The sequence below is a fragment of the Thermoanaerobacterales bacterium genome (assembly GCA_030019475.1).
Taxonomy (GTDB): domain Bacteria; phylum Bacillota; class Desulfotomaculia; order Desulfotomaculales; family JASEER01; genus JASEER01.
This window is the reverse complement of record JASEER010000016.1, coordinates 1-50,243: the sequence shown is the minus strand read 5'-3', so window position 1 is coordinate 50,243 and position 50,243 is coordinate 1. Positions and strand designations below refer to the sequence as shown.

The window sequence follows — 50,243 nt, the reverse complement described above, 5'->3', positions numbered from 1 at the left end:
GCCCATACGGTTACGACCACGGTCATTTGATACCTTAAAATCCTATCCCGCATGACGATCTCCGGAGGTGTGACGATGCGCTTCAAAACAACCCGGGACAACCTTTTGACCGGTATCACCACCGTTGGACGCGCCGTGGCCGGCAAGAGCCCCATGCCTGTACTGGGCGGGATCCTTATCGAAGCCGACGAAGAGGGGCTTACGTTCACCGGCACCAACCTTGAATTCTACATCAGCTGCCGGCTCACGGCCTCCGACATCATACCGGGATCCATAGTCCTGCCGGCCCGCTACTTTTCGGAGATCATCCGCCGCCTGCCGGAGGGCCCGGTGTCCTTCATCGCCGACCTTTCCTCGTACAGCGCCGCCATCCGTTACGGCCGGGCGGAAGCCAGCCTCAACGGTTACGCCGCCGAGGAGTTTCCCCACCTGCCGGTCCTGACGCCCAGAGCGCAGTTCAGCCTCCGCAGCGAGGTCCTGCGGGACGTCACCCGCCAGGTCCTTTACGCCGTCGGCCAGGACGAGCTGCGGCCGGTGTTCACCGGTATCCTGCTGGAACTCACCGAGCAGGAGCTGCGGGCGGTGGCCACCGACACCCACCGCCTGGCGCTGGCGCGGGTCGACCTCCCGGGGAGCGACATTAATCTGACCAACGTTATTCTGCCGGGGAAGGCCCTGGGCGAGCTGGGTCGTTTACTCAGCGCGGCCGAGGACGAGGAAACGGAGGTGGCCGTCGCCGACAGCTACGCCACCTTTGCCAACGGCCCGGTTCGCGTCCTGACCCGCCTGATCGAAGGGCAGTTCCCCGACTACCGGCAGGTGATCCCGGGCGGTTACCGTTCCCGCCTGGACCAGGTGGAGCCCCTCACCCTTCTGGCCGCGGTGGAGCGTGCCTCGACGCTGGCCGCCAACGAGACCCCGCTGGTGGTCCTGGAACTCAAGGCAACCGAGTTGACCATCTCGGCGCGTTCCCAGGTGGGCTCCCTGATAGAGGAGTTGCCCGCCGCCCTGGATGGTGAGGCGCTGCAGGTCGCCTTCAACGCCGGGTATCTCATCGACGCCCTGCGGGCGGCCGGCCCGGCGCCGGTGAGCCTGGAGTTCAACGGGCCCGTCGGCCCCGCCCTGATCCGGCCGGTGGCGGAGGATAACGGCTACCTGGGCCTGGTGCTGCCGGTCCGGCTGGCGTAAGGAAGACATAGTCCGACGGCAAACGGGGCAGGGAGGAGACTCGGGGAGCTTTGTGGCTGGAACAACTCGAGGGCCGGGATTTTCGCAACTATCGTACATTCAGTCTCCAGCCCCACCCCGGTTTAAACATTGTCTGCGGGCGTAACGCCCAGGGGAAATCGAACCTCATCGAGGCCTGCTATATGCTGTTACGCGGCTTTTCCTACCGCGCCGTGCGGCAGGGCGAGGTCATCGCCTGGGGTGCCCGGGGGACCGAGGTTAAGGGGGTGTTGCACACTCCCGCGGGAAGGGTCGAGGTGGCCTTTGCCCTGGGGCCGGAAGGCCGGCGCAGCACCCTTGCCGGGGAGACAGTTTCCCGCAGCACCCTCGGCGCCGAGACCGGCCTTGTCCTCTTTACGCCCGACGACCTCTGGCTGATCAAAAGCGGCCCGCAATACCGGCGCCGCTTCATGGACCTGGAACTGGGCCCCCTGCGGCCCGGCTACCTGGACGACATTCAGGCCTACCGCCGGGCGGTGGCCCAGCGCAACGCGCTGCTGCGCGCCCCGGCGCCGTCGAAAGACCCCTCCTTTGCTCTCTGGACCGAGCAGGTCGCCCGGTACGGCGCCCGGGTCGTCGTAACGCGCCTTGAGATTTTGCGCCGCCTGGCCCCGGCGGTGGCCGGGGCGTACGCCGCCTGGACCGGGGCCGGAGGGGGGGAGGAACTGGGGCTGCGTTACCTGAGCGCAGTCGAACTGGCAGGGCTGACCGAGGCGGACGTGGCGGAGGCCCTGCTGAAGGCGCTGGAGACCGCCTACCCGCGTGACACGGGCAGCGGCCAGACCACGGTCGGTCCCCACCGCGACGACCTGGGCCTGACGCTCGGCGGCCGTCCCGCGCGGCTTTTCGCCTCCCAGGGGCAACAGCGCTCCATCATACTGGCCCTCAAGATGGCCCAGCTGAACCTCTGGCGGGAACGCCTGGGATCGGACCCCATCGTCCTCCTGGACGATGTCCTCTACGAGCTGGACGAGGGGCGCCAGGAAAGGCTGCTGGCCGGCCTGCGCGGCCGGGGACAGGCCTTTATCACCGTAAACCGGGATTCGCTGGCCGCGGGCTACGGCGACAGGGTGTTTTATGTCGAAGAAGGCAGAATTCTGAAGAAAGGGGACGAGGGGTAGGATGTTCTTGCATTTAGGGGCCGACGTGATGGTTTCCAAGAAGGATATCATCGCCATCCTGGACCTGCAGACGAGGATGGCCACGCCGACGCGTGATTTTCTCCGCATGGTTCGCAGCGAGGGACTTCTGGAAACAATTATAGAAGAGGGGGAAAGGCATCGCTCCTTCGTCATTACAACCGACCGCGTTTACATTTCCCCGATTTCCTGCAGCACCTTGAAAAAGCGTGCTCTTTCCGGCTCGGGGAGCGTTAATGACTAATCATTGCCGACTGAGATGTGGTAGAATAATTATCTGGAGTGTTTAGAGCGGCCTGCCACGGCAGGTTGAGGAGGAGAAGGGGTTTTTGGAAAAAAACCATACCGGATACGATGCCCAGGATATCCAGGTCCTTGAGGGGCTGGAGGCCGTTCGCAAGCGTCCCGGGATGTACATCGGGTCCACCGGGCCGCGGGGACTGCACCACCTGGTCTACGAGGTGGTCGACAACAGTATCGACGAGGCCCTGGCGGGCTATTGCGACTACATCGAGGTGACCATCCACCCGGATGAATCGGTGACCGTGAGCGACAACGGTCGCGGTATCCCGGTGGACATCCATCCCCAGGTCGGGCGACCGGCCCTGGAGGTCGTGCTCACCAAGCTCCACGCCGGCGGGAAGTTCGGCGGGGGCCTCTACAAGATCTCCGGCGGACTGCACGGCGTGGGCGTCTCGGTGGTCAACGCCCTTTCCCAATCCCTGGTGGTGGAGGTCAAGCGCGACGGGCATATCTACCGTCAGCGCTTCGCCCGGGGCGTGCCGGTTTCGGAACTGGAACGGCTCAGCGAGGCTCACGACACCGGCACCACGGTGACCTTCGCTCCCGACCCGGAGATTTTCGAAACGACCCATTTTGAATACGAAACCGTGGCGCAGCGCCTGCGCGAACTCTCCTTCCTTAACGCCGGGGTGACAATCGTCTTCCGCGACGAGCGGACGGGGGAGGAGCAGGTCTTCCAGCACGCCGGCGGGATCAAGGACTATGTCCGTTACCTGACGGCCAAGAAGGAAACCCTGCCCCCGGACCCGGTGCATTTTGAAGACAAGCGGCAGGACGTCTGGGTCGAAGTCGCCTTCCAGTACGTCAACAGCGACCGGGAGCTGATCTACTCCTACGCCAACACCATCCGCACCATTGACGGCGGGGTCCACGAGGCCGGCTTCCGCGCGGCCCTGACGCGGGTCATCAACGACTACGGCAAGAAGTACAACCTGCTGAAGAACGGGGGTTTCGGCGGGGAAGACGTCCGCGAGGGCCTCACCGCGGTAATCAGCGTCAAGGTCCCCGACCCGCAGTTCGAGGGTCAGACCAAGACCAAGCTGGGCAACAGCGAGGTCCGGGGAATCGTGGACAATGTCGTCTCCCAGCGCCTGGCGATCTACCTGGAGGAGAACCCGGCGGTGGGGCGCCGCATCATCGACCGCGCCGTCATCGCCGCCCGCGCCCGGGAGGCCGCCCGGCGGGCGCGCGAACTGACCAAGCGAAAGAGCCTTCTGGAGTCCAGCGCCCTGCCCGGGAAGCTGGCCGACTGCTCGGAGCGGGACCCGGCGGTGTCCGAATTGTACATCGTCGAGGGCGACTCGGCCGGCGGGTCGGCCAAGCAGGGCCGCGACCGCCGCTTCCAGGCCATCCTGCCCCTGAGGGGCAAGATCCTGAACGTGGAAAAGGCCCGGCAGGACAAGATCCTGGGTAACGAGGAGATCCGGGCCCTGATCACGGCCATCGGCACCGGGGTCAGCGAGGATTTCGACATCAATAAGGCCCGCTACCACCGCGTGACCCTGATGACCGACGCCGACGTCGACGGCGCCCACATCCGTACCCTGCTGCTGACCTTCTTCTACCGCTACATGCGCCCCATGATCGAGCGGGGCTACGTCTATATCGCCCAGCCGCCCCTCTACCGGGTGAAGAAGGGCAAGGAAAACACCTATCTCTACAGCGACGCCGAGCTTGAGGCTTACCTGAAGGAGCACGGCGGCAAGGAGATCAGCATTCAGCGCTACAAAGGCCTCGGCGAGATGAATCCCGAGCAGCTGTGGGAGACGACCATGGACCCCGAACGGCGGACTGTCCTGCAGGTCAGTATCGAGGACGCCATGGCCGCCGAAGTTCTGTTCACTACCCTGATGGGCGACCAGGTCGAGCCGCGGCGGGAGTTCATCCAGCGCCATGCCCGCGAGGTCCGGAACCTGGACGTCTAATGGGATGTTGGGAGGTGAGACTTGAGATGTGGGAACAGCGGATGGGAATTCGCTGAGCGAAGTCCTTCAAGTCTCTCACTTCCAACATCCCACGTCTCACATCCCAGCGGGAGGAGGAAGTTTAGTTGGCCTTGAATGCCGGTAAGGTCATCCCCATTGACATCGGCCGCGAGATGCGCCAGTCCTACCTGGACTACGCCATGAGCGTCATCGTCGGGCGCGCCCTCCCGGATGTCCGGGACGGGCTGAAACCGGTGCACCGGCGTATCCTGTACGCCATGCACAACCTCGGCGTGACGGCGGAGAAGCCGCACCGCAAGTCGGCCTACGTCGTCGGCGAGGTGATGGCCAAGTTCCACCCCCACGGCGACGCCGCCATCTACGACGCCCTGGTGCGGCTGGCGCAGGACTTCTCCTCGCGCTACCCGCTGGTCGACGGGCACGGCAACTTCGGCTCGGTCGACGGCGACGCCCCCGCGGCGATGCGCTACACCGAGGTTCGGATGGCCCGTATCACGGCGCAGATGCTGGCCGACATCGACAAGGAGACCGTCGACTTCATCCCCAACTACGACGGCAGCACCAAGGAGCCCGTCGTCCTGCCCTCGCGCATCCCCAACCTGCTCGTCAACGGCTCCTCGGGCATCGCGGTGGGCATGGCCACCAACATCCCGCCCCACAATCTGGGCGAGGTCATCGACGGCCTGGTCCACTACATCGACCACCCGGAGGCCGAACTGGAGGAACTCATGCGCTTCATCCCGGGCCCGGATTTCCCCACGGCCGGGATCATCATGGGCCGCGAGGGCATCCAGGATGCCTACCGGACCGGACGGGGGAGTATCAAGGTCCGCGGCCGGGCGGTGATCGAGAAGCAGGGTCACCGGCCGGTGATCATCATCAGTGAACTCCCGTTCCAGGTGAACAAGGCGCGGCTCGTGGAGAAGATCGCAGCCCTGGTGCGGGAGAAGAAGATCGACGGCATCAGCGATTTGCGGGACGAGTCCGACCGCAACGGCATGCGCGTCGTCATCGAGGTACGGCGCGACGCCAACGCCCGGGTCGTCCTCAACCATCTCTACAAGCACACCCAGCTGCAGGAGACCTTCGGCGTGATCATGCTCGCCCTCGTGCACGGGCAGCCGCGGGTGATGGGCCTGAAAGACATCCTGCACCATTACCTGGACCACCAGCGGGAGGTCGTCACGCGGCGGACGCGCTACGAGCTGGAACAGGCGCGCGCCCGGATGCACATCGTCGAGGGCCTGCGCATCGCTCTGCAGCACCTGGACGAGGTCATCCGCATCATCCGCCGCTCGCGCGACGTCAACACGGCCCGGGCGGCCCTGATGGAGAACTTCGGCCTCTCCGAGAAGCAGGCGCAGGCCATCCTCGACATGCGCCTGCACCGCCTGACCGCCCTGGAGCGGGAGAAGCTGGAGGAGGAGTACCGGGAACTCGTCGCCCGCATCGATTATCTCCAGGCCGTGCTGGCCGATGAGAAACTCGTACTGGGCATCATCAAGGACGAGTTGGCGGAGGTCAGGAAGAAGTTCGCCGACGCGCGGCGGACCGAGATCGCCCGCGACGAGACGTCCTTCCGCCCCGAGGACCTGATCCCGCAGGAGGACGTCGTGGTGACCATCACCCACGAGGGCTACGTCAAGCGGATGCCGCTGAACGTCTACCGCAGCCAGCGCCGCGGCGGGCGGGGCGTCACCGGGGTCGAGCCCAGGATCGAGGACTTCGTCAAGGACCTCTTCGTGACCCGGACGCACGACTACCTGCTCTTCTTCACGGAGCGGGGCAAGGCTTACCGCGTCAAGGTCTACGAGATCCCGGAGGCCGGGCGGCACGCCCGCGGAACGGCGCTGGTGAACCTTTTGCTCCTGGGCAACGACGAACGGGTGACGGCCATCATTCCCGTTAAGAGCTTCGACTCCGGCGAGTACCTCCTCATGGTCACGCGCCGCGGGGTGGTCAAGAAGACGCGGCTGGAGGAGTTCGACACCGTCCGCCGCGACGGCCTGATCGCCATCTCCCTCGACGAGGGGGACGAACTGGTCGCTGTGACCATCACCAAGGGCGACCAGGAAGTGCTGATCGGTACGCGGCGGGGCCTGGCCATCAGGTTTCGGGAAGAGGACGTGCGGCCCATGGGACGTACCGCGCGCGGCGTCCGCGGCATCTCGCTGACCGGAGGGGACGCCGTGGTCGGCATGGAGCACGTGCAACCCGGCGCCCATCTGCTGGTGGTCACCGAGAAGGGCTACGGCAAGCTCACCCCCCTCAGCGACTTTCGCACCCAGGGCCGCGGGGGCAAGGGCATCATCGCCATCCGTCCGTCCAAGCGCAACGGCCGCGTGGTGGGCCTGCAGGTGGTCACGCCCCGGGAAGAGGTGGTCCTGGTCAGCCGGGCCGGGGTGGTCATCCGTATCAAGACCGGGGAGATCTCGGTGCAGGGACGCGCCACCCAGGGCGTCCTGCTGATGCGCTTGGGCGAGGGCGACTCCCTGGTGGCCCTGGCGCGCATTACCCCGGACGACTAGGACGGTCGTCGATCGTCGGCCGTCAAACGGTACTTCTACGGTACTTCTAACGGAACCAATTAACCTTAAAGATAAAGGGGGGTTAACGGTTGTTGAAGAAGGTCTTGATCCCCACCGACGGTTCGGAGAATTCGCTGCGCGCCGCCGAGTACACCGTAAAGCTTTTACGGCTGAACCCGGAGATCGAAGTGACGGTGTTCAACGTGGTCAACGTCCCCCGGCGTTTCGTGGCCCGGAAGCTCTTCTGGGTGGCGGCCGAGCGGGGCAAGGCCGCGGCGAGTATTGAAGAACTGTTTGAAGAGGAGCGCGCCGAGATCCTGAACCGGACCATGGCCGTGCTCGAGAAGGAGGGGTTCACGGCGGCCACCGCCTACAGAAAAGGCAACCCGGCGGAGGAAATCTGCGAATACGCCCGGGACGGCCAGTTTGACCTCATCGTCATGGGTACCCGGGGGGCGAGCGGCATCCAGGAGATTCTCATCGGAAGCGTGAGCCACAAGGTGCTGCAGATGGCCCCGTGCCCGGTAATCCTGGTGAAGTAGCAAGAGAGAGAGGGAGGAGGCAGGAAGGCAATGGCATTCAATATTCTCCTGGCCGGCGACGGCTCCAAGTCATCCTTCCGCGCGGCGGATTTCGTGATCGAGATGATGAAGAGGAATCCGCAGGTCCGCGTGACCGTCCTCTCGGTCTTCCCCGCGGCCGAAAGGTCCGGCCCGAAGCAAGAGGGCGAGGAGATCGAGTTCTCGTTTATTATGCACGATAAGCTGATGGAGACCGTCGAGGAAAGCATCACGAATATCGAGAAGAAGTATAAGGAGTATTTCGCCGGGGAAGGGCTGGAGATCATCTACGAGCACCGCTTCGGTGATCCCGCCGAACGGATCTGCCGTTACGCCGAGCGGCGCGACTTCGACCTGATCGCCGTCGGTACCCGGGGATTGAAGGGCTTCGAGGGCCTGGTCCTGGGCAGCGTGGCCCACAAGGTGGTGCACCTCTCCAAGATCCCGGTCCTGCTCGTGCGTTAGACCGTCGGCCGCCACTCACCGTTCCTGGTCGGTACCTGTGTCCTGCAACTCGGGGTTTACGTCCCACGCCGTGAGTTCATCAGGCTCCGGCGCTATGCCCTTTAACCCTTCGGCGCGGTGGACCGTCTGCTCCTGTTTTGCGGGGCCGCCTTTTGGCCCTTCTCGTCGTCACGCATGTCCATACCTCTTCCCCTCCGGCAGTTGTCATTTGACTATAGGTTGCGTACGGAATCCATCCTCTTCGCGCAGCAATGTTTCCCATGCCGGCAGGAGGCGGTTGTTTCACGCCGATGGTTGATGTAATATATTCCCGTATCATAGGGCAAAAGCAGAAAGTTCTCAGCGGGAGGCATCTGTTCAATGGTCGAAAAGGGAACCTGGACGGTTAAGAAAGGCCTGGCTGAAATGCTCAAGGGCGGCGTCATCATGGACGTCACCACCCCGGAGCAGGCCAGGATCGCCGAAGAGGCCGGGGCCTGCGCCGTGATGGCCCTGGAGCGGGTGCCGGCCGATATCCGTGCCGCCGGCGGGGTGGCCCGGATGGCCGACCCGACGGTCATCAAGCGCATCCAGGACGCCGTCAGCATCCCCGTGATGGCCAAGGTGCGCATCGGCCATTTCGTGGAGGCGCAGATCCTCGAGGCCCTCGGGGTGGACTACATCGACGAGAGCGAGGTCCTGACCCCCGCCGATGAGCAGTTCCATATCAACAAGCACCTCTTCAAGGTTCCCTTCGTCTGCGGAGCGCGGAACCTGGGCGAGGCCCTGCGCCGGATCGCCGAGGGCGCGGCCATGATCCGCACGAAAGGCGAGCCGGGCACCGGTAACGTGGTCGAGGCCGTGCGCCACATGCGCCTGGTGAGCGACGAGATCCGCCGCCTGACCGTGCTCCCCAGGGAGGAGCTGGTCAACGCCGCCAAGGAGATGGGCGCGCCCTACGATCTGGTGACCCAGGTGGCCGAGTTGGGCCGCCTCCCGGTCGTCAACTTCGCCGCCGGCGGGATCGCCACTCCGGCCGACGCCGCCCTGATGATGCAGCTCGGCTGTGACGGCATCTTCGTCGGGTCGGGCATCTTCAAGTCCTCCAACCCGGCGGCCCGCGCCAGGGCCATCGTCGCCGCCACCACCCACTACAACGACCCGCAGATCCTGGCCGAGATCTCGCGCGACCTGGGCGAGGCCATGCCCGGCCTGGAGATCTCGAGCATCGCCCCGCACGAGCGGATGCAGGACCGGGGCTGGTAAGGGAATGCGCGTCGGTATCCTGGCCCTGCAGGGGGCCTTCATCGAGCATGCCCGCGCCATCCGCGAGCTGGGCTGCGAGGCGGTGGAAATCCGCAAGCCCGGCCGGCTGGATGAGTGCCGGGCCCTGATCATCCCGGGCGGCGAGAGCACGACGATCGGCAAGCTGATGAAAGAATACGGCTTGCTCGACCCGGTCCGTGAGAAAGGGGAGGCCGGGTGGCCGATCTTCGGGACCTGCGCCGGGATGGTGCTCCTGGCGAAGGAGATCGAGGACGCGCAGGACATCGACGGGGTGCCCCAGCCCCGCCTGGGCCTGATGAACATCACCGTCCGGCGTAACGCCTTCGGGCGCCAGGTCGACAGCTTCGAGACCGACCTGCACGTCGCGGCGCTGGGCCCGGAGCCGGTGCGGGCGGTCTACATCCGTGCCCCCTATGTCACGGCGGTCGGCCCCGGAACAGAGGTCCTGGCTTCGTTCGACGGCAAGATCGTCCTCGTGAGGCAGGGCCGACTCCTGGCCGCGGCCTTCCACCCGGAACTGACCCCCGACCGGCGGCTGCACCGTTATTTCTTGGATCTTGCCGCCTCGTGAAGAAATTTCTTGCCTTGCGGGCGAAGTTATAGTAGAATTGGTTTTGTCATCCGATAAACGGCAAACCCTATGCAGGGGCAAAGTACCCGCAGCTTCTTCCAAACAGAGAGCCGGTGGGCGGTGCGAACCGGCGGGGAAGGCGGGGAATTCCTCCCCGAAGGGGTCCCGCTGAAACGGTGGTCCGGACTAGGCGGGGACGGCGGCCGCAGCCGTTAGCGGCGGCGAGAGAGGGCCGTGAAGACGGCCAAAAAGGGTGGCAACGCGGGAGCAAGCCTCTCGTCCCTTGTTTTTGGGGCGAGGGGTTGTTTATTTTACAGGAGGAGAGGAAGACCGACTATGACCAGGAAACTGCGCCTGATGATCCCCGGCCCGACCCCCGTGCCGCCGGAGGTCAGCGAGGCCATGGCCCGCCCGATGATCGGGCACCGGAGCAAGGACTTCGCGGCCGTCATCGAACGCCTGACCGGTAAACTCCGGCAGGTCCTCCAGACGAAGAACGAGGTGTTCATCCTCACCGGTTCGGGAACCGGCGGCCTGGAGGCCGCGGTGGCGAACACCGTCAACCCCGGCGACCGGGTGCTGGCCCTGGTCGGGGGCAAATTCGGCGAGCGCTTTCGCGACCTGGCCGGGATATACGGGGCGGAGGTCATCGAACTGGCTTTCGAGTGGGGCCGGTCCTACGACCTGGAGCAGGTCCGCGCCCGGCTTACGGCCGACCCGGAGATAAAGGCCGTCCTGGCCACCCAGAATGAGACCTCGACCGGCGTGACCAACGACATCGCCGCGCTGGCGGCGCTGGTACGCGAACACCGGGCGATCCTCTGCGTCGACGCCGTCAGCGGCCTGGGCGGCATCGAACTGAAGACCGACGAGTGGGGCGTTGATATCGTGGTGACGGCCAGCCAGAAGGCCCTCATGACGCCGCCCGGCCTGGCGGTCATCAGCGTCAGCGAAAAGGCCTGGGCGAGGGTCGCCCAGTGCCGCTCTCCGCGCTACTACTTCAGCCTGGAGGCGGCGCGCAAGTCCCTGGCCAAGTGGAACACGGCCTACACCCCGGCGGTTTCCCTCTTCTTCGGCCTGGAGGCGGCCCTGGACCTGATGCTGGCCGAGGGGATGGAGAACGTCTACGCCCGCCACCGTCTGCTGGGCCGGGCCGCCCGCGCCGGCGTGAAGGCCCTGAGCCTGGAGCTCCTGCCGGTCGAGGAGGCGGTCTGCTCCCCGGTGGTCACGGCGGTCAAGGCGCCGGCGGGGATCAACGCCGACGACCTGCGGAAGCTCCTCCTGGACCGCTACAACGTCCTGTTCGCCGGCGGCCAGGCGCAACTCAAGGGGAAGGTCTTCCGCATCGCCCATATGGGTTACGCCGACCGGCTGGACGTTCTGGCGGCCCTGGCGGCCCTGGAGATGGGCCTGGCGGCGCTCGGGATACCGGTGACCCTCGGGTCCGGCGTACGCGCGGCGCAGGAAGTCTTTGTGGTAGAAGAGCAGAAGGAATAGTGAAGGCGGTTAATGATTGACTACGGGAGGCGGAGACAAGAAATGCGTGTGCTGGTAACCGACAACGTCAACCAGGAAGGGGTCGAGGTCTTAAAGCGCGAGCCCGGCATAGAGGTGGAGGTCCGCAACAAGATGACCCCGGAGGAACTCCTGGAGATCATCCCGGGCTTTGACGCCCTGATCGTGCGCAGCGCCACCAAGGTCACGGCCGAGGTCATCGACCGCGCCGCGAACCTGAAGGTCATCGGCCGCGCCGGCGTGGGCGTGGACAACATCAACGTGGCACACGCCACCGAGAAGGGAATCATCGTCGTCAACGCCCCGGAGGGGAACACGATCGCCGCCACCGAACATACCATGGCCCTGATGCTCGCCCTGGCGCGGAACGTCCCCCAGGCCGACGCCCGCCTGAAGTCCGGGGTCTGGGACAAGAAGGCCTTCGTCGGCGTGGAGCTGCGAAACAAGACCCTGGGCATCCTCGGCCTGGGTCGCATCGGCAGCGGGGTGGCCAAGAGGGCCCAGGCGATGGAGATGGACGTCCTGGCCTACGACCCGTACATCACCGAGGAACGGGCGCGGGAACTGGGCGTGCGGCTGGGCTCCCTGGACGACGTCCTGCGCGAGGCCGACTTTATCACCATCCACATGCCGAAGACCAAGGAGACCTACCACATGCTGGACGAGCGGGCCTTCGGCCTGATGAAGGAAGGGGTGCGGGTCATCAACTGCGCCCGCGGCGGCATCGTCGACGAGGATGCGCTCTACAAGGCCGTCACCTCCGGGAAAGTGGCCGGGGCGGCGCTCGACGTCTTCGAGGTCGAGCCCCAGACCGAAAGCCCCCTCTTGAGACTGCCGAACTTCATCGCCACCCCGCACCTGGGAGCGTCCACGCGCGAGGCCCAGGTCAGCGTGGCGGTCGACGTGGCCGAGGAGATCGTCTCCGCCCTGCGGGGCGAGCTGGTCAAGAACGCCGTGAACATCCCGGCCTTAAAGCCCGCCGAGCTGCAGGCGGTCCGGCCGTACCTGGGGCTGGCCGAAAGGCTCGGGCGCTTCCAGGCGCAGCTGGTCAGCGGGCGGATCAAGGCGGTCTCGGTCACCTACAACGGCGAGTTGGCCGCCAAGCCGGTGACGCCTTTGACCACGGCCCTGGTCAAGGGGCTCCTGGACAGCATCCTGCAGCAGCGGGTCAACTACGTCAACGCCATGCTGGTCGCCCGGGATCGCGGCATCGAGATCACCGAGACCCGCTCCGAGCGCGCCGAGGACTACGCCAGCCTGATGACGGTGAAGGTCACGGCCAGCGAGTCGGAACACGAACTCGCCGGCACCCTCTTCCAGGGCTTCGACCCCCGGGTGGTCTTCATCGACGGCTACCGTATCGACGCCGTGCCCAGGGGGCACATGCTGGTCATCCCGCACATTGACAAGCCGCGCATCATCGGCCGGGTGGGGACCCTGATCGGCGCCCACGACATCAACATCGCCGCCATGCAGGTCGGGCGCAAGGCGGTCGGCGGCAAGGCGGTCATGGTCCTGACCATCGACAGCCCCGTCCCGCCTGAAACGCTCGAGGAGATCGCCAAGGTGGACGGCGTGCTCGGGGTGCGCCAGGTGAGCCTGTAAAATTCAGTCGTCGGTCGTCGGGCGTCGGTCGTCGGCAAGCGGGTCGCGGACGGATGCGGGCGTCCGCCCGTGACCCGCTCGGAACACGGAAGCGAGGCGAGAGAGTTTCATGCTGGATCTGAAATACGTCCGCAAGAACCCGGAGATCGTCCGGACCTCCCTGGAGAGGAGGGGCCTGGACTTCGACCTGAACCGGGTCCTCGACCTTGACGAACGATGGCGGCAGATGATCTTCACCGCCGACCGGCTCAAGAGCCGGCGGAACAGCGTATCCGAGGAGATCGCCCGCCTGAAGAGGACCGGGGCGGACGCCGCGGACCTCATCACACAGATGCGGGAGGTCTCCCAGCGTATCAAGGACCTGGACGAGGAGATCAAGGAGTGCGAGGCGGAGCTTAACGCCCTGCTCCTGCAGATCCCGAACATCCCCCACCCGTCGGTGCCCTTCGGGCGCGACGAGCAGGACAACCCCGAGGTCCGCCGCTGGGGAGAGCCCCGCAAGTTCGGCTTTGCGCCCCGGCCGCACTGGGACGTCGGCGAGGCCCTGGACATCCTCGACTTCCCCCGGGCGGGGAAGGTGAGCGGCGCGCGCTTCTGCTTCTACAAGGGCGCCGGCGCCCGCCTGGAGCGCGCGTTGATCAACTTCATGCTCGACCTGCACATCAACCGCCACGGGTACACGGAACTCTTCCCGCCCTTCCTGGTCAACGGCGACAGCATGACCGGCACGGGCCAGCTGCCGAAGTTCGCCGAGGACATGTTCAAGGTCGAGAACACCGACTACTACCTGATCCCGACCGCGGAGGTCCCGGTGACGAACTACTACCGCGACGAGATCCTGGACGGCGAGTTGCTGCCCCTGCGCTTCGCCGCCTACAGCGCCTGCTTCCGCGCCGAGGCCGGGGCCGCCGGGCGGGAGACGAGGGGCCTCATCCGCCAGCACCAGTTCAACAAGGTCGAAATGGTCAAGTTCTGCCGCCCCGAGGAGTCGGACGAGGAGCTGGAGAAGCTCGTCCACGACGCCGAAGAGGTCCTGCAGCTCCTGGGGCTGCCCTACCGCATCATCGTCCTCTGCACCGGGGACCTGGGCTTCTCTGCCGCCAAGACCTACGACCTGGAGGTCTGGCTGCCCAGTTCCGAGGGCTACAAGGAGATCTCGTCCTGCTCCAACTTCACCGACTTCCAGGCGCGGCGCGCGAACATCCGCTTCCGCCGGGAGCCGCGCGGCAAGGCCGAGTTCGTGCACACCCTGAACGGTTCGGGGATCGCCGTCGGGCGCACCACGGCCGCCATCCTGGAGAACTGCCAGGAGGCCGACGGCTCGGTGACCGTGCCGGAGGTCTTAAGGCCCTACATGGGAGGACTGGAGCGCATCGCCGCCCGCTGAGAAGCCGGGGGCCTTTATTGACAGGTACCAGGGGCCATGCTAAAATGATATTTGCGCGAGACGCCGCCCATACGGAGGGGTGTCCGAGCGGTTTAAGGAGGCGGTCTTGAAAACCGTTGAACCCTTACGGGTTCCGTGGGTTCGAATCCCACCCCCTCCGCCATTATGGAGGCTGCCGGTGGGAGGCCGCCCGAGTCTTCCGTCGTTAAAGCTAAAGAGTTTGGAGAGATGGCCGAGCCGGTCGAAGGCGCTCCCCTGCTAAGGGAGTAGGTGGGCAAAACCTGCCTCGTGGGTTCGAATCCCACTCTCTCCGCCAGATACGCGCCCGTAGCTCAATGGATAGAGCACCAGACTACGGATCTGTAGGTTGGGGGTTCGAATCCCTCCGGGCGCGCCATTTGAGAAGTGGGAAGTGAGAGGTCGGAGGTAGGATGGCAAAGGTATGCCTTCTGACATTCTCACTTTTACAATGTTTAGGGTGCCGACCTGCAGTCGGTCAGGGCGGTCAGGGAATTCGCCGGGGGCGGATTTCTCTGTCTTATCCTGTATCCCCGACGACCGCTGACCGACGACTTACTTGCGCCCGTAGCTCAGGAGGACAGAGCAGCGGTTTCCTAAACCGCGTGCCGGGGGTTCGAGTCCCTCCGGGCGCACCATTTGAGAAGTGGGAAGTGGGAGGTTGGAAGTGAGAGATGGGAAGTGGGAGCGGGAAGTGAGAAGTGGGAACAGCGGATGGGAATTCGCGAAGCGAATCCCTTCAAGCATCCCACCTCTCACCTCTCACATCCCACCTCTCACTCACCTCTCGCATCTCATAAAGCCGGGTTTTTACGTTGCGTTTTGGTAAGGCGGTTCTGAATGCGCACGAGGCGCTGATGCGCGAGGCGCTGGCCGAGGCCGAAAAGGCCCTGGCCCTCGGGGAAGTGCCCGTGGGGGCGGTGGTGGCCGTCGGCGGCCGGATCGTCGCCCGGGGGCATAACCTGCGGGAGACGCAAAACGACGTCACGGCGCACGCCGAGATCGTCGCCATGCGCGCGGCGGCCCGCGTCCTCGGCGGCTGGCGGCTGGAAAACGCCGCCGTCTACGTCACCCTGGAGCCCTGCCCGATGTGTGCCGGCGCCTTGGTGCAGGCGCGGGTGGCGCAGGTGGTTTACGGGGCCGAGGACCCCAAGGCCGGAGCGGCCGGATCGGTAGTCGAGCTCCTGCGCGAGCCCCGCTTCAACCACCAAGTGGAGGTCATCGGCGGGATCCTGGCCGGGGAGTGCGCGGCGCTCCTGCAGCGCTTCTTCGCCCGGCTGCGCCGGGAAGAGGAGTGACCACAAACAAATACGTCAACAAGCGGAGAGATGGCTGAGTCTGGTTGAAGGCGCTCGACTCGAAATCGAGTAGGCGGACCAAAATCCGCCTCGTGGGTTCGAATCCCACTCTCTCCGCCATATCAAGAGATGAAGGGGTTTCGTGCTTCGGGCGCGAAACCCCTCTTATTATGGACTCCGGCAGGTGGGAAGCGGGAATGCGTATCCTCGTGGTGACCGCCGTTGCGGCGGAGAGGGAAGCGGTGTTGCGCGGGCTGCACGGCGACAGGATGTTTGACGTCCTGGTCGCCGGTGTCGGTCCGGTAGCGGCCGCGGCCAACACAGCGAAGGTGTTGGCCACCGCCGGGTACGACCTGGTCGTGAGTGCCGGTATCGGCGGGGGATTTGCCGGTAGGGCCGAGGTGGGCTCCCTCGTGGTGGCGGACGAGATCGTCGCCGCCGACCTGGGAGTTGAGACCCCCGAAGGTTTCAGCAGTCTGGATGAGCTCGGTTTCGGCTCCACCCGCCTCCCGGTCGATGCCGGCCTGGTGAAAGCGGTGACCGGGGCGCTGGCCGCGGCCGGGCTTACGGTCAGGACCGGCCCTGTGCTCACGGTGGCGACGGGGACGGGGACGGCCGAGAGCGCCGCGGAACTGGCCGCACGGGTGCCGGGGGCCGCCGCGGAGGCCATGGAGGGGTATGGCGTGGCTTTCGCCGCGCACGAGCGTTGTGTACCCGTTCTGGAAATCCGCGCTATCTCGAACCTGGTCGGCCCACGCGACCGGAACGCGTGGCGTATCAAAGAGGCCCTGGACGTTCTGCAGGCTGCCGGCTCGGTGTTATCGGAGGTGTTAGCATGAAAGTCGCCTTCTCTCCCTGCCCCAACGACACCTTCATTTTCCACGCCTGGGTACACGGACTGATCCCCGGTGCACCGAAGCTAAACGTGACCTACGCCGATATCGACATCACGAACAGTTTGGCGGCCGGCCCCGGCGGGCCCGATGTCATCAAGATTTCGTATGCGGCGCTCCCATGGGTGTTGTCCGAATACGCGCTGCTGCCGTGCGGGGGGGCGGTGGGCCGGGGATGCGGGCCGCTGGTGTTGACGTCAAATAGAGCAGGCGGCGGTCCGGAGACGCTGGCCGGCCGACGGGTGGCGGTACCGGGCGAGCGGTCGACCGCCTACTTACTGTTCCGGCTGTGGGCCGCCGCGCACGTGCCGGGGGACGTGGGGGAGATCGTGGTGCTGCCGTTTCACAGGATCATGCCGGCGGTGCGCGACGGGGTGGTTGATGCCGGGCTGGTGATCCACGAGGCGCGCTTCACCTATCCTTCGTATGGACTGACTCTCTTAGCTGACTTAGGCCGTTGGTGGGAGGCCGATACCAACCTGCCGCTGCCGCTGGGCGCGATCATCGCCCGCCGGTCACTGGATCTGCCGGCGATCGCCGGCTGGATCCGGGCATCGGTGGAATACGCCCGGGCACACCCGGAGGCGTCGCAGGAGTACGTGCTGCGCCACGCCCAGGAGTTGTCCCCGGAAGTGGTAAGAGCGCACATCGAGCTTTACGTGAACGAGTTCTCCATGAATCTGGGCGAGACGGGCTACGCGGCGGTAACCGTCCTGCTCGGCCAGGCCGCGCGGGCGGGGCTGGTCCCGGAGGTGGATCCGGCGGCGCTGCGGATGCGATAGAAGGTCGTCCGCCCCTGCAATGGCAACTGCGGATGTTCAACAACTTTTCAGGTCGTATTCAGCCGGATTTCAGTTGAGACCCGGATAATATAACTGCCGTACTGTCTAACGGATAACCATAAGGGTGCTGATCCGAAATGCAGCAATTAAGCGGCATCAGAATACTGTTGGTGGACGATGAACCCAACATCCTGCAGTTTCTGGAAATCGGTCTGCAGAACGAAGGGTTCGCCGTGCAAAGCGCCCAGGACGGTATGAGGGCCGTCACCCTGCTGAAGCAGTTCCGGCCGCATGTCGTCATCCTTGATGTTATGATGCCCGGAATGGACGGCTTCGAAGTCTGCCGGATGATCAAGAAGATGGACAATGTGGCGGTGATCATGCTCACGGCCAGGGATGAAGTGGATGACCGGGTGAAGGGTCTTAATCTCGGAGCCGATGATTACATGGTAAAACCGTTCAGTTTCGAGGAACTCCTGGCCAGGATTCACGCCCGGCTCCGCAACCAGTTTCCGCATCTGTTCGGAGAGGTCGTGATCGGGCCGTTTCGTATTGATGACCGCCGTAGGGAAATCCGCTTCGAAAACCGCGCCCTGGAACTCTCCCCGACGGAGTACGAACTCCTTAAATTCCTGGTTCTCAACCACGGATTGGTTTTGAGTAAAGCAATGATTCTGGATAAGGTATGGGGTTATGACTTCGGAGGCGAGGAAAACATCGTTGAGGTGTATGTCCGCTCCTTACGGGATAAGCTGGGAGACAAAGACCATCAATTGATACGCACTGTTCGCGGATCAGGATACCGGGTTGACCCGGCATGATTCAAAGGGCAAGGACGCGGTTCAGACTCCTGTTTGCCCCCGGTTCACTCCGGACGCAACTGCTGTCCCGCTCGCTGTTAATCCTCGCCGTTTTGCTTTTCCTTATCGGTTTGCTTCAATATGCTTTTATGCGAGATGTCATTTGCAGAAACAAAGCCGCCAGCATGCTGAGCCAAATTATGTCCGTTCATCCGGATGCCTGGCGGCTTCTCGGCGCAGGTTGGGAAAACGGCGATAGGCGTCCGCCGTTCTTTTTTGTCCCCGGCGCGAACCTGGCCTTCGTGGACGCCGACGGCAACTATGCCGTTTTGTCGAGCGGCCCTGGCGACGAAAGCCCTCCGAGATTGGACGAGCAGGAGTACCTGGAAGTATTGCGGAAAAGCCCGGAGCCGAACGGCGGAACGGTTGACGGCGCCGGCGGCATAAAACCTCCGGGAGCGGATCGGCCGCTGCGTCCGGATGTTTTACGGAAAAAACCGGGACCGGACTACAGGATCGTCGATGAAGGCGGAGCAGAGCAGTTGGTGGTATTGCATCCGGTTTTCGATCACGGACGGCCGCTGGGCGTCGTTCAAGTAAGCACCTTGACGGGCCCGCTCAAGGAGCTGCTTGTCCGTCAACTGCTTTCTTTTTCGTTTCTTTCCCTCATCGCCATGCTGTTCGGCCTGCTCGGCTTCATGCCGGTGATCAGAAGAACGCTGGTTCCTTTATCCAATATGGTGTACACCGCGGAAGAGATCGATGCCGGAAACCTGGCCAGGCGTTTCCCGACCCGCCAGGGACAGATGGAAATCGATCGTTTGGCCGAATCCTTTAACGGCATGCTGGAGCGGCTGGAGGCCTCCTTCGCCGCGGAAAGGGAAGCCAGGGAGCAGATGCGCCGCTTCATCGCCGACGCCTCCCATGAACTCCGCACGCCGCTGACCTCTATCCACGGCTTCCTGGAAGTACTGCTGCGCGGCGCGGCGGATCAGCCGGATCAACTGCACAAGGCGCTCAAAAGTATGCACGGCGAATCGGAACGGCTCAGCAAGCTGGTACACGACCTTCTTCTCCTGGCCAAACTCGACCGCGCACCGCGCATCGAACTCACGGAAGGTCTGCTGGACGGCCTCATCCGGGACATGGAGCCGCAGCTCCGTATCCTGGCCGGCGAAAGGAGGCTTGACCTGTCGGTCGAACCGGACGTGAGGTGCAGGTTTAACGCCGACAAGATGAAACAGGTGATCTTGAATCTGTTTCACAACGCGGTGCAGTACACGGATCCGGAAAGGGGTCATATCCGCTTGTCGCTGTCGACCGGGAGCGACGGCGTGCAATTGTCCGTTCAGGATAACGGACCGGGGATCAGCGCCGATCATCTCCCCCATATCTTCGACCGCTTTTACCGCAGCGACGCCTCCCGGACGCGCAGACACGGCGGGGCGGGTCTGGGTCTGGCGATCAGCAAGGCCATCGTCAGCGCGCACGGCGGAACCATGAGCGTTGAAAGCCGGGAGGGAGAGGGAACGACGTTTTATATCCGGCTTCCCGCAGTAACTTAAATGTCTCCTGATTAGTTATGCATATTTGTTGTCGACGGTAGCGGAATTCGCTTTGAATGCCGCTTTGGCCCTGTTGAAAAAACGGGGGCTGTTCAAAAACGAGCATGGCGCGGAAGGCGAAGCCAGCCAGCGCGGAGCGTACTGGGTGGTACGTGGGTACTGGGCGGCGAGCGTGACAAAGCCAGGCGAAGTTTTTCAACAGCCCCTTTTTGCGTTCCCCCGATTTTCAGCCGATGTTCAGCCGTACTTCAAGCAATGTTCAGTTTTCGCTAAGGGATGATTCAGGCAACGCGGGTATTATTTGGCAAGGTGGACACAAGCGGCACAGTGGACTTTGGGACAGGAGGTGTTTTCTGCAAAAGGGTTGTTGTGCCGGCCGGGTCGCGGCAAAGGGGCGACATTATCGGCGTGATCCGGGCCGGGTCCGACGATGTTCGGCGATGGCAATCGGAGGTTGGAATTCGGAGGCTGGGAGATGAACAAAAAGAAGTGGCTGCTCCTGGGTCTGACAGTGGCTTTGTTGTTCGGGTCGGTGGGTTGTAAGAGCAATGCCGGCGCGGACGGCGGTCAGGCGACCGATACCTCGCAACAGGCGGTTGTTTCCGAGGCGCCCTCGGATGCGGGTACCGGCCGGGCGGAAGAGCCGGCGGCGGCGGGCAACGACGGCGGCACCGCCTCCGCCGACCAGGATCGGCAGCCGAAGCAGGGCGCTGTGCCGGGGGGCGGTCCCCGGGGCGGTCCGATGGAGGACATAGCCGGGATTCTCGGCATGACCGCCGAGGAACTGCAGACCGCGTTGAAATCCGGGAAAACCCTGGAGCAGTTGGCCGCCGCCAAGGGGATGACGCTGGCGCAGCTTAAGGAGAAACTGTTGGCCGAGACAAAAGCAAGGCTGGACGAAGAGGTGGCCCAGGGGAAAATGACCGCCGAGCAGGCCCGGAGCATATTGGCCGGATTACAGAATATGGATCTTGATAAGTTGGACGCGGGGCCGGAGAGGGGTGAAGGGGCTCCGCCGGAGCCGCCGGCTTCCTGAGGGGAGAAGCCGATCAAGGATATTGTCCGTTGGTTCGTGGTGCAGGCAGCATTCGCTTCGGGTGCTGCCTGGCTCGTCTAATGCTCGGGCGGGCATTCCGGGGCGGCCCAAGATGCTCCTTCAGCGTACACTCAGCCGGTATTCAATCAACGTTCAGTTTCCGTTAAGGGGCGATTCAGGCGGCGCGGGTATTATTTCGGCAGTGGTTGTGAAACAGCGTGAAAGCTTAAAGGGGGGCGAGGCGCGGAATGTTCAGCAATAAGCACGGAGCCGTCCAGTTCCTGCGCTTCTGCATCGTCGGGGTCGGCAACACGGAGGTCGATTTGGCGTCTTTTCTCCTGCTGACTCTGGGCGGGGTGCCGTACCTGCCGGCCCAGACACTTTCCTATGCGCCGGCATCGCCAACAGTATCTTCGTCAATCGACGATGGACCTTCCGGGCGGCGGGCCAAGCCGACGCCTCGGAGGACATCCTGTTCGTTGCAGCCTACTACCTTTTGTTGTTGTTTGGTTACCTGGTCAAGGTTTTATCAAATGTTGCTATTAAGACTCAAGAAGAAAAACATATGCCTTGCGATGCTGAACCACCTGCGACCAGGTCTCGGGGGCTGGGGTTCACAGAGCTGTCACGTTTTGTCCACAACAAGGTCATATCTCGTAGCTAGAATACTGGTAAAGGATGCCAAGGAAGGTGATCAGGTGCGCGCTGAGGATGACGATGGCCGTATCGATAACCCTGAAATATGGAACGGAGGTGGGGTAGCGTGCTAAAGAAGTTGATTTCATTGGTTCTCATTACCTGTTTCGGGCTTTCCGGCCCGGGGGTTGCCTGGGCCGGGGAAGCCACACCATCCGGCCTTACGCTTAACCAAGCGATTGCTATGGCCGTCAAGTACAGCATCGCGGCCCAGAAGGCGGAGCTGGAAATCGACAGGGCCGAATCCTCATACGATAAAGCGGAGGACAGGTACGACACCGTGGTCGAGGACGTCTACAGCGACGGCAGTGACATGGACGCGGCGTGGGCCGCGGTACTCCAGGCCGACCTGGGGTGGCAGAAGGCGAAGAAAAACTACGATGCCGCCCTGGATGGCGTGACCCTGAAGGCGTGTCAGCTGTACTGGGGCATTCTCGAGGCGCAGGAGAAGGTGGCCGCCGCGGAAGCGGCCGTGAAAAAGGCCGAGCTGGACCTGGGCAAGACCCGTATCGTCTACGACCGCGGGCTGGTCAGCAAGTACGGCTCCTCGGTGACCCTGGGCGGGAAGACGGTCATGAGCCTGGACGCGGCCGAGAAGGCGCTGCTCAAGGCGCAGGGCGACCTGGACGCGGCCAAAAACGGCGTGGAGACGGCCTACATACAGTTCGATCAACTGGTGGGTTTATCCCTGACCGACCGGCCGGCGTTGGCGGATGACGTGGAGTTCTCGCCGCTGGCGGTGGACAACCTGGAGGCCGAGGTCAACCGGGTCCTGGATGAGAGCCCTTCCGTGTGGATCGCCGAGCAGAACGCCAAGTACACGGAAGACCTGTCCTACTGGGACGCGGCGGAGGACGAGGAGGTGGAGCAGGCCGAACTCGACGTGAAGAATGCCAAGGACGCGGTACGGCTGCAGATGCGAAACCTTTACTACACCCTCCAGGAACTGGAGCGGTCCTACGCCCTGGCCGAAAAGAACATCGCGGTGGCGGAGGCCGACCTCCGGGTCAAGCAGATCCTGCAGCGGTCAGGTTTGGCCACGGCGGCCGAAGTGACGGAGGCCGAGGCGGCCCTGGCCGAGGCCAGGCTGTCGTTGAAGCAGACGGCCATCCAGTACGCATACAACAAGCGGCTGTTTGAAAAACCCTGGGCGGCATCGTATAGCTAGTCGCACACCACGGGCGAGGGGTTCATCGGGATTAACGCCGGTTACGGGTGGCGCACCACAAGGAAATCGAGGGGGAATACGGTTTTGGTTTCGGAAGGTTCACTGCCGACAGAGTCAGGACGCGGCGTGCGAGGACGGCTTTTGAGTATACGGGCCGCCGCGGCGAAAGCGCTGCCTTTTTTCAGGCGGCAGCCGCGGCGAAAACTGTTCATCATTCTCGGATTTTTGGCCGTTCTGGGGGCCGGGGTCGGATACCGGTGGCTTGGCGGGGAAGCCCAGGCAAAGTATATGACGATGCCTGCGAGCCAGGGTAGTATCGTCGAGTCGATTAGCGCCACAGGAATGGTTGAGGCGCAAAAAAGTATCGGTTTAAACTTTCAAAACAGCGGCAAAATTGCAGCGATTTTTGTTAAACCCGGCGATTACGTCAAGGCCGGAGAACTGTTGGCGTGCCTTGACACTTCGAGTTTGGAGGCGGAACTGGCCCAAGCCAAAGCGAACTATGAGGCCAATCTGGCGGAGCTGCGCAAGCTGCAGGCCGGACCCAAGGCTACCGAACTGGCCCAGGCGGAGGCGGATCTGATCGAAGCCCAAAGTACGTACCATAATGCCGAAGAGACCCTGAAAGCGAATCAAGCCCTCTTTGAGGCCGGTTTTCTGACCCGGGCCGATCTGGACAGGTCCGTTGCCGACCGTGACGCGGCCGCCGCGAAGTTGCGCTACGCGAAGGCGGCCCTGAAAGAACTTCAGGAAGGCACTCAACCGGAAGATCTGGCCGCCGCCGAAGCTCAGGTTCAGGGCGCACTTGCCGGTTTGCAGGAGGCGCAGAACAACCTCGACGCCGCCGAACTGCGTGCTCCATGGAACGGATTCGTGACGGACGTCGAAGGTGAGGTGGGCCAGCACATCAGCGGCGGCGGCAGCAACGATGACACGACCAACGGTTTTATATCCCTGCTGACCTCGGACCTGCGGCTGTCCATCCAGGTCAACGAGGCCGACATCGGCCGCGCCAAAGTCGGCCAAACGGTGACCTTTACCGTCAATGCTTACCCTGAGAGGACCTTTACGGGCAAGGTGACCCGCATCGCCGCCGAAGCGACGACGGAAAGCAACGTGCAGTTGTATGATGTGGATGCTTCCGTGGACGATCCCGATCAACTTCTCAAGGCCGGCATGTCGGCGAGTGTCAGGATTATCGTTAACCAGAAGGACGATGTTATTACCATTCCCCAAGCGGCCATTACGTACGCGGCCAAAAATCAGGCCATAGCAGCTTCGGGTGGCAACGAGGGCGGAACACGGCCGGCGACCGGCAGCGGCAAGACGACAGGGGCAGTACCTGGTGGTGAGCCTGGCAGCGGCAAGGCGACGGTTACTCGTGAACAGGTCCGCGCTCGTATGGAAGCAGCGCCTGGCGGCGCGACTGGCAGCGTTGAGCCGAAGCAGGGAGAGGGTGCTGAGGGTAACGGTAAACAGGCCACAGTGCTGGTCCTGGAAAATGGACGCCCGCAGCTACGGCACATTGTGACAGGTTTAAGCGATGCCAGCAACATCGAAGTCATCAGCGGACTGGATGTTGGCGAACAGGTCATCATTGGCGCCAGTACCGAAAAACAGGCAACGAGCAGCGGTACGAGCGGTAGATCAACGACGACGAGACAGATGCAACCGATGGGCCCACCAATGATGGGGAGGTAAGGGATCATGGGTAACCCCGTCATCCAGCTCAACCAGGTAACCAAAGTCTACGTCACAGGGGATATGCAGGTACACGCCTTAAGGGGGGTCGACTTGACCGTATCCCCGGGAGAAATGGTGGCGATTATGGGGTCGTCGGGGTCGGGCAAGTCCACCCTGATGAACATCGTGGGGTGTCTTGACCGTCCCACAAGCGGAGAATACCTGTTGAACGGCCGGGATGTAAGTAAGCTGACGCGGGATGAATTGGCCGAGATCCGCAACCGCCGCATTGGTTTTGTGTTTCAAAGCTTTAACCTGTTGAGGAATACCATGGCCTGGGAGAACGTCTGTCTGCCACTGATTTATGCCGGTGTCGCCAAAAGCGAGATGAAGGCCAGGGCTTGGGCAGCCCTGCAGCAAGTGGGGTTACAGGGGCGGGAACGGCATCTGCCCAACCAGTTATCCGGCGGCCAGCAGCAAAGGGTGGCCATTGCCCGCGCCCTGATTAATCAGCCGGCCATAATCCTGGCCGATGAACCCACCGGCGCTCTGGATACCAGGACCAGCATTGAAATGATGGCCCTGCTGCAGAATTTGCACAGGGAACAGGGACTCACCATCGTCATCGTCACTCACGAACCCGATATCGCTGCCTACTGCCAGCGGTTGATCCGCCTGCGGGACGGGACAGTCATAGAAGACAGGGTGCTGGAAAAGCCGCGGCAGGCGGCGGAAGAATTGGCGGCCGTTGCTCAAAAGGAGGTCTGTGCATGAGTTTCCGGGCGGCCCTGGCCGTAGCCTGGCGGGGCCTGATGGCCAATAAAATGCGTTCGCTGTTGACGGCGCTGGGCATCATCATCGGTGTGGCGGCGGTGATCGTCATGATCAGCGTCGGCCAGGGGGCCGGTAAACAGGTGACCGATCGCATCGCCAGCATGGGGTCGAATCTGCTGATGGTCAGGCCGGGGACCGGATGGGGCCCTGTCCGCAGCGCCGGCAGTGCCTCCATGAGCCTGACCATGGATGATGCGGAGGCCATTCAAGACCTGCCTCTGGTGCAGAACGTGGCGCCGGAAACCAGTCAGTCGGTTGTTTTTACTGCCGGGAGCCAGACTTGGACGACCAATGTAACGGGAACGACTGAATCCTACCAGGAGATCAAGAGCCTGTCCTTGGAATCAGGTTCTTTTTTCTCCGCAGAAGATGTTGACCGGGCGGCCCTGGTAACCGTCCTCGGGCAGACGGTGGTAGAAAACCTTTTCCCCCGGGGAACGAATCCGGTTGGCGCCACGGTCCGTCTCAACAACCTTGAGTTCACTGTGGTCGGCGTCCTGGCTTCCCAGGGCGGCGGCATGGGGGGCGCCGACCAGGACGACGTGGCCTATATTCCCATTACCACCGCGCAGATACGCTTCACGGGTGAAAGGTATGTCCGTATGATCAATGTCCAGGCGCAGGACGAGATGAGCCTGGCCACGGTCGAGGAAGAAGTGGCTTCCCTCTTGCGACAGAGGCACCGCCTCAGCGATCAGCAGGAAGACGACTTCACGATCCAGAACATGACCTCGTTGATGGAAACCGTCGAAGACACCACGAGGATCATGACCCTCCTGCTGGCCAGCGTCGCCGGGGTGTCCTTGCTGGTGGGCGGCATCGGGATTATGAACATTATGCTGGTTTCGGTCACCGAACGCACCAAGGAGATCGGGATCCGCATGGCCGTGGGCGCCACCGGCGGGGCGATCCTGACGCAGTTTCTCATCGAAGCCCTGGTGCTGAGCCTGGCCGGCGGGGTGATCGGCATGGTTACAGGGGTTGTCGGGAGTAAGGTTGTTTCGCAGGTGGCCGGCTGGCCCACGGTGATCTCGGCCGGCGCGATCGTGCTGGCCATCGGTTTTTCCGCCCTGGTGGGGGTTTTCTTCGGCTATTGGCCGGCCCGCAAGGCTGCCGGCGCCGACCCCATCGAGGCCCTGCGTTTTGAGTAGCGAGAAGCCGTTACCGGGGGAATACGGACGGTCATATGCTAGGGGGAAAGGACCGTCTCGAGGAGGGGAAGGGGGGATGGCCGCCGGCACCCGGTGAGCAACTTATAGACAGGGACCTGCAGGAAGTACGCCGCATCGTGCTTGAAGGCCTGCGTGGCCACGAGGCGAGGGTCGCTGTTCGGCTCCCGGGCCGGCGCCTCCTTGGAGGAACGGGGTTACCCATCATGAAGCCCCTGGCGGGGGGCGCGCTGAGAAGGGCGGGCCCGGCCCTGCGTTTTGTGCTGGAGCACCCGGTGAGCACGGTGATTCCGGGAATGGACGATGTGCAACAGATCGACGAGAACGCCCGTAGCGGAAGCGAGAGGCGGCCGCTGTCGCCTTCGGAGCGGGAAGTGTTGGAAGAGGAAGCAGCGCAGCTGGGGGCCCAATTCTGCCGCCGCTGCGAATACTGCCAGCCCTGCCCGCAGGGGATCGATATCCCGATGGTGTTCCTTCTTGACGGCTATTACACGCGCTATGACCTTAAGGCCTGGGCCAGGGAGCGGTACCGGGCCTTGAAGTCCAAAATAGGGGACTGCATTGACTGCGGCGAATGCGAGAGCAAGTGTCCGTACAGCCTGCCGATCCGGCAGATGCTTAGGGATGCAGGGGCCCGCCTGGGTCCGTCCGAACCGAAAAAGGAGTCTTAGAGCGGCAACATTGGGGCCGGACGCCGGCCGTTAAAGGCCGCCTGGGCTGAAGCGTGGAAGGGGGTTCTGACCTGGCGCAGAACCCCTCTGTCTTATCCTAATCGCGGCCCGGGGGCGGACAGGTTACGCTATTCATGGGGTTAGCATATTATGGCAAACAAGGTAGAAAGGAGGTAAACTGGTGAAGGAACGGCTTGACCCTACGTCTATCCCAAAATATGTTGACCCCTTGCCCATTCCCCCCGTCTTGCGGCCCAGACACCGCTTATTCGGCATCAAACACTACACGGTAAAGATGAGGCAGGTCCGGCAGAAGCTCCACCGGGACACCCCGCCGACCACGGTCTGGGGTTATGAAGGGATGTACCCCGGCCCGACGTTCGAGGTCCGGACGAACGAGATCATCAAGGTCAAGTGGATCAACAGGCTTCCCATCTTCCGGCACCTGCTCCCGGTCGATAGAACCATCCACGGGGCGGAGCCGCCCAACCCCCGCGTGCGCACCGTCGTGCACCTGCACGGGGGTAATGTTCCGGCCAGGTACGACGGCCACCCCGAGGCCTGGTTCACCAACAGATTTCTGGTCACAGGCCCGTACTTCAAGAATATAACCTACGTCTACCCGAACATCCAGCCGGCGACCACCCTGTGGTATCACGACCATGCGCTGGGCATCACGCGCCTGAACGTTTACGCGGGATTGGCCGGCTTCTACATCGTCCGCGACGCCTACGAAGACCGGCTGAACCTGCCCCACGGGCCCCACGAGGTCCCTCTCGTCATCCAGGACCGGTCGTTCCAGCGCGACGGCTCGCTGTTCTATCCCGCGCGGCCCGAAGACGCCCCGCCGGGCGCCCGCCTGCCGGACCCGTCCATCGTTCCCGAGTTTTTCGGGGACACCATTGTCGTCAACGGCAAGGTCTGGCCGTACCTCGAGGTGGAACCGCGGAAATACCGCCTCCGTTTCTTGAACGGGTCCAACTCCCGGTTCTACCGGATGAGGCTTTCCTCGGGTCAGCCCTTCTACCAGATCGGGACGGACCAGGGGTTCCTGGACGAGCCGGTGCCGCGTGAAGAACTCCTCTTCGGCCCCGGGGAGCGTCTGGACGTCATCGTCGACTTCTCAGACTTCGGCAACGAGACCATTACCCTGTTGAACGACGCGCCGACCCCGTTCCCCAACGGTGATCCGGTTAAGGAGGGCACCACAGACCAGATCATGCAGTTCAGAGTGACCATCCCGCTGGCCGGCCCGGACACGAGTTCGCTGCCCTCGCGGCTTGTGCCGGTGATCCCCCTGCCGGAAGAGGCGGCGCTAAACATCAGGAACCTCGCCCTTGTCGAGGATACGGACCGCTTCGGCCGCTTGATGCTGATGCTTGACAACAAGAGGTGGTCCGACCCGATCACTGAGCGGCCGCAGTTAGGGACCGTCGAGATCTGGCGCCTGATCAATACGACGCCGGATACCCACCCGATCCACCTGCATCTGGTCCGGTTCCAGGTCCTTGACCGGCAGCCGTTTGACGTTAACGCTTACCGGGCGACGGGCGAGATCCGCCATGCCGGTTCAGTAGCACGGCCGGACGCCGGCGAAAAAGGTTGGAAGGACACGGTGCTGGTCCATCCGGGCGAGGCGACCCGGATCATCGCCCGCTTCGGCGACTTTACCGGTAAATACGTGTGGCACTGCCACATCCTGGAGCACGAGGACCACGAGATGATGCGGCCGTACGAAGTGGTAAGGTAGACATCGGGAATCCCGGGGGTTCCGCGCAGGCCGCGGAACCCCTTTCTGCACTCCCGGGGGTTGAACACCTCCCGCGGACCGAGACCGCTTGAACTCGGGCGGTAATCACGCTATAATTAAATAGTCTGACCGGGCACACGGAGAGATGGCCGAGCGGATGAAGGCGCACGCCTGGAGAGCGTGTGGGCGGGTAACCGCCTCGTGGGTTCGAATCCCACTCTCTCCGCCATATGAGAAGGGCGACGTGAGAGGTTGGATGTGGGACAGGGTCAACGCCACCCGAAGCTTCTCACGTTGATTTGTCTTAAGTTTGGCCGTGCTAGACGGGGGGGTAGCGGCACCCTGTAACCCGCAATCCGCTACAGCGGGGTCGAATTCCCGCCCGCGGCTGCGGCTTGTGGGGTCTGACCGCTGTAAGGGGTGTTGACGGTTGGGTCTCGCGCGACGGAGCTTCCCGAACCGTGTCAGGTCCTGACGGAAGCAGCACTAAGGGAACCACTCCGGGTGCCGCGAGGTCACCTGGCCCGAGCCACCTGCAGCCGGTAACGCCCGGAAGCCGTCTTCCAGAGGCGGGTGCACGGCCGAGTTTGAAGGGGACAGGACTGTTCAAAGGTCCTGTCCCGTTTTATTTTGCCCTTAGACACCCCCTTTTGGTTGCCATTCGATTATGCCAGGTAGGTAGGATAGAATGGACTTAGCAAAGATGGCAGGTGGCTGTTGTGGCAACGGAGATGCGGATTTCGGCGAAGGGACAGCTGACCTTGCCTACAGTGTGAAACACTTTCGCGCCGTCAAGGAACTGGAGGTGCGGGCCGTGGCCTTCGGCCCGCGGCTGGTGCGCTTCGTGACCCACAAGGACGTCAAGCGGGAGGATATCGACTACGCCCTGCAGGTCGCGCGGGAGGTGCTTGCCTAGTAGGCGTCGCCCGTAGTACGGACCGACATCCACAGGCCGAGGCCGATCATCGGCGCTCCGAGAACGGTCCACCGGTGCAGGGCGAAGTAGGCGAAAAGCACGCCGAAAGCCTGCTTCACGGCGTAGATGGGAACCCAGAAGTAAAGGGCATAACTGAAGAGGATGAGCAGTCCGGGGATGAGGAAAAACAAGAACTTCGTCCGGTCGAAGACGGTCGCCCGCCGGTGGCGAAAGGCGCCCGCCAGGCGCGGGATTCCGAGGGACACCGCGGCGCAGAGCATCAGAATGGACCCCACCGGTTCGAGGAGCAACTCCCGGCTAAAACTGCCCGCGCAGGCTTTGAGCACGGGACCGTAACGGTAGAAAGCGAAAACGAAAAGCCAGAACAATAAGACGCCGGCAAGGTACCAGAGGCATTGGTGCCACTGACGGACGGTTTCTCCCTCCCGTTGGGAGGCGGTCCCCGGGTGCTGTTTAAACCTAACCGCTTCTCCTATGGCCACGCCGAGCAGGATGCCGGGGACGGGGGAATGGGCTACGTGCAGGGAGATGATGTGCAGGTCCGCCGGCAGCCAGGAGTACATGTCGGCCACTGCCGGCACATAGAAAGCCAACCCTCGGGGAGCCATCAAGACGGCCGCCAGCAAATAGACCAGCGCCGGCGGGTTGAAGGCCGGGACGAGCCCCCTGCGGCGCCGGCGGTGCCACCCGGGCAGATACAGGGCCAGGGTGCCGGCCAGGGCCAGCCCGGAGGCCAGCATCATCGTCAGTCCGTGAGTGAATGGTCCCGGAAAGTCGCGCGGATCCCACGTCAGGGTCGGCAGATAATAAGCCAGGCCGACGGCGGCCGGCAGGGCCAGGACCGTGATAGCATCCCCGAGCCGGTGGCGCAGGAGAGCCCAGCGGTCGGCCGGGGTGGCGCGCATGATCCGGCTCCCCACGGCGGCCGGGCGCCCGAAACCGGCGACAGCCAGCCGGGCGGCATCCTCTTCGGAATGCCCTTTGAGCACGTAGTCCTGCGCCCGCCGGCGCAGGTGGGCCTCCATCTCCTCCCGCAGCACCCGCGCCTCCTCCTCGGGCAGGCGCAGTTCAAGAAAAAGCCGGTCGAGGTACTGTTGGATCAGCACGCCCTAGTCACCGCCCTTCGCCGGGTTGTTGCCGCCCCGTCCGTCGGTGACCTTGATCGTCTCGGTGTGGGAAACGCCTTGCTCCAACCAGGTTATCGTTACTTCACCCGAACGCAGAGTACGGTCGGTGTCCCACCATGGAAGATGCCAGGACCCGCCGCCGCATCCGGTGGCGACCCGCTTACCGTGCTCATCACTGGACCAGAACCGGCTTTGCCCCAGCAGGGGTACGTTGGTCTCAACGATGACCGGTCCGCCCGCCCTGCCGGTTCCCGTGCGGTACAGGGTCGTTTGCTTATAAATCATTCCCTGCCCCATCTCCACCAGCACCACGGCGTCCCAGTACTGCCCCCGGCCGGTCAGAGCTTTCCAGCCCCGCTCCTGCGTGCAGCCGGAGAGGGCCGGGACCAGGATGCCGACGACCAGCAGGAAGACACAAGTCTGTATCCAACCTAAACGAAGCACGGCTGTTCTCCCAGGAGACGGTCCAACAAACGGCGGAACTCGCGCCACTCGGCCGTCCGTTCCCGGAATGCCTCCCGCCCCGCCTTGGTCAGGCGGTAGTACCTGCGGCGGGGACGGCCGCAGACCTCGGGCTCCTCCCAGTAACCCTCGATCAAACCCGCCTTCTCCATGCGACGCAGGGAAGGATACAGCGTGCCGTCCTTGAATTCCATGCGGCCCTCCGTCAGGCACTCGATTTCCCGGCAGATCTGATAGCCGTACATCGGTTCGCGGGCCAGGAGGCCCAGGACGATGGTATCCACGTAGCCCGCCTTCACTCTCGGGCCGGATTGCTTGCTCATTACTGTCTTTTCCCCCTTGCAATGGTACCTAGCTTAGCTAGCTATAAAGTAAAGCTGTATATAGAAAATGTCAAGGATAAATTCCGTGCCGCAAAGGCCGGCGCCGGGGTCGTGAAAGCAATGAGTCCCTCATCTTGGGTGGGAATCGGCGGACCGGAAACAAGTTCTCGCCGGTCATTCTTTGTCGGAAAGTGTCGCAACATTTATTGATCCAACGCCCCCCCTTCCTGCGTCATGTATAGTGAAGCCGGAAAGGAGGTGTGAGAATGTGGCTGCTTCACATCACCTATTAGCGTAACCACTAAAGGGGAACCTTGGACTGCTTCAGGTAGGCCTGAAGTAGTCCAAGTCCCTTATTTTGGGGAGCTGAGAACGTTGCAAAGAAGTTTAAAAGCCCTGGCACTTGTGGTATTTGTACTAGTTACCCTGGGATGCGTCGAAAAAAGCCCTGTCGAAGGTCATCGCATTATGGCAAATACCGCTCAATGGTATCCTGTAACCAACAGATAGGGGGATGCCCGGGTGAACCTCGGCTGTTGGCCAGTAGAAAGAGATTACTCTTTGATGCGGATGGATGACTGATGATAACCGACGAGGCAAAATACGGGTCTCTTCTAGCTGTTTTACTGATGATCCTGTTTGTGATAGGAAACATCATTAGCCCTTCACAGCGTACACTGAGTGTTTTTCCTTGGTTCGTAGACTTACTCGCATTCCCGATCGTACTATACCCGGCGATCAGGGCCATTGGAATCAGACGACACGGTAAATCACTTACCGTTCGACAAGGATTATTGATAGGCGAGACTATCACCCGCTGGGCAGCGTTTCTATTTGCGGTAGTTGCCGCGGGCTACGCTTATTTCCGCTTTGAGCACTACGTACTTTGGTTGGCAGCCTTCGTAATGACCGTCGCAATAACGTGGCTTACGGGGTTGGTGTCCTCACTTCTGTGTATTTTGTTATCAGCAGACGGTTATCGGCTAATTGATCACTATGATTCTTTACTTGGAATAGTTCATAAGAACGTGTACAGGAGGATTATCCGTGAGCTTAATCGATTTCTGGATGGGACTTAGCTTGATAACTCTGATTCTTATGTCCTATATGGTGTGGCGCATACTTGAGATTGTTTACAGGATCGAGAAACAACTGAACAGGGATCGTCAAAAAGGTCAAATGGCAGAAATGGCGGCGGAGGATGAGGACTGCCCGTGACAGGCGATAAGTATGGACATGGAAGCCGGGTTGCGTTTAGCTGTCAGGAGTGAAGCACAGCCGTTAGAGAGGCTGTCTCTTTGAAAGGGGGTTCTCCTTGAATCGTATGGGGCTCCGAGGCCTGCACGCCTTACCGGCAATCTTCACAAACCTTATGATGATCGGCCATGGACGGCAATGCCGGTTCACGGCCGTAGCTTTACTCTTCATCTTCGCAGCGGCGCTGATCACAGGTTGCTGCTCTGAAAGTCCATCGTCCCCTGTAGACAGAGACTTGGTTCGTGAGGCCTTGATTAAGGAGGATTTGCCGGCGGGTGACCGTCTTAATTTGCGGGTCTTAACAACCGCACCTTTTAGGGAGGGATATGTGGCCCTTTACTGTTACGACGTAGGCGGCACTCGCTTCTTGAACTATAAGTTGTTCCAACTGAAGAACGGCAGGGTTGTGCTCAGGGGCGGCGGCGGAGGCGTTGCCGAGCCGATAGATGGGGTCATCTCCCTGTCAAGCGGGGGCGCAGAAGCCAGCTCAGGCCTGGAGAAACCATACGTCGTAACATATGGGCAAGTCTACGATCCAGACATCAAGACAGTTAAGATCACCTACGTTAATGGCGAGACCAGAGAAGCAGAGGTCACCGACGGCTGCTATTTAGTCATTTATGATGGGTCTTGGAAGGGTGTTAAGAAACTCGAAGCCCTGGGTTCCAATTCGGAGGTTGTTTTCACTATGCCCTGACGCTTTGCGACCGCTGCCCTTCCCGGCGCCGGGAGATACCAGTCAAAGGCCCGGACCGCCAAGAGAATTGTCTAAGCCCTCTTCCAGGCGTGTTGCGTGTCTGCGGCGCCGCTTGCCGGTACACCGCGCCCCGCTTAGGCGGGGCCTTTTCTCGGGCTCTATGCCCTTGTCCCGTATTGGGATAAGTTTCACAGGTTATGGAACTGCTGGCGAGGGGTTTTCGACCGCTCGCCGGGGCGGTGTTGCCCGCCGGTCCGCGCGGTGCTATTGATGAAGTAACAAAAGGCTGCATCCGGAGGTCCTGGGTACCGGTATCCGCGGATACCGGCTTTTCTGCCCCGTCTATTGTGCCAATATTATGACTTTTCCCACTGTTTCCTCAATATTTCTCAGCTACATTTGCCAACCCACACATTGCGGACACACCGCCAGACCCAGGACCCCCGCCCATAGGTAGGAAGGTAACGGCTTACTAAAAGACTGCCTTAAAGGAGAGTGGGGACGATGTCCGAGGTGTCCGGTCCGCTTGCCGTCGACACCGCCGGCCGGTTCGCCGACGAGGTCAGACGCCGTACGGGCCAGCCGATCGAGCGCTGCTACCAGTGTGCCAAGTGCGCCTCCGGCTGCCTGGTCGCGGAGTACACCGACTACCGCCCGAACCAGATCCTGCGGATGGTCCAGTTCGGCCTGCGGGAGCAGGTGCTGCGAAGCCGCGCGATCTGGGTCTGCTCGTCCTGCCAGGCCTGCGGCGCCCGCTGCCCGAACGGCATCAACATCGCCGCCGTGATGGACGGCCTGAAGGAGATGGCCGTCGCCGAGAAGCTGGCCGTCCCGGAGCAGGGCCCTTTGTTCCACCAGATGTTCATGGACGGGGTCCGCCGGATGGGGCGGGTGCATGAGGCCGCGGTCCTGGCCCGCTACAAGCTGAAGACGCACCGGCTGATGGCCGATTTCGGCCTGGGCCTGCGCCTCTTCCGCAAGGGCAAGTTCCCGCTGCTAGGCAGCCGTATCCGGCGGCAGGAGGAGATCGAGCGCATCTTCAGCCGGGCCCTGGCGTCAGGGGAAGGGGTGACCCGTCATGAAGCTGTCCTACTACCCGGGGTGCTCGCTGGAAGCCACGGCAAAGGAATATGACGCCTCGGCGCGTACCGTCTGCGCCGCCCTGGACGTCGAGCTTGCCGACCTGGCGGACTGGAACTGCTGCGGGGCCACTTCGGCCCACAACCTGAACCGGCTGCTGGCCCTCGCCCTCCCGGCGCGCAACCTGGTCCTCGCGGAAAACGCGGGCCTGGACCTGGTGACGCCCTGCGCGGCCTGTTACAGCCGCCTGCGCACGGCCGAGCACACCCTGCGCCGCGGCGGTTCCGCGGCCAGGGAATTGGAGGAGGCGGTCGGCGCACCCTTCGGGGGACGGGTGACCGTCCTCTCCCTGCTGGAGGCGATGGTCAAGCGGGTGGGACTTTCGGCCGTCGAGGAGCGGGTCAAACGCCCGCTGACCGGGTTGAAGGTGGCCTGTTACTACGGCTGCCTCCTGGTGCGCCCGCGCGAGGTCACCGGCGTCGAGCGCCCGGAGGACCCCGTCTGGCTCGACGACCTCATGCGCCGCCTGGGGGCCGAAGTCATCCCCTGGTCCTTTAAGACCGACTGCTGCGGGGCCAGCCAGGCCATCACGAACCCGGACGTTTCCCGGGGGCTGGTGGCCAGGCTCCTGGCGAGGGCCGGGGAAGCGGGGGCGGACGCCCTGGTGACCGCCTGCCCCCTGTGCCAGACGAACCTGGAGATGCAGCGCCCCACCTCCCAAGGGGCGCCCTGTTTTTATTTCACCGAGTTGATGGGTCTGGCCTTCGGCCTTGACGGGGCGCGCTCCTGGCTCGGACGTCACCTCGTCGACCCCTTCGGTCTGCTGCGAAGCCTGTCCCTGATCGACTGAAACGAGGAGGCTGAAACCATGGCGCGTGGTAACGGAGAGGCGCCGGTGGTCGGCGCGGCCATGGTCATCGGCGCCGGGGTGGGCGGCATCCAGGCCGCCCTGGACCTCGGTGACGCCGGTCTGAAGGTCTACCTGGTGGAGCGTCAGCCCGCCATCGGGGGCCGGATGGCCCAGCTTGACAAGACCTTCCCCACCAACGACTGTTCGATGTGCACGCTGGCTCCCCGCCTGGTGGACTGCGACCGGCACCCGAACGTTACGGTGTTGACCGGCACCGAGCTGCGAAGTGTCCGCGGCGAGGTCGGAAACTTCAAGGTACGCCTGCGGCGGCGGGCGCGCTACGTGGATATTGAGAAGTGCAAGGGGTGCGGGGACTGTGAAGCGGCCTGTCCGATCGAGGTCGTCGACGAGTTCGACGAGGGCTTGAGCCGGCGCAAGGCCATTTTCCGCCCTTACGCCCAGGCCGTCCCCAACGCCTTCGCCATCGACATGCTCCACTGCCCGGAGTGCGTGGAGTGCACGGAGGCCTGCACCGCCGGGGCGATCGACCCGTTTATGTGGGACACCGAGGTCGAGCTGTCGGTGGGCGCCCTGATCGTCAGCCCGGGCTACGACCTCTTCGACCCGCGGCAGCGGCCGGAGTTCGGTTACGGCCAGTATCCCAACGTGGTCACCTCCCTGCAGTTCGAGCGGATGCTCTCGGCCTCGGGGCCGACCGGCGGGCACCTGGTGCGGCCCTCGGACGGCAGGGAGCCGCGCCGGATCGCCTTCATCCAGTGCGTGGGCTCCCGGGATGTCGCCGGGGGCCAGGAGTACTGCTCGGCGGTGTGCTGCATGTACACGGCGAAGCAGGCGGTGGTGGCCGCCGAGCACCTGCCGGAGGTTGAGACCGCGGTCTTCTGCGCCGACGTCCGCGCCTTCGGCAAGGGCTTCGAGGGCTACTACCGGCGGGCGCTGGAGCAGGGGGTGCGGTATGTCAGGAGCCTGATCTCCACCGTCAAAGAAGCGCCGCACAGCCGTAACCTACTCCTGCGCTACCACGCCCCCGGGGGCGGGTACGTGGAGGAGGAGTTCGACCTGGTGGTCCTGGCCCTCGGGCTGCGCCCCGCGGCCGGCGTGCGCGACCTGGCGCGGGCGGCGGGGTTCGCCCTGAACGAGTACGGGTTCGCCGAGACCTGGGAGCTATATCCCGGCCTGACCTCCCGCCCGGGGGTCTTCGCCGGCGGGGTGCTCACCGGGCCGAAGGATATCCCGGAGACGGTGGTCGAGGCCTCCGCGGCCGCCGCCAACGTCTCGCGCCTGCTGGCCCCCGCCCGGGGCTCTCTGACGGCGCGGAAGGTCTACCCGCCCGAGCGGGACGTAAGCCGGGAGGAGCCGCGGATCGGGGTCTTTGTCTGCCACTGCGGGCTGAACATCGGGAGCGTCGTGGATGTTCCCGAGTTGGTCCGGCGCGCCGCCGGGCTGCCCGGCGTGGTCTGGACGGAGGAGTTCCTCTTCGCCTGCTCGCAGGACAGCATCGGCCGCATCGCCGAGCGCGTCCGGGAACAGGACCTCAACCGCGTGGTGGTGGCCTCCTGTACCCCCCGCACCCACGCCCCCCTTTTCCAGTCCGGGCTGCGTGAGGCCGGCCTGAACCCGAGCCTCTACGAGCATGTGAACCTGCGGGAGCACGTGGCCTGGGTGCACCGGCAGGAGCCGGAGCGGGCGACCGAGAAGGGCTGGGATCTGGTCCGCATGGCGGTCGGCAAGGCGCGGCTCTTGAAACCTGTGACCACCCGCTTGACCCCGGTCGAGCCCCGGGCCCTGGTCGTCGGCGGGGGCGCGGCGGGGATGACCGCCGCCCTGGCCCTGGCCGACCAGGGCTTCCCGGTGACGCTGGTGGAGCGTGACCAGCTCCTCGGGGGCAACCTCCTGCGGCTGGCCCGGACCCTGGCCGGGGGCGATCCCCAGGCCCTGCTCTTCGACCTGACGGCTCGCGTTGAGCGGCACCCGGGGATCGAGGTCCTCACCGGGAGCACGGTGGATGCGGTCGGCGGCTACACGGGCCGGTTCCGCACCCTGGTCCGCCAGGGGGACATGGTCCGGGAGATAACCCACGGCGTGGCCATCCTGGCCACCGGGGCGGCCGAGTACCGCCCGCGGGGGGAGTACCTCTACGGCGCCCACCCGGGCGTCATCACCCAGACCGAGCTGGAGGGTCGCCTGAACGCCGGGCGGGTGCGGGGCGTCGGGCGCGTGGTCATGATCCAGTGCGTGGGCTCCCGGGACGGGGAGCGGCCATACTGCAGCCGGGTCTGCTGCGGCCAGGCGGTCAAGAACGCCCTTCACCTGAAGGAGCTGTCCCCGCGCATCGGGGTGGTCGTCCTCTACCGGGACATGCGCACCTACGGCTTCCAGGAGCGGTACTACCGCCGGGCGCGGGAGAAGGGCGTCCTCTTCATCCGCTACGACTCGGACCGGATGCCGTCCGTGGCGGAGGGCGGGGACGGGAAACTGGTTGTCCGCGCCTACGACCCCGTCCTGGAGGCGGAGTTGGCCCTGGACGCCGACCTCGTTGTGCTCGGCACGGGCGTCGTCCCTCGCCCGGACGCGCAGGAGCTGGCGCGGCTGTTCCGCGTCCCGCTGACACCGGAGGGCTTCTTTGCCGAGGCCCACGCCAAGCTCCGGCCGGTGGATTTCCCCACCGAGGGGCTATACCTCTGCGGCATGGCCCACGCCCCGAAGACCCTCTCCGAGAGCATCAGCCAGGCCCAGGCGGCGGCCATGCGCGCCGTGACCCTGCTGGCCCGCGGTGAGCTCGAGAGCGAGCGCAACATCGTCACGGTGGACCCCGAGCGTTGCACCGGCTGCGGGATCTGCGTCCCGGTCTGTCCCTACGGGGCGCGGGAAGTCGACCGGGAGCGCGGGATCAGCGTGGTGCACGAGGTCCTCTGCCGCGGCTGCGGTTCCTGCGTCGCCGCCTGCCCGAGCGGGGCCTGCCAGCAGCAGGGGTTCGAGGACGGGCAGATCTTCGCGATGATCGACGCGGTGCTGGGGTGTGAGGTGTGATGTGAGAGGTGAGAGGCGGGAGGTGATAGTGAGAAGCGAGAAGTGGGATGTGGGAAGTGGGGGCAGAGGGAAAGGTTCAGGGATGGTCGGAAAGCCGTCTGTACTTAGGTTTGCAATTCAACCGAAGTACAAAGTTGAGTGCTGGACTGGGAAGTGGAGGGGAACACCCCTGACCATCTCCCCAGGTTCTTACCCTCCGACACCTGACGACCGGCGACCGCTCCGGCCTTCCTTGACCGGACATGGAAGGCCATGTTAACCTTGTAGGGGAAGGTGACGAGGAAGGATGAGTTATCAGGCCCTTTACCGTGCCTGGCGCCCGCGGACCTTCGGCGAGATCGTCGGGCAGGAACACGTCACCCGTACCCTGGCCAACGCCGTGCGGCTGGGCAAGCACGCCCACGCCTATCTTTTTTGCGGCCCGCGGGGCACCGGCAAGACCAGCGCGGCCAAGGTCCTGGCCAAGGCCCTCAACTGCCCCCGGCGGGATGACGGCGCCGAGCCCTGCAACGAGTGCCCGTCCTGCCGCGCCATCAACGAGGGGACGGCCGTCGACTTCCTGGAGATCGACGCCGCCTCCAACCGCGGCGTGGACGAGGTGCGCGACCTGCGGGAGAAGGTCAAGTTCCGGCCCGCGGCCATGCCCTACAAGGTCTACATCATCGACGAGGTCCACATGCTCACCAACGAGGCCTTCAACGCCCTGCTGAAGACCCTGGAGGAGCCGCCCGCGCACGTCGTGTTCATCCTGGCCACTACCGAACCGCACAAGATCCCCCTGACCATCAGCTCCCGCTGCCAGCGCTTCGACTTCCGGCGCATCGGCCCGCGGGAGATGCGGGCCCGCCTGGAGCACATCGCCGCCGGCGCCGGGCTCACCGTGGAAGAGGGGGTTTGGTCCTTGATCATCCGCGTCGCCGACGGCAGCCTGCGGGACGCCCTCGGCGTCCTGGACCAGGTGGCCGCCCTGGGCGACGGCGCCGTGCGCCTGGAAGACGTTCACGCCATCCTGGGCACCGTCACGCAGGAGGTCCTGGCCGGCTTTATGGCCGACCTGGATGCCGGCAATGCCGGGGCGGCCCTGCACCGCCTGCACGGGGTCGAGGCCGCCGGCAAGGACCTGCGGATCTTCGCCCGTGAGTTGACCGACCACCTGCGGGAACTGCTGCTTCAAACCCTTGACAGCGGCCAATGCCCTTACCCGCGCCTGGGCGAGGGAGGGCTCCTGGACGCCCTGACCCTGTTCGCCCGCGCCGAGCAGGAGATGCGCCAGGCCGGCCGGCAGATCCTGCCCCTGGAACTGGCGACGGTCCGCCTGGTCCGCGGCCGGGACGAGGAGGGAGGACAGGCGGCAGGCCCCGAGCGCGCGCGGGAACCCGGGAAAGAACAGCCGGGGCACGTACCCTCGCCGGGGGGCGGCGTGCGGCGGAAGGAGGAGGTCTGGGCGGCGCTCCTGGCGGCCGTCCGCCAAAAGAGACCCTCGATCGGGGGCTTTTTGGCCCGGGCGGCGGCGGTCCACATCGAGCCCGGGCGCCTGGTTCTGCGGTTCAACGACTCTTTTGTCCACGACATGGTAGACCGCCCGGAGAACCGGGCTTTCCTGGAACAGGTTATGGCGGAGATCGCCCCCGGTCCCTGGCAGGTCCGGTGTGTTGGGGACGGTGCCGCCGGGGAAGCTTAGATGGAGGAGGTATCGCCATTGGGGATCAACAAGATGATGAAGCAGGTGCAGAAGCTCCAGGCCGACATGGCGCGATTGCAGGAGGAACTCGGGGAGCGCACCGTGGAGGCCGCCGCCGGCGGCGGGGCGGTAAAGGTTACGGCGAACGGGAAGCAGGAAATCGTGGCGGTGACCATCCAGCCGGAGGCCGTGGATCCGCAGGACGTCGAGATGCTACAGGACCTCGTCCTGGCGGCGGTGAACGAAGCCCTGCGCCAGTCGCGCGAGATGGCGGCGCAGGAGATGGGTAAGCTGACCGGCGGGTTGTCGGTGCCCGGCCTCTTCTAGGAGCGGCCGCCGATGCACTACGCCCGGCCGGTGGCGCGGCTGATCGAGGAACTGTCCCGGCTGCCCGGCATCGGCCCGAAGACGGCCCAGCGCCTGGCCTTCCACCTGGTGGCCGCCCCGCCGGAGGCGGCGGCCAACCTGGCGCAGGCCATCCTTGAGGCGCGGGAGAAGCTCGGCCGCTGCTCGGTTTGCGCCAACATCACCGACGAGGACCCCTGCGCCCTTTGCCGCGACCCGGGGCGGGACCGGCGCCTGATCTGCGTCGTCGAGCAGCCGCGTGACCTGGTCGCCCTGGAGAAGGCCCACGGCTACCGGGGCCTGTACCACGTCCTTCACGGCAGCCTTTCCCCGATGGACGGCGTCGGGCCGCAGAACCTGACCATCGACCGCCTCCTGGCGCGGGTCAGGGAAGGCGGCGTCGACGAAGTCATCGTGGCCACCAACGCCAACCTGGAGGGGGAGGCCACCGCCCTGTACCTGGCGAAAGTGCTGCGCCCGCTGGGGGTCAGGGTGACCCGGCTGGCCTACGGCCTGCCGGTGGGAGCCGACCTGGAATACGCCGACGGCCGTACGCTGGCGCGGGCCATCGAGGGCCGGCGGGATGTATAAACGCGCACCATGCAGGCGCGAAACCAGCGGCCTTGCGGCCGAAATCAGTGCCCTGCGGGCGCGTAATTTGGTGGGGGCTGCCCGGGCATCCTCCCGGGAAGGTTGTCCAGTGCCGGGATTCTAAGCCTGTCCCGTCATTCATATTATGGGACAAAGCTAAATCCTGGAGGTGGGCGCCGTGGAATGGAAGACCATCCTGCTCGGCCTGCTGGGGCTGGCGGGCCTCTACCTGGTCGGCAGCTTCTTTGTCACCCCGGTCAAGTATCTGGGCCGTCTATTGGGATACGCGATCGTGGGCACGGTTCTCCTGGTTTTGACGAACCTCGCGGGAACGCTGTTCGGGCTGCACATCGCCGTCAATGCCGTAACCATCTTCACCGCGGGTCTTCTGCAAATTCCGGGAGTGGTCCTGTTGATCCTGGCGAAGGTTTTACTGCTCTAGAGGCCGTTGAAAAACCGTTTTTGAACGTCTTCAGGTTGCGGCCTGTCGGTGTTTGCGCCATTAGGCCATGTATACACTGGAAGGGCCGGGAAAATTGTTGACGGGTTTCGATGATAGGCTTATGATAGACGAAAATTGTCTAACAATAGGGGTACGGTCCGGGGACGGGCGGGTTGCGGAGGCCTATGTCGGCGAGTACGCCAGCGGGAAGAGCGAGGTCGCCCTTAACCGGGCGCTCGATCTGGCGGGCGCGGGCCGCACCGTTACCCTGGTGGACCTGGACATTGTCGAGCCGTGTTACACGCTGCGCCCCCTGCAGAAGGAATTGGCGGCACGGGGCGTAGACGTGGTGGCCTGGGAAACCCGGGACACGGCCGGCCTGGGCGAGGCGGGCACCATCCTGAAACCCGGCGCCCGGTGGGCCTTGAGGCGCCCCGGGGACATCATTTTCGACGTCGGCTACGGCGTCGGGGGCGCCCGGACGCTCCACCTCGTCGAGGGGGTCAAGGACGAACCGGCATTCAGGGTCTGGGCCGTCATCAACGTCAGCCGCCCGATGACGGCGACGGCCGACGACATCGCACAGCACGTCCGGCAAATCGGTCCCGTGGACGGGCTGATCAATAACACCCACCTGGCCGAAGAGACGACGGCCGAGGTGGTGCAGGAGGGGGCGCGGGTGGTCGCCGAGGCGGGACGCCGGCTGGGCCTTCCCGTCGTGGCCACAACGGCGGTGGCCCCCGTGGCGGCGCTGATTGGGCCACGGGACGCCGAGGGCCACCCGGTGCGCGCGCTGGAGCGCTTTATGCCCCGCGGTTTCTGGTAAGCCATTGCAGGGGAGGTATTCTAGTGCCCCAGGGACAGGAAGTGGGGAGCCCGATCACAGGGGAACGCAGGGTCTTTATGACCGGTAACGAAGTCATCGCCTGGGCCGCCCTGGCCGCCCGGGCGGACATTATGTACGGCTACCCGATCACCCCGCAGAACGAGATCATGCACTACTGGACCAGGCTGGCCCCGAAATACGGCAAGGGGTTCTTACAGACGGAGGACGAGCTTTCAGCCGGGTTCACAACCCTCGGCGGGGTCATGGCCGGGCGGAAGGCCTTCACCGCCACCGCCGGTCCGGGGAACGTGCTCATGCAGGAGCCCATGTCAATGGCCGAGGCCATGCGCCTGCCGGTGGTGGTCGCCGTGATGCAGCGGGGCGGGCCCTCGACCGGGACGGTCATCTACTCCCAGCAGGAGGTCAACCTGACGACTTTCGGCGGGAACGGCGAGGGGCTGCGGGTTGTCTATTCCACGGCCACGCACCAGGAGCTTTACGACTACACGATCAAGGCCTTCAATACCGCCTGGCGCTACCGCTTCCCGACCTTCATCCTCGCCGACGGGTACCAGGGCAAGATGCGGGAACCCCTTACGATCTACGACCCGGTGGAGCGGGGCATTGAACTCCTGGCGCCCGAGGCCTTCCTCGGCCTGCCGGGGACGCCGGGCGTCGACCGCCCGCCGGCCCAGTACCGGAATACTTACAACCTGGAGGAAGAACTCCAGGAAGTGCTCCTGGACTACATCGAGGAGTACGAAAAAGTGGCGCCGGAGATCGTCGAGCACGACGATCTCGGCACGGAAGACGCCGAAGTGGTTGTCGCGGCCCACGGCGTGGTCGCCCGGGCCTGCAAGCAGGCCGTGGAGCAGCTGCGGAACGAGGGCCTGAAGGTGGGCTACTTCCGGCCCATCACCCTGCGTCCTCTCCCCGTGGACGCCCTGCGGGCCGTCGCCGGGCGGACGCGGCGCATCCTGGTGGTGGAGTCGGCCTACGGCCAGCTCGGGCGCCTCCTGCGCGACGGCCTCTACGGGCTGACCGTGGAAATGGTGTCCCACTACAAGCCGGGCGTGGGGATCACCCCGGAGGAAGTCGCCGCCCACGCGCGGGAGCTAGTAAGTTAGGAGAAGGGGGTTTCAAAGTTGGCCATTGCGGCACCGTCGATGCCCAGGAGCTGGCGGCGGGACACCAAGCCCCACAAATTCTGTCCCGGCTGCGGCCACGGCATAGCCCTGCGCGCGCTGGGGCAGGCTATCGACCACCTGGGCATCCAGGACCGGGCCATTTTCGGCTGTGACATCGGCTGCAGCCTCCTGGCCTGGGACTTCTTCAACGTCGACACCGTGCAGACCCATCACGGGCGGACCACTCCCGTGATGACGGGCATCAAGCGGGCCAAACCCGACCTGGTCTGCGTCGCCTATATGGGCGACGGCGGCGGGTACGCCATCGGGGCGCAGCACCTGGTGAACGCGGCGGCGCGCAACGAGGAGATTACCGTGATCCTGATCAACAATACTCTGTATGCCATGACCGGCGGCCAGATGGCCCCCACGACCATGCCGGGGCAGAAGACCGAGACCACCCCGTACGGCCGTGACCCGGAACTCACCGGCCCCCCGCTCCTGGGCCCCGAGATGGTGGCGGCGATCACCCCGGAGGGCGCCTACGTGGCGCGGGGAACGGTCAGCAAGCTGAAGCAGTTGACCAAGATAATGATCCGCGCCCTGCAAAACCAGATCGAGGGCCGGGGCTTCTCCTTTGTCGAGGTCCTTTCCACCTGCCCCACGAACTGGCGCACCAACGCCGAGGAGACGTGGTCCTTCCTCGAGGAGAAGATGCCGAGCTACTTCACGGTCGGGGAGATCAAGGTACCCGCCGCCGAAGGGGATGGCAATGGCTAAGACAGTAAAGATCGTCATTGCCGGCGAGGGGGGCCAGGGGGTCCAGGCGGTGGCCGAGATTCTGGCCGAGGCGGCCTACGAAGAGGGGCGGGAGGCGCTCTACATCCCGAACTTCGGCGTCGAACAGCGGGGCGGCGTCTCGGTGGCCTTCCTGCAGATCAGCGACGGCCCCATCGGGGCCCCGAAGTTCGAAAAAGGGGATATCGTGGTCGCCCTGAGCGAGCGGGCCGTTCCCCGGACCACGCATTACGCCGGGCCGGAGACGCTCTACGTTTATGATACAATGGCTGAACCCTCGCCCGAAGATTTGCCGAAAGAGGCGCGGCAGGTCCTCGCCATCCCGGGCGTGGAGGTGGCCAAGAAAGAACTGCACCCCCGGGTTTTCAACGTTTTGATTATGGGGGCCGTGATCCAGGCTTCGGGCGTGGTGGCCGTTGACAGCGCCAAGAAAGCCATTGAAAAACGGCTGGGCTACAAGTTTGCCAAGGATCCCAAGCTGAGAGAATTGAACTACCGCGCTATGGAACGGGGCATGGAACTGGTAGGGCAGGTCATGCGAGGAGGTCAAGCGGGTGCACGGGTTTGAACCAGTCATGTTCAAATTCAACAAAGGAGTCTTCACCGTTTTCCCCGGCTTGTGCAAGGGATGCGGACTCTGTATCCAGAAGTGTCCGAAGAACAGTCTGGGCTGGTCCAAGGTGCTCGGCATCTACGGCACCCCTTCGGTGGAGCCCGACGAAAACTGCATCGCCTGCGGCATCTGCGCCGCGGTCTGCCCGGACTGTGCCATCCTTATCGGGCGTAACGGGCAGGGGCCGCCGGCGCGCAAGGATTTGGGGACCAAACCCCTGAAGGAGGAGCCGCACGAGGAGCGGCCGCTGCACTAACGCGGGCGAAGCCACAGGTTCCCGATCCTTCGCCGGTTGGGCGGTTGGCGGTTGAAAGTTGAGAGGCAGCATCATGGGAGACGATAACCAGTCTCCCTTTTTACCGTTTTGGGGTGGTGCAATGGACCAGAGACGGGCACCGCTCTTCGAGGCCCTGCGGCGCCACCGCCGCCGCGCGGTGGCCGGCCTGCACTTCCCGGCGCATTCCGGAGGGCGGGCGGCACCGTCCGCCCTCCGTGCCCCGGCAGGTGACCTCCTGGGCCTGGACCTGACCGAACTCCCCGGGCTGGACGACCTTTCGCGCCCGTCCGGGCCCATCGCCCGGGCCCAGGCGCTTGCCGCCGCGCTTTACGGCGCCGACCGGACTTTTTTCCTTGTCAACGGGAGTACGGCGGGGATTCAGGCGCTGCTCCTGGCCGCGTTGCGCCCGGGACAGAAGCTGCTCCTTCCCCGGCACATTCACCGCTCGGTGGCGGCGGGCCTCGTCCTGTCGGGGGCCGACCCGGTCTTCCTGCCGCCGTCGCCGGAGCCGGCCTTCGGCCTGCCCGGGGCGCCGGACCCCGCTACGCTGGCCCGCGCTCTGGACGGTGACCCCGGCATCGCCGCCTGCCTGGCGGTTCACCCTACCTACCACGGGCTGGCCGGTCTCACGGCCGAAGCGGCGGCCGTCATTCACTCCCGGGGGCTGCCCCTGCTGGTGGACGAGGCGCACGGGCCGCACCTGCCCTTCCACCCCGACATGCCTCCCGCCGCCCTGGCCCTCGGCGCCGATGCCGCCGTACAGAGCATGCACAAGCTCGGCGGCGCCCTCACCCAGGCCTCCCTGCTCCACATGGCCGGTCCCCGCCTGGACGCCGGGCGCGTCGCCCGGACGCTGGCCCTGCTCCAGACCTCCAGCCCTTCGTACCTCCTGATGGCCTCGCTGGACCTCGCCCGGCGGCAGATGGCGCGCCGGGGGCGGGACCTCGTCGACCGGGCGGTGGCTCTGGCCGGCGTCTTGCGCGAACGGCTCGGGTCCGCCGAAGGCGTGGAGGTTTTCAGGGCGCGGAGCGGTGAGCAGGACCCCACCAAGGTCTATTTCTCCCTTCGCGGGTACGGGATCACCGGGTACAGGACGGTGCGCCTCCTGCATCGCACCGGGGTCGAGGTGGAGATGGGCGACGTCCAGGGCGTCCTGGCGGTGGTGGGCCTCGGCACGCGCAAAGAGGATGTCCGGCGCCTGTGCGAGGAGGTGGAGGCCATTGCCGCCCAGCGCCGGTGCAAAAGCGGGGATGTTCCCGTCACGGTGCCGCCCGCGGCGGGGCCGAAGCGTATGACCCCCCGGGAGGCGTGGCTGGCCCCCCAGCGTACGGTGGCGCTTGAAGAAACGGCGGGCCTGGTGGCGGCCGAGACGGTGAGCATCAGCCCTCCGGGGTACCCGCTCATTCTCCCCGGTGAACAGGTGACCCCGGAAATGGTAGAATATATTTACGAACAGAAGGCCCTGGGGGCGCCGCTGGCGGCCGAGGACGTACAGCTTGCGGCCCTGCGGGTCGTGGATGGGTGATCGTATCAACAGCCGGTTTATTGTCTTCGAGGGCGTCGACGGCGCGGGTAAGAGCACCCAGGTCTCACTGGCGGCCGAGGCGCTGCGCGGCCGGGGACGGGAGGTCCTGGTGACGCGCGAGCCCGGGGGCACGCGGCTCGGCGAGGCGGTCCGCCGCCTTCTGCTGGACGTCAAAAACGCCGAGATGACGGGCGAGACCGAGGCCCTTCTTTACGCTGCGGCCCGCGCCCAGTGCGTGCGGGAGGTCATCGCCCCGGCCCTGCGGCGCGGGACAGTAGTCCTCTGCGACCGTTTCGCCGACTCGACGCTGGCCTACCAGGGCTACGGGCGGGGGCTGGACCTGGAACTGCTGCGGCGGATCAACGACCTGGCGACGGGCGGGCTCTACCCGGCGCTGACCGTGGTCCTCGACCTGCCGGTGGACGAGGCCCGGCTGCGCCTGGCGGACGGCCGGCGCGACCGGCTGGAGCGGGAGGCGGCCGATTTCCACGAGCGGGTGCGGGCCGGGTACCTGGCCCTGGCGGCGGCTGCGCCGGATACCTACCTGGTCCTCGAGGCGGACCTGCCGGTCCCCGTTCTGGCGGAACGCATCCTGGAGCGGATCGAGGCGCTGTTGGACTAATGTCATTCTCCGAGGTCATCGGCCAGCAAATCGTACGGCGCGCCCTGCAGGCCGCCTTGCGCAACGGGCGGGTCGCCCAGGCCTACCTCTTTTACGGCCCGCCCGGGGTGGGCAAGCGCATGCTCGCCCGGGCCTTCGCCCGCACCCTGCTCTGCGCGGCGCCGGCCGGCGGGGACGAGGCCTGCGGCGGCTGCCGGGACTGCCGCCTGGCCCTGGCCGGCACCCACCCCGATTGGCACCGGGTATCCGCCGAAACGAAGAGCATCGGCATCGGCGCGGTAAGGGAACTGCAGCACGCCATGCGCTACCGGCCCTACGGGAAGCGGCACGTCGTCACTCTGGAGGGCGCCGAGCGCCTGACCGCCGAGGCGGCCAACGCCCTGTTGAAGACCCTGGAGGAACCCAGCGGCCCGGCCGTCTTCCTGCTGGTCACCGACCAGCCGGACAGCCTCCTGCCCACCGTCCGCTCGCGCTGCCTGGGGCTGCCCTGCCGTCCGCTGGCGAAGGACGAGGTGCTCGAAGGGCTGGCCCGCCACGGCTTCAGCGGGGAGAGGACGGCGGTCTGGGCGGCGCGCTGCGAGGGCAGCCTCGGACGGGCCCTGGCCCTGGCGCGGGGCGAGGACGATGCCGAAGGGCTGGCGCAGGCCGTTTGGCTGGCCGGAGAAATTGACAGAATGGGAATAGCGGAATTGCTGGCCGTCGCCGGGGAGACGCGCACCCGGGACGAACTGGCGCGGCGGCTCGAGTGGTTTTCGCTCTGGTACCGGGACCTTCTCTGGTGGCGGGAGACGGGGACGGCCGACGGGATCGTCAACGCCGATCGCCTGGAAGAAATCCGGGAGCAGAGCGCCCGGCTTGGCAGCCGTGCCCTCGCCGCCCGCGTAGCGGCCGTCGAAGAGGCCCGGGCGCGACTCGCGGCGAACGCCAACCCGCGCCTCCTGGCCGAGGTATTGTACCTTGAAATTAAAAACCTGTAGCCGGTAGAGAGCAATTTCCAATTTCCAATTACCGATTTCAAGGAGGTTTTCATGACCGGGCTAGTTGTGGGGGTCCGCTTCAAGAAGGCGGGCAAGATATACTTCTTCGATCCCGGGACGCTGGAGCTGAAGCCGGGCGACGGGGTGATTGTTGAGACGGTGCGCGGCATGGAGTACGGGGAGGTCGTACAGGGCTCCAAGCCCCGGACTGACGGCGGCGACCAGCCGCTCAAGCCCGTCGTCCGCAAAGCCGACGCGGAGGACCGGCAGCGGCTGGAAGAACTGAGCCGGAAGGAAGAAAAGGCCTTCAAGATCTGCCAGGAAAAGATCGTGGCGCACGGCCTGCCGATGAAGCTCATCGGCGTGGACTACACCTTCGATGGCAACAAGATCGTGTTCTACTTTTCCGCCGAGGGGCGGATCGATTTCCGGGAACTGGTCCGGGACCTGGCCTCGGTCTTCCGCACCCGCATCGAACTGCGGCAGATCGGGGTACGTGACGAGGCGAAGATGATGGGCGGGCTGGGCTGCTGCGGGCGTGAGCTATGCTGTGCGACCTGGCTGCGGGAGTTCACCCCGGTCTCCATCCGGATGGCCAAGGACCAGAACCTATCCCTCAACCCGACGAAGATCTCCGGCATCTGTGGCCGGCTCATGTGCTGCCTGAAATATGAAAACGAGGTTTATGAGGATGCCCGCGAAGAATGCCCGGAAGCGGGGGCGCGGGTCAAGACCCCTGAGGGCGAGGGCAGGGTCACGGGCGTCAACATCTTCAAGCACACCGTCAGCGTTGAGCTGAAGCAGTCCAAGCAGGTGCGGGAGTTCCCGGCCGCCGAGGTCAAAGTCCTGGGCGGGGAGCGGGAAAAGCACTGAGGGAGCGGCGATGGATCCGGGGACTCTCTACCTTTGCGCGACGCCGATCGGGAACCTGGAAGACATCACCCTGCGCGCCCTGCGCGTCCTCCGCGAGGTCGACCTGATCGCCGCCGAGGACACCCGCCGGACCCGGAAGCTGCTGGCCCACTATGATATCCCCACCCCCTTGGTCAGCTACCATGCCCACAACCGGGAATCGCGGGGAAAGGAACTCCTGGCCCGGCTGCGGGATGGGCGGTCGATCGCCCTTGTCTCCGACGCGGGGACGCCGGGGGTATCCGACCCCGGGGCGGCGCTCGTGGCCCGCGCCGTGGCGGAGGGAGTGCCGGTCGTGGCCATCCCGGGGGCCTCGGCGGCCCTGACGGCCCTGGTCGTGTCCGGGCTGCCGACGGCGCGCTTCGCCTTCGAGGGCTTCCTGCCGCGTAAGGGCCGGGCGAAGGTCCTGGCCGAGCTGGCGCGCGAGACGCGGACGCTGGTCGTCTTCGAATCGCCGCGCCGGGTCGTGCGCACCCTGGAGGAACTGCTGGCCGTGATGGGGGACCGGCGGGTGGCGGTGGCGCGGGAGTTGACGAAGAAGTTCGAGGAGGTCTTCCGGGGCACCCTGTCTGAGGCCCTGGCCCACTTCCGGGAGCGGGAACCGCGCGGGGAATTCACCCTGGTCATCGAAGGGGCGGCGTCCGGGGGCGCGGCGGAAGCCTGCGGGCAGCAGGACCTGCGGGCGGCGGTCGAGGAACTCGTGGCGTCCGGGGCCGACCGGCGCGAGGCCGTGAAAGAGGTGGCCCGCCGCTACGGGGTGCCGCGGCGGAATGTATACAACCTGACCATGAAGAACAGTTTTAAGTAAGACTCACGGTGCAACAGTCAAGGGGGTCAAACTGGAAAATCAT

At 64.5% G+C, this 50,243-nt stretch carries 47 protein-coding genes, 6 tRNA genes, 1 other RNA gene and 1 other annotated feature; of the genes, 51 read left to right on the top strand and 3 right to left on the bottom strand.

Annotation, left to right across the window (positions count from 1 at the left end):
• The first annotated feature begins 75 nt into the window (after nucleotides 1-75).
• The 32 genes from dnaN to QMC81_05880 all read left to right on the top strand — a co-directional run bounded on the left by dnaN (nucleotide 76) and on the right by QMC81_05880 (nucleotide 29,791).
• Nucleotides 76-1,188: a DNA polymerase III subunit beta gene (gene dnaN / locus QMC81_06035; GenBank protein MDI6907027.1), complete on the top strand. Its 1,113-nt coding sequence runs from the start codon at nucleotides 76-78 to the stop codon at nucleotides 1,186-1,188.
• A 50-nt stretch (nucleotides 1,189-1,238) separates the two neighbouring features.
• The gene (recF, locus tag QMC81_06030; protein MDI6907026.1) at nucleotides 1,239-2,348 is read left to right on the top strand and encodes a DNA replication and repair protein RecF; all 1,110 of its coding nucleotides are present in this window, start codon (nucleotides 1,239-1,241) and stop codon (nucleotides 2,346-2,348) included.
• A gap of 1 nt (nucleotide 2,349) precedes the next feature.
• The gene (locus QMC81_06025; protein MDI6907025.1) at nucleotides 2,350-2,610 is read left to right on the top strand and encodes a DUF370 domain-containing protein; all 261 of its coding nucleotides are present in this window, start codon (nucleotides 2,350-2,352) and stop codon (nucleotides 2,608-2,610) included.
• An 85-nt stretch (nucleotides 2,611-2,695) separates the two neighbouring features.
• Complete coding sequence (gene gyrB, locus QMC81_06020; GenBank protein ID MDI6907024.1) at nucleotides 2,696-4,594, top strand: DNA topoisomerase (ATP-hydrolyzing) subunit B; 1,899 nt, start codon at nucleotides 2,696-2,698, stop codon at nucleotides 4,592-4,594.
• A 131-nt stretch (nucleotides 4,595-4,725) separates the two neighbouring features.
• A complete protein-coding gene (gene gyrA, locus QMC81_06015) occupies nucleotides 4,726-7,143 on the top strand; it encodes a DNA gyrase subunit A (protein ID MDI6907023.1) in 2,418 nt (805 codons plus the stop codon).
• A 92-nt stretch (nucleotides 7,144-7,235) separates the two neighbouring features.
• Nucleotides 7,236-7,685 (top strand): universal stress protein, encoded by a 450-nt coding sequence (locus QMC81_06010; GenBank protein MDI6907022.1) that lies wholly within the window; start codon nucleotides 7,236-7,238, stop codon nucleotides 7,683-7,685.
• Between the two features lie 30 nt (nucleotides 7,686-7,715).
• Entirely contained in the window at nucleotides 7,716-8,168 is a 453-nt protein-coding gene (locus QMC81_06005) for a universal stress protein (protein ID MDI6907021.1), read from the top strand.
• Between the two features lie 360 nt (nucleotides 8,169-8,528).
• Nucleotides 8,529-9,413: a pyridoxal 5'-phosphate synthase lyase subunit PdxS gene (gene pdxS / locus QMC81_06000; protein MDI6907020.1), complete on the top strand. Its 885-nt coding sequence runs from the start codon at nucleotides 8,529-8,531 to the stop codon at nucleotides 9,411-9,413.
• A gap of 4 nt (nucleotides 9,414-9,417) precedes the next feature.
• On the top strand, nucleotides 9,418-10,005 hold the full coding sequence (gene pdxT / locus QMC81_05995) for a pyridoxal 5'-phosphate synthase glutaminase subunit PdxT (GenBank protein ID MDI6907019.1): 588 nt from the start codon (nucleotides 9,418-9,420) through the stop codon (nucleotides 10,003-10,005).
• Nucleotides 10,006-10,065: 60 nt separating this feature from the next.
• Nucleotides 10,066-10,292 (top strand) — a binding site (T-box leader).
• Nucleotides 10,293-10,341: 49 nt separating this feature from the next.
• The gene (locus QMC81_05990) at nucleotides 10,342-11,502 is read left to right on the top strand and encodes an alanine--glyoxylate aminotransferase family protein (protein MDI6907018.1); all 1,161 of its coding nucleotides are present in this window, start codon (nucleotides 10,342-10,344) and stop codon (nucleotides 11,500-11,502) included.
• A gap of 42 nt (nucleotides 11,503-11,544) precedes the next feature.
• Nucleotides 11,545-13,125, top strand: coding sequence for a phosphoglycerate dehydrogenase (serA, locus tag QMC81_05985; GenBank protein MDI6907017.1), 1,581 nt, complete (start codon nucleotides 11,545-11,547; stop codon nucleotides 13,123-13,125).
• A gap of 109 nt (nucleotides 13,126-13,234) precedes the next feature.
• Nucleotides 13,235-14,512 (top strand): serine--tRNA ligase, encoded by a 1,278-nt coding sequence (gene serS / locus QMC81_05980; GenBank protein ID MDI6907016.1) that lies wholly within the window; start codon nucleotides 13,235-13,237, stop codon nucleotides 14,510-14,512.
• Nucleotides 14,513-14,585: 73 nt separating this feature from the next.
• Nucleotides 14,586-14,675 (top strand) — tRNA-Ser (locus tag QMC81_05975).
• 59 nt (nucleotides 14,676-14,734) lie between these two features.
• Nucleotides 14,735-14,828 (top strand) — tRNA-Ser (locus QMC81_05970).
• A 5-nt stretch (nucleotides 14,829-14,833) separates the two neighbouring features.
• Nucleotides 14,834-14,909 (top strand) — tRNA-Arg (locus QMC81_05965).
• A 182-nt stretch (nucleotides 14,910-15,091) separates the two neighbouring features.
• A tRNA-Arg gene (locus tag QMC81_05960) sits at nucleotides 15,092-15,168 on the top strand.
• A 177-nt stretch (nucleotides 15,169-15,345) separates the two neighbouring features.
• Nucleotides 15,346-15,828, top strand: a complete 483-nt coding sequence (gene tadA / locus QMC81_05955) for a tRNA adenosine(34) deaminase TadA (GenBank protein ID MDI6907015.1) — start codon at nucleotides 15,346-15,348, stop codon at nucleotides 15,826-15,828.
• 24 nt (nucleotides 15,829-15,852) lie between these two features.
• A tRNA-Ser gene (locus QMC81_05950) sits at nucleotides 15,853-15,948 on the top strand.
• Between the two features lie 77 nt (nucleotides 15,949-16,025).
• A complete protein-coding gene (locus QMC81_05945; GenBank protein MDI6907014.1) occupies nucleotides 16,026-16,667 on the top strand; it encodes a futalosine hydrolase in 642 nt (213 codons plus the stop codon).
• Nucleotides 16,664-17,503: a 1,4-dihydroxy-6-naphthoate synthase gene (locus tag QMC81_05940; protein ID MDI6907013.1), complete on the top strand. Its 840-nt coding sequence runs from the start codon at nucleotides 16,664-16,666 to the stop codon at nucleotides 17,501-17,503. Before QMC81_05945 ends, QMC81_05940 begins: the two co-directional genes overlap by 4 nt.
• A 137-nt stretch (nucleotides 17,504-17,640) precedes the next feature.
• Nucleotides 17,641-18,324: a response regulator transcription factor gene (locus QMC81_05935; protein ID MDI6907012.1), complete on the top strand. Its 684-nt coding sequence runs from the start codon at nucleotides 17,641-17,643 to the stop codon at nucleotides 18,322-18,324.
• On the top strand, nucleotides 18,321-19,868 hold the full coding sequence (locus QMC81_05930) for an ATP-binding protein (protein ID MDI6907011.1): 1,548 nt from the start codon (nucleotides 18,321-18,323) through the stop codon (nucleotides 19,866-19,868). Before QMC81_05935 ends, QMC81_05930 begins: the two co-directional genes overlap by 4 nt.
• Before the next feature lie 475 nt (nucleotides 19,869-20,343).
• Nucleotides 20,344-20,904 carry a hypothetical protein gene (locus QMC81_05925; GenBank protein MDI6907010.1) on the top strand — a complete coding sequence of 187 codons (561 nt, stop codon included), beginning with the start codon at nucleotides 20,344-20,346 and terminating at the stop codon, nucleotides 20,902-20,904.
• A gap of 763 nt (nucleotides 20,905-21,667) precedes the next feature.
• Nucleotides 21,668-22,768 carry a TolC family protein gene (locus QMC81_05920; protein ID MDI6907009.1) on the top strand — a complete coding sequence of 367 codons (1,101 nt, stop codon included), beginning with the start codon at nucleotides 21,668-21,670 and terminating at the stop codon, nucleotides 22,766-22,768.
• An 84-nt stretch (nucleotides 22,769-22,852) separates the two neighbouring features.
• Nucleotides 22,853-24,469 carry an efflux RND transporter periplasmic adaptor subunit gene (locus QMC81_05915; GenBank protein MDI6907008.1) on the top strand — a complete coding sequence of 539 codons (1,617 nt, stop codon included), beginning with the start codon at nucleotides 22,853-22,855 and terminating at the stop codon, nucleotides 24,467-24,469.
• 6 nt (nucleotides 24,470-24,475) lie between these two features.
• Nucleotides 24,476-25,225, top strand: coding sequence for an ABC transporter ATP-binding protein (locus QMC81_05910; protein ID MDI6907007.1), 750 nt, complete (start codon nucleotides 24,476-24,478; stop codon nucleotides 25,223-25,225).
• On the top strand, nucleotides 25,222-26,436 hold the full coding sequence (locus tag QMC81_05905) for an ABC transporter permease (protein ID MDI6907006.1): 1,215 nt from the start codon (nucleotides 25,222-25,224) through the stop codon (nucleotides 26,434-26,436). The genes QMC81_05910 and QMC81_05905 overlap by 4 nt, the downstream gene beginning before the upstream one ends.
• 224 nt (nucleotides 26,437-26,660) lie before the next feature.
• Entirely contained in the window at nucleotides 26,661-27,125 is a 465-nt protein-coding gene (locus QMC81_05900) for a 4Fe-4S dicluster domain-containing protein (GenBank protein ID MDI6907005.1), read from the top strand.
• 181 nt (nucleotides 27,126-27,306) lie between these two features.
• Entirely contained in the window at nucleotides 27,307-28,875 is a 1,569-nt protein-coding gene (locus QMC81_05895; protein MDI6907004.1) for a multicopper oxidase, read from the top strand.
• A 139-nt stretch (nucleotides 28,876-29,014) separates the two neighbouring features.
• Nucleotides 29,015-29,104: transfer RNA gene (locus tag QMC81_05890), tRNA-Ser, on the top strand.
• A gap of 85 nt (nucleotides 29,105-29,189) precedes the next feature.
• An RNA gene (ffs, locus tag QMC81_05885) (signal recognition particle sRNA large type) lies at nucleotides 29,190-29,456 on the top strand.
• A gap of 191 nt (nucleotides 29,457-29,647) precedes the next feature.
• The gene (locus tag QMC81_05880; protein ID MDI6907003.1) at nucleotides 29,648-29,791 is read left to right on the top strand and encodes a hypothetical protein; all 144 of its coding nucleotides are present in this window, start codon (nucleotides 29,648-29,650) and stop codon (nucleotides 29,789-29,791) included.
• Here the strand turns inward: QMC81_05880 and QMC81_05875 are convergent.
• From QMC81_05875 to QMC81_05865, 3 genes are read right to left on the bottom strand one after another with little or no spacing between them, the layout of a single operon-like run.
• Entirely contained in the window at nucleotides 29,788-30,918 is a 1,131-nt protein-coding gene (locus tag QMC81_05875) for a permease prefix domain 1-containing protein (protein MDI6907002.1), read from the bottom strand. The two genes, QMC81_05880 and QMC81_05875, sit on opposite strands and share 4 nt — an antisense overlap.
• Before the next feature lie 3 nt (nucleotides 30,919-30,921).
• A complete protein-coding gene (locus QMC81_05870) occupies nucleotides 30,922-31,383 on the bottom strand; it encodes a hypothetical protein (protein MDI6907001.1) in 462 nt (153 codons plus the stop codon).
• The gene (locus tag QMC81_05865) at nucleotides 31,371-31,724 is read right to left on the bottom strand and encodes a helix-turn-helix transcriptional regulator (protein ID MDI6907000.1); all 354 of its coding nucleotides are present in this window, start codon (nucleotides 31,722-31,724) and stop codon (nucleotides 31,371-31,373) included. The genes QMC81_05870 and QMC81_05865 overlap by 13 nt, the downstream gene beginning before the upstream one ends.
• Before the next feature lie 1,047 nt (nucleotides 31,725-32,771).
• On the opposite strand from QMC81_05865, the gene QMC81_05860 reads away from it, so the two are divergent.
• The 19 genes from QMC81_05860 to rsmI all read left to right on the top strand — a co-directional run bounded on the left by QMC81_05860 (nucleotide 32,772) and on the right by rsmI (nucleotide 50,200).
• Nucleotides 32,772-32,942, top strand: coding sequence for a hypothetical protein (locus tag QMC81_05860; protein ID MDI6906999.1), 171 nt, complete (start codon nucleotides 32,772-32,774; stop codon nucleotides 32,940-32,942).
• Nucleotides 32,943-33,348: 406 nt separating this feature from the next.
• Nucleotides 33,349-33,678 (top strand): hypothetical protein, encoded by a 330-nt coding sequence (locus tag QMC81_05855; protein MDI6906998.1) that lies wholly within the window; start codon nucleotides 33,349-33,351, stop codon nucleotides 33,676-33,678.
• Between the two features lie 504 nt (nucleotides 33,679-34,182).
• The gene (locus tag QMC81_05850) at nucleotides 34,183-34,812 is read left to right on the top strand and encodes a 4Fe-4S dicluster domain-containing protein (GenBank protein MDI6906997.1); all 630 of its coding nucleotides are present in this window, start codon (nucleotides 34,183-34,185) and stop codon (nucleotides 34,810-34,812) included.
• Nucleotides 34,757-35,608: a CoB--CoM heterodisulfide reductase iron-sulfur subunit B family protein gene (locus QMC81_05845; GenBank protein MDI6906996.1), complete on the top strand. Its 852-nt coding sequence runs from the start codon at nucleotides 34,757-34,759 to the stop codon at nucleotides 35,606-35,608. Before QMC81_05850 ends, QMC81_05845 begins: the two co-directional genes overlap by 56 nt.
• A gap of 18 nt (nucleotides 35,609-35,626) precedes the next feature.
• Nucleotides 35,627-38,656: a CoB--CoM heterodisulfide reductase iron-sulfur subunit A family protein gene (locus QMC81_05840; protein ID MDI6906995.1), complete on the top strand. Its 3,030-nt coding sequence runs from the start codon at nucleotides 35,627-35,629 to the stop codon at nucleotides 38,654-38,656.
• A gap of 286 nt (nucleotides 38,657-38,942) precedes the next feature.
• Entirely contained in the window at nucleotides 38,943-40,337 is a 1,395-nt protein-coding gene (gene dnaX / locus QMC81_05835) for a DNA polymerase III subunit gamma/tau (protein ID MDI6906994.1), read from the top strand.
• Nucleotides 40,338-40,664, top strand: a complete 327-nt coding sequence (locus QMC81_05830) for a YbaB/EbfC family nucleoid-associated protein (GenBank protein MDI6906993.1) — start codon at nucleotides 40,338-40,340, stop codon at nucleotides 40,662-40,664.
• Between the two features lie 12 nt (nucleotides 40,665-40,676).
• Nucleotides 40,677-41,273 carry a recombination mediator RecR gene (recR, locus tag QMC81_05825; protein ID MDI6906992.1) on the top strand — a complete coding sequence of 199 codons (597 nt, stop codon included), beginning with the start codon at nucleotides 40,677-40,679 and terminating at the stop codon, nucleotides 41,271-41,273.
• A gap of 178 nt (nucleotides 41,274-41,451) precedes the next feature.
• Complete coding sequence (locus QMC81_05820) at nucleotides 41,452-41,715, top strand: pro-sigmaK processing inhibitor BofA family protein (protein ID MDI6906991.1); 264 nt, start codon at nucleotides 41,452-41,454, stop codon at nucleotides 41,713-41,715.
• A 121-nt stretch (nucleotides 41,716-41,836) separates the two neighbouring features.
• Nucleotides 41,837-42,541 (top strand): hypothetical protein, encoded by a 705-nt coding sequence (locus tag QMC81_05815; GenBank protein MDI6906990.1) that lies wholly within the window; start codon nucleotides 41,837-41,839, stop codon nucleotides 42,539-42,541.
• A 23-nt stretch (nucleotides 42,542-42,564) separates the two neighbouring features.
• Complete coding sequence (locus QMC81_05810; GenBank protein ID MDI6906989.1) at nucleotides 42,565-43,668, top strand: transketolase C-terminal domain-containing protein; 1,104 nt, start codon at nucleotides 42,565-42,567, stop codon at nucleotides 43,666-43,668.
• A gap of 24 nt (nucleotides 43,669-43,692) precedes the next feature.
• Nucleotides 43,693-44,448, top strand: coding sequence for a thiamine pyrophosphate-dependent enzyme (locus QMC81_05805; protein ID MDI6906988.1), 756 nt, complete (start codon nucleotides 43,693-43,695; stop codon nucleotides 44,446-44,448).
• Entirely contained in the window at nucleotides 44,441-45,034 is a 594-nt protein-coding gene (locus QMC81_05800; GenBank protein MDI6906987.1) for a 2-oxoacid:acceptor oxidoreductase family protein, read from the top strand. Before QMC81_05805 ends, QMC81_05800 begins: the two co-directional genes overlap by 8 nt.
• Nucleotides 45,021-45,335, top strand: coding sequence for a 4Fe-4S binding protein (locus QMC81_05795; GenBank protein MDI6906986.1), 315 nt, complete (start codon nucleotides 45,021-45,023; stop codon nucleotides 45,333-45,335). The genes QMC81_05800 and QMC81_05795 overlap by 14 nt, the downstream gene beginning before the upstream one ends.
• A gap of 121 nt (nucleotides 45,336-45,456) precedes the next feature.
• Nucleotides 45,457-46,881, top strand: a complete 1,425-nt coding sequence (locus QMC81_05790) for a hypothetical protein (protein ID MDI6906985.1) — start codon at nucleotides 45,457-45,459, stop codon at nucleotides 46,879-46,881.
• Entirely contained in the window at nucleotides 46,874-47,503 is a 630-nt protein-coding gene (gene tmk / locus QMC81_05785; GenBank protein ID MDI6906984.1) for a dTMP kinase, read from the top strand. Before QMC81_05790 ends, tmk begins: the two co-directional genes overlap by 8 nt.
• Entirely contained in the window at nucleotides 47,503-48,480 is a 978-nt protein-coding gene (gene holB, locus QMC81_05780) for a DNA polymerase III subunit delta' (protein ID MDI6906983.1), read from the top strand. The genes tmk and holB overlap by 1 nt, the downstream gene beginning before the upstream one ends.
• A gap of 51 nt (nucleotides 48,481-48,531) precedes the next feature.
• Entirely contained in the window at nucleotides 48,532-49,353 is an 822-nt protein-coding gene (locus QMC81_05775) for a stage 0 sporulation family protein (GenBank protein MDI6906982.1), read from the top strand.
• A 10-nt stretch (nucleotides 49,354-49,363) separates the two neighbouring features.
• Nucleotides 49,364-50,200 (top strand): 16S rRNA (cytidine(1402)-2'-O)-methyltransferase, encoded by an 837-nt coding sequence (gene rsmI, locus QMC81_05770; protein ID MDI6906981.1) that lies wholly within the window; start codon nucleotides 49,364-49,366, stop codon nucleotides 50,198-50,200.
• The last annotated feature ends 43 nt before the right edge of the window (nucleotides 50,201-50,243 follow it).

What these genes read in the sequence shown, in the direction of transcription:
- dnaN (MDI6907027.1), top strand. Translation starts at nt 76, where the DNA reads ATGCGCTTCAAAACAACCCGGGACAACCTTTTGACCGGTATCACCACC.
- QMC81_06025 (MDI6907025.1), top strand. Translation starts at nt 2,350, where the DNA reads ATGTTCTTGCATTTAGGGGCCGACGTGATGGTTTCCAAGAAGGATATC.
- QMC81_06005 (MDI6907021.1), top strand. Translation starts at nt 7,716, where the DNA reads ATGGCATTCAATATTCTCCTGGCCGGCGACGGCTCCAAGTCATCCTTC.
- pdxS (MDI6907020.1), top strand. Translation starts at nt 8,529, where the DNA reads ATGGTCGAAAAGGGAACCTGGACGGTTAAGAAAGGCCTGGCTGAAATG.
- pdxT (MDI6907019.1), top strand. Translation starts at nt 9,418, where the DNA reads ATGCGCGTCGGTATCCTGGCCCTGCAGGGGGCCTTCATCGAGCATGCC.
- QMC81_05990 (MDI6907018.1), top strand. Translation starts at nt 10,342, where the DNA reads ATGACCAGGAAACTGCGCCTGATGATCCCCGGCCCGACCCCCGTGCCG.
- serA (MDI6907017.1), top strand. Translation starts at nt 11,545, where the DNA reads ATGCGTGTGCTGGTAACCGACAACGTCAACCAGGAAGGGGTCGAGGTC.
- serS (MDI6907016.1), top strand. Translation starts at nt 13,235, where the DNA reads ATGCTGGATCTGAAATACGTCCGCAAGAACCCGGAGATCGTCCGGACC.
- QMC81_05945 (MDI6907014.1), top strand. Translation starts at nt 16,026, where the DNA reads ATGCGTATCCTCGTGGTGACCGCCGTTGCGGCGGAGAGGGAAGCGGTG.
- QMC81_05940 (MDI6907013.1), top strand. Translation starts at nt 16,664, where the DNA reads ATGAAAGTCGCCTTCTCTCCCTGCCCCAACGACACCTTCATTTTCCAC.
- QMC81_05935 (MDI6907012.1), top strand. Translation starts at nt 17,641, where the DNA reads ATGCAGCAATTAAGCGGCATCAGAATACTGTTGGTGGACGATGAACCC.
- QMC81_05930 (MDI6907011.1), top strand. Translation starts at nt 18,321, where the DNA reads ATGATTCAAAGGGCAAGGACGCGGTTCAGACTCCTGTTTGCCCCCGGT.
- QMC81_05925 (MDI6907010.1), top strand. Translation starts at nt 20,344, where the DNA reads ATGAACAAAAAGAAGTGGCTGCTCCTGGGTCTGACAGTGGCTTTGTTG.
- QMC81_05910 (MDI6907007.1), top strand. Translation starts at nt 24,476, where the DNA reads ATGGGTAACCCCGTCATCCAGCTCAACCAGGTAACCAAAGTCTACGTC.
- QMC81_05905 (MDI6907006.1), top strand. Translation starts at nt 25,222, where the DNA reads ATGAGTTTCCGGGCGGCCCTGGCCGTAGCCTGGCGGGGCCTGATGGCC.
- QMC81_05900 (MDI6907005.1), top strand. Translation starts at nt 26,661, where the DNA reads ATGAAGCCCCTGGCGGGGGGCGCGCTGAGAAGGGCGGGCCCGGCCCTG.
- QMC81_05865 (MDI6907000.1), bottom strand. Translation starts at nt 31,724, where the DNA reads ATGAGCAAGCAATCCGGCCCGAGAGTGAAGGCGGGCTACGTGGATACC.
- QMC81_05850 (MDI6906997.1), top strand. Translation starts at nt 34,183, where the DNA reads ATGTCCGAGGTGTCCGGTCCGCTTGCCGTCGACACCGCCGGCCGGTTC.
- QMC81_05845 (MDI6906996.1), top strand. Translation starts at nt 34,757, where the DNA reads ATGAAGCTGTCCTACTACCCGGGGTGCTCGCTGGAAGCCACGGCAAAG.
- QMC81_05840 (MDI6906995.1), top strand. Translation starts at nt 35,627, where the DNA reads ATGGCGCGTGGTAACGGAGAGGCGCCGGTGGTCGGCGCGGCCATGGTC.
- dnaX (MDI6906994.1), top strand. Translation starts at nt 38,943, where the DNA reads ATGAGTTATCAGGCCCTTTACCGTGCCTGGCGCCCGCGGACCTTCGGC.
- QMC81_05830 (MDI6906993.1), top strand. Translation starts at nt 40,338, where the DNA reads ATGGAGGAGGTATCGCCATTGGGGATCAACAAGATGATGAAGCAGGTG.
- recR (MDI6906992.1), top strand. Translation starts at nt 40,677, where the DNA reads ATGCACTACGCCCGGCCGGTGGCGCGGCTGATCGAGGAACTGTCCCGG.
- QMC81_05815 (MDI6906990.1), top strand. Translation starts at nt 41,837, where the DNA reads ATGATAGACGAAAATTGTCTAACAATAGGGGTACGGTCCGGGGACGGG.
- QMC81_05800 (MDI6906987.1), top strand. Translation starts at nt 44,441, where the DNA reads ATGGCTAAGACAGTAAAGATCGTCATTGCCGGCGAGGGGGGCCAGGGG.
- QMC81_05790 (MDI6906985.1), top strand. Translation starts at nt 45,457, where the DNA reads ATGGACCAGAGACGGGCACCGCTCTTCGAGGCCCTGCGGCGCCACCGC.
- tmk (MDI6906984.1), top strand. Translation starts at nt 46,874, where the DNA reads ATGGGTGATCGTATCAACAGCCGGTTTATTGTCTTCGAGGGCGTCGAC.
- holB (MDI6906983.1), top strand. Translation starts at nt 47,503, where the DNA reads ATGTCATTCTCCGAGGTCATCGGCCAGCAAATCGTACGGCGCGCCCTG.
- QMC81_05775 (MDI6906982.1), top strand. Translation starts at nt 48,532, where the DNA reads ATGACCGGGCTAGTTGTGGGGGTCCGCTTCAAGAAGGCGGGCAAGATA.
- rsmI (MDI6906981.1), top strand. Translation starts at nt 49,364, where the DNA reads ATGGATCCGGGGACTCTCTACCTTTGCGCGACGCCGATCGGGAACCTG.